General features: G+C 62.9%; 52 protein-coding genes, 1 other RNA gene and 2 riboswitches (2 of these 55 only partly in view). Of the genes, 30 read left to right on the forward strand and 23 right to left on the reverse strand.

Annotation, left to right across the window (positions count from 1 at the left end; all coding sequences use genetic code 11):
- The 3 genes in view from cybH to F1002_RS06700 are tightly spaced (at most 22 nt apart) and all read right to left on the reverse strand, a layout consistent with a single transcriptional unit that may run on beyond the window.
- On the reverse strand, positions 1-474 hold the 5' portion of the coding sequence (gene cybH, locus F1002_RS06690) for a Ni/Fe-hydrogenase, b-type cytochrome subunit (protein WP_150428241.1). The gene continues 231 nt to the left of window position 1, outside the view; the window shows 474 of its 705 coding nt (coding positions 1-474); the start codon lies at positions 472-474; its stop codon lies off the left edge, out of view.
- A 22-nt stretch (positions 475-496) separates the two neighbouring features.
- On the reverse strand, positions 497-2,293 hold the full coding sequence (locus F1002_RS06695) for a nickel-dependent hydrogenase large subunit (RefSeq protein WP_150428242.1): 1,797 nt from the start codon (positions 2,291-2,293) through the stop codon (positions 497-499).
- Between the two features lie 4 nt (positions 2,294-2,297).
- The gene (locus F1002_RS06700; RefSeq protein WP_150428243.1) at positions 2,298-3,398 is read right to left on the reverse strand and encodes a hydrogenase small subunit; all 1,101 of its coding nucleotides are present in this window, start codon (positions 3,396-3,398) and stop codon (positions 2,298-2,300) included.
- Positions 3,399-3,668: 270 nt separating this feature from the next.
- Between F1002_RS06700 and F1002_RS06705 the strand changes: the two genes are divergently transcribed.
- The gene (locus F1002_RS06705) at positions 3,669-8,678 is read left to right on the forward strand and encodes an EAL domain-containing protein (RefSeq protein ID WP_150428244.1); all 5,010 of its coding nucleotides are present in this window, start codon (positions 3,669-3,671) and stop codon (positions 8,676-8,678) included.
- On the opposite strand, the gene F1002_RS06710 is transcribed toward F1002_RS06705, so the two are convergent.
- Complete coding sequence (locus F1002_RS06710; RefSeq protein WP_150428245.1) at positions 8,660-9,565, reverse strand: hydrogen peroxide-inducible genes activator; 906 nt, start codon at positions 9,563-9,565, stop codon at positions 8,660-8,662. The genes F1002_RS06705 and F1002_RS06710 overlap by 19 nt on opposite strands.
- A gap of 167 nt (positions 9,566-9,732) precedes the next feature.
- On the opposite strand from F1002_RS06710, the gene F1002_RS06715 reads away from it, so the two are divergent.
- The 11 genes from F1002_RS06715 to napF all read left to right on the forward strand — a co-directional run bounded on the left by F1002_RS06715 (position 9,733) and on the right by napF (position 17,965).
- Positions 9,733-10,740 (forward strand): cytochrome-c peroxidase, encoded by a 1,008-nt coding sequence (locus F1002_RS06715; protein WP_150428246.1) that lies wholly within the window; start codon positions 9,733-9,735, stop codon positions 10,738-10,740.
- A gap of 130 nt (positions 10,741-10,870) precedes the next feature.
- Complete coding sequence (gene ccmA, locus F1002_RS06720) at positions 10,871-11,485, forward strand: cytochrome c biogenesis heme-transporting ATPase CcmA (RefSeq protein WP_150428247.1); 615 nt, start codon at positions 10,871-10,873, stop codon at positions 11,483-11,485.
- Between the two features lie 6 nt (positions 11,486-11,491).
- Positions 11,492-12,160 (forward strand): heme exporter protein CcmB, encoded by a 669-nt coding sequence (ccmB, locus tag F1002_RS06725; protein WP_150428248.1) that lies wholly within the window; start codon positions 11,492-11,494, stop codon positions 12,158-12,160.
- Entirely contained in the window at positions 12,157-12,903 is a 747-nt protein-coding gene (gene ccmC, locus F1002_RS06730; protein WP_150428249.1) for a heme ABC transporter permease CcmC, read from the forward strand. Before ccmB ends, ccmC begins: the two co-directional genes overlap by 4 nt.
- Complete coding sequence (gene ccmD / locus F1002_RS06735) at positions 12,900-13,085, forward strand: heme exporter protein CcmD (RefSeq protein ID WP_150428250.1); 186 nt, start codon at positions 12,900-12,902, stop codon at positions 13,083-13,085. Before ccmC ends, ccmD begins: the two co-directional genes overlap by 4 nt.
- On the forward strand, positions 13,082-13,561 hold the full coding sequence (ccmE, locus tag F1002_RS06740) for a cytochrome c maturation protein CcmE (protein ID WP_150428251.1): 480 nt from the start codon (positions 13,082-13,084) through the stop codon (positions 13,559-13,561). Before ccmD ends, ccmE begins: the two co-directional genes overlap by 4 nt.
- 2 nt (positions 13,562-13,563) lie before the next feature.
- Positions 13,564-15,552, forward strand: coding sequence for a heme lyase CcmF/NrfE family subunit (locus F1002_RS06745; RefSeq protein WP_150428252.1), 1,989 nt, complete (start codon positions 13,564-13,566; stop codon positions 15,550-15,552).
- Entirely contained in the window at positions 15,549-16,133 is a 585-nt protein-coding gene (locus F1002_RS06750) for a DsbE family thiol:disulfide interchange protein (RefSeq protein ID WP_150428253.1), read from the forward strand. The genes F1002_RS06745 and F1002_RS06750 overlap by 4 nt, the downstream gene beginning before the upstream one ends.
- Positions 16,130-16,624, forward strand: a complete 495-nt coding sequence (locus F1002_RS06755; RefSeq protein WP_150428254.1) for a cytochrome c-type biogenesis protein — start codon at positions 16,130-16,132, stop codon at positions 16,622-16,624. Before F1002_RS06750 ends, F1002_RS06755 begins: the two co-directional genes overlap by 4 nt.
- A complete protein-coding gene (gene ccmI, locus F1002_RS06760) occupies positions 16,621-17,460 on the forward strand; it encodes a c-type cytochrome biogenesis protein CcmI (protein WP_150428255.1) in 840 nt (279 codons plus the stop codon). Before F1002_RS06755 ends, ccmI begins: the two co-directional genes overlap by 4 nt.
- 70 nt (positions 17,461-17,530) lie before the next feature.
- On the forward strand, positions 17,531-17,965 hold the full coding sequence (napF, locus tag F1002_RS06765) for a ferredoxin-type protein NapF (RefSeq protein WP_150428646.1): 435 nt from the start codon (positions 17,531-17,533) through the stop codon (positions 17,963-17,965).
- On the opposite strand, the gene F1002_RS06770 is transcribed toward napF, so the two are convergent.
- The gene (locus F1002_RS06770; protein WP_150428256.1) at positions 17,943-18,218 is read right to left on the reverse strand and encodes a hypothetical protein; all 276 of its coding nucleotides are present in this window, start codon (positions 18,216-18,218) and stop codon (positions 17,943-17,945) included. The genes napF and F1002_RS06770 overlap by 23 nt on opposite strands.
- 25 nt (positions 18,219-18,243) lie before the next feature.
- Between F1002_RS06770 and F1002_RS06775 the strand changes: the two genes are divergently transcribed.
- On the forward strand, positions 18,244-19,788 hold the full coding sequence (locus F1002_RS06775; RefSeq protein WP_150428257.1) for a hypothetical protein: 1,545 nt from the start codon (positions 18,244-18,246) through the stop codon (positions 19,786-19,788).
- Between the two features lie 63 nt (positions 19,789-19,851).
- Here the strand turns inward: F1002_RS06775 and F1002_RS06780 are convergent, their stop codons facing one another.
- From F1002_RS06780 to scpA, 4 genes are read right to left on the reverse strand one after another with little or no spacing between them, the layout of a single operon-like run.
- The gene (locus F1002_RS06780; RefSeq protein ID WP_150428258.1) at positions 19,852-21,864 is read right to left on the reverse strand and encodes an acetyl/propionyl/methylcrotonyl-CoA carboxylase subunit alpha; all 2,013 of its coding nucleotides are present in this window, start codon (positions 21,862-21,864) and stop codon (positions 19,852-19,854) included.
- A 21-nt stretch (positions 21,865-21,885) separates the two neighbouring features.
- Positions 21,886-23,421, reverse strand: coding sequence for an acyl-CoA carboxylase subunit beta (locus F1002_RS06785; protein WP_150428259.1), 1,536 nt, complete (start codon positions 23,419-23,421; stop codon positions 21,886-21,888).
- A 27-nt stretch (positions 23,422-23,448) separates the two neighbouring features.
- Positions 23,449-24,459 (reverse strand): methylmalonyl Co-A mutase-associated GTPase MeaB, encoded by a 1,011-nt coding sequence (gene meaB / locus F1002_RS06790; protein WP_150428260.1) that lies wholly within the window; start codon positions 24,457-24,459, stop codon positions 23,449-23,451.
- Positions 24,460-24,465: 6 nt separating this feature from the next.
- A complete protein-coding gene (gene scpA, locus F1002_RS06795) occupies positions 24,466-26,616 on the reverse strand; it encodes a methylmalonyl-CoA mutase (protein WP_150428261.1) in 2,151 nt (716 codons plus the stop codon).
- A gap of 157 nt (positions 26,617-26,773) precedes the next feature.
- On the opposite strand from scpA, the gene F1002_RS06800 reads away from it, so the two are divergent.
- Entirely contained in the window at positions 26,774-27,445 is a 672-nt protein-coding gene (locus F1002_RS06800) for a GntR family transcriptional regulator (protein WP_150428262.1), read from the forward strand.
- Positions 27,446-27,459: 14 nt separating this feature from the next.
- On the opposite strand, the gene F1002_RS21440 is transcribed toward F1002_RS06800, so the two are convergent.
- From F1002_RS21440 to F1002_RS06820, 4 genes are all read right to left on the reverse strand, one after another.
- Entirely contained in the window at positions 27,460-28,746 is a 1,287-nt protein-coding gene (locus tag F1002_RS21440; protein WP_150428263.1) for a methyl-accepting chemotaxis protein, read from the reverse strand.
- A complete protein-coding gene (locus F1002_RS06810) occupies positions 28,721-29,239 on the reverse strand; it encodes a PAS domain-containing protein (protein WP_150428264.1) in 519 nt (172 codons plus the stop codon). The genes F1002_RS21440 and F1002_RS06810 overlap by 26 nt, the downstream gene beginning before the upstream one ends.
- Positions 29,240-29,360: 121 nt before the next feature.
- The gene (locus F1002_RS06815; RefSeq protein WP_150428265.1) at positions 29,361-31,025 is read right to left on the reverse strand and encodes a cation acetate symporter; all 1,665 of its coding nucleotides are present in this window, start codon (positions 31,023-31,025) and stop codon (positions 29,361-29,363) included.
- Positions 31,025-31,345, reverse strand: coding sequence for a DUF485 domain-containing protein (locus tag F1002_RS06820; RefSeq protein WP_191090327.1), 321 nt, complete (start codon positions 31,343-31,345; stop codon positions 31,025-31,027). The genes F1002_RS06815 and F1002_RS06820 overlap by 1 nt, the downstream gene beginning before the upstream one ends.
- A gap of 118 nt (positions 31,346-31,463) precedes the next feature.
- Here F1002_RS06820 and F1002_RS06825 point away from each other — a divergent pair, with 118 nt between their 5' ends.
- A complete protein-coding gene (locus F1002_RS06825) occupies positions 31,464-32,240 on the forward strand; it encodes an enoyl-CoA hydratase/isomerase family protein (RefSeq protein ID WP_150428266.1) in 777 nt (258 codons plus the stop codon).
- On the opposite strand, the gene F1002_RS06830 is transcribed toward F1002_RS06825, so the two are convergent.
- The 5 genes from F1002_RS06830 to F1002_RS06850 form a co-directional block, all read right to left on the reverse strand.
- Positions 32,227-33,033: a sulfite exporter TauE/SafE family protein gene (locus F1002_RS06830; RefSeq protein ID WP_150428267.1), complete on the reverse strand. Its 807-nt coding sequence runs from the start codon at positions 33,031-33,033 to the stop codon at positions 32,227-32,229. The two genes, F1002_RS06825 and F1002_RS06830, sit on opposite strands and share 14 nt — an antisense overlap.
- On the reverse strand, positions 33,033-33,491 hold the full coding sequence (locus tag F1002_RS06835) for an EVE domain-containing protein (protein WP_150428268.1): 459 nt from the start codon (positions 33,489-33,491) through the stop codon (positions 33,033-33,035). Before F1002_RS06835 ends, F1002_RS06830 begins: the two co-directional genes overlap by 1 nt.
- Positions 33,492-33,556: 65 nt before the next feature.
- Positions 33,557-33,737, reverse strand: a non-coding RNA gene (ssrS, locus tag F1002_RS06840) — 6S RNA.
- 28 nt (positions 33,738-33,765) lie between these two features.
- Positions 33,766-34,101, reverse strand: coding sequence for a cell division protein ZapA (locus F1002_RS06845; protein WP_150428269.1), 336 nt, complete (start codon positions 34,099-34,101; stop codon positions 33,766-33,768).
- 1 nt (position 34,102) lies between these two features.
- Entirely contained in the window at positions 34,103-34,300 is a 198-nt protein-coding gene (locus F1002_RS06850) for a hypothetical protein (RefSeq protein ID WP_150428270.1), read from the reverse strand.
- A gap of 115 nt (positions 34,301-34,415) precedes the next feature.
- Positions 34,416-34,623, forward strand: a riboswitch (cobalamin riboswitch).
- A gap of 103 nt (positions 34,624-34,726) precedes the next feature.
- Here F1002_RS06850 and F1002_RS06855 point away from each other — a divergent pair.
- From F1002_RS06855 to F1002_RS06900, 10 genes are all read left to right on the forward strand, one after another.
- Complete coding sequence (locus F1002_RS06855; protein ID WP_191090328.1) at positions 34,727-36,634, forward strand: TonB-dependent receptor domain-containing protein; 1,908 nt, start codon at positions 34,727-34,729, stop codon at positions 36,632-36,634.
- A 4-nt stretch (positions 36,635-36,638) separates the two neighbouring features.
- Complete coding sequence (locus F1002_RS06860) at positions 36,639-37,616, forward strand: iron ABC transporter permease (protein WP_150428272.1); 978 nt, start codon at positions 36,639-36,641, stop codon at positions 37,614-37,616.
- Complete coding sequence (locus F1002_RS06865) at positions 37,613-38,386, forward strand: ABC transporter ATP-binding protein (protein ID WP_150428273.1); 774 nt, start codon at positions 37,613-37,615, stop codon at positions 38,384-38,386. Before F1002_RS06860 ends, F1002_RS06865 begins: the two co-directional genes overlap by 4 nt.
- 4 nt (positions 38,387-38,390) lie before the next feature.
- The gene (gene cobO, locus F1002_RS06870; RefSeq protein ID WP_150428274.1) at positions 38,391-38,981 is read left to right on the forward strand and encodes a cob(I)yrinic acid a,c-diamide adenosyltransferase; all 591 of its coding nucleotides are present in this window, start codon (positions 38,391-38,393) and stop codon (positions 38,979-38,981) included.
- A 10-nt stretch (positions 38,982-38,991) separates the two neighbouring features.
- The gene (locus F1002_RS20945) at positions 38,992-40,611 is read left to right on the forward strand and encodes an adenosylcobinamide amidohydrolase (protein WP_191090329.1); all 1,620 of its coding nucleotides are present in this window, start codon (positions 38,992-38,994) and stop codon (positions 40,609-40,611) included.
- Positions 40,612-40,789: 178 nt separating this feature from the next.
- Positions 40,790-40,997: riboswitch (cobalamin riboswitch) on the forward strand.
- A 68-nt stretch (positions 40,998-41,065) separates the two neighbouring features.
- Positions 41,066-43,159: a TonB-dependent receptor gene (locus tag F1002_RS06880; protein ID WP_150428275.1), complete on the forward strand. Its 2,094-nt coding sequence runs from the start codon at positions 41,066-41,068 to the stop codon at positions 43,157-43,159.
- 68 nt (positions 43,160-43,227) lie between these two features.
- Positions 43,228-44,505 (forward strand): cobyrinate a,c-diamide synthase, encoded by a 1,278-nt coding sequence (locus F1002_RS06885; protein WP_150428276.1) that lies wholly within the window; start codon positions 43,228-43,230, stop codon positions 44,503-44,505.
- A gap of 102 nt (positions 44,506-44,607) precedes the next feature.
- Positions 44,608-45,486, forward strand: a complete 879-nt coding sequence (locus F1002_RS06890; protein WP_150428277.1) for a Tim44 domain-containing protein — start codon at positions 44,608-44,610, stop codon at positions 45,484-45,486.
- 130 nt (positions 45,487-45,616) lie between these two features.
- Positions 45,617-45,979, forward strand: coding sequence for a membrane protein insertion efficiency factor YidD (yidD, locus tag F1002_RS06895; RefSeq protein ID WP_150428278.1), 363 nt, complete (start codon positions 45,617-45,619; stop codon positions 45,977-45,979).
- Between the two features lie 59 nt (positions 45,980-46,038).
- Positions 46,039-46,257: a hypothetical protein gene (locus tag F1002_RS06900; protein ID WP_150428279.1), complete on the forward strand. Its 219-nt coding sequence runs from the start codon at positions 46,039-46,041 to the stop codon at positions 46,255-46,257.
- A 54-nt stretch (positions 46,258-46,311) separates the two neighbouring features.
- Here the strand turns inward: F1002_RS06900 and F1002_RS06905 are convergent, their stop codons facing one another.
- On the reverse strand, positions 46,312-47,412 hold the full coding sequence (locus tag F1002_RS06905; protein WP_150428280.1) for a YeeE/YedE family protein: 1,101 nt from the start codon (positions 47,410-47,412) through the stop codon (positions 46,312-46,314).
- A 2-nt stretch (positions 47,413-47,414) separates the two neighbouring features.
- The gene (queC, locus tag F1002_RS06910) at positions 47,415-48,092 is read right to left on the reverse strand and encodes a 7-cyano-7-deazaguanine synthase QueC (RefSeq protein WP_150428281.1); all 678 of its coding nucleotides are present in this window, start codon (positions 48,090-48,092) and stop codon (positions 47,415-47,417) included.
- Positions 48,093-48,191: 99 nt separating this feature from the next.
- Here queC and F1002_RS06915 point away from each other — a divergent pair, with 99 nt between their 5' ends.
- On the forward strand, positions 48,192-49,358 hold the full coding sequence (locus F1002_RS06915; protein WP_150428282.1) for an ABC transporter substrate-binding protein: 1,167 nt from the start codon (positions 48,192-48,194) through the stop codon (positions 49,356-49,358).
- A 40-nt stretch (positions 49,359-49,398) separates the two neighbouring features.
- On the opposite strand, the gene F1002_RS06920 is transcribed toward F1002_RS06915, so the two are convergent.
- Together F1002_RS06920 and F1002_RS06925 are read right to left on the reverse strand one after the other, a co-directional pair.
- Positions 49,399-49,926 carry a YfiR family protein gene (locus F1002_RS06920; protein ID WP_150428283.1) on the reverse strand — a complete coding sequence of 176 codons (528 nt, stop codon included), beginning with the start codon at positions 49,924-49,926 and terminating at the stop codon, positions 49,399-49,401.
- 10 nt (positions 49,927-49,936) lie between these two features.
- On the reverse strand, positions 49,937-51,928 hold the full coding sequence (locus tag F1002_RS06925) for a TonB-dependent siderophore receptor (protein WP_150428284.1): 1,992 nt from the start codon (positions 51,926-51,928) through the stop codon (positions 49,937-49,939).
- 205 nt (positions 51,929-52,133) lie between these two features.
- Between F1002_RS06925 and F1002_RS06930 the strand changes: the two genes are divergently transcribed.
- From F1002_RS06930 to F1002_RS06945, 4 genes are read left to right on the forward strand one after another with little or no spacing between them, the layout of a single operon-like run.
- Positions 52,134-53,048, forward strand: a complete 915-nt coding sequence (locus F1002_RS06930; RefSeq protein WP_150428285.1) for a branched-chain amino acid ABC transporter permease — start codon at positions 52,134-52,136, stop codon at positions 53,046-53,048.
- 52 nt (positions 53,049-53,100) lie between these two features.
- Positions 53,101-54,060, forward strand: coding sequence for a branched-chain amino acid ABC transporter permease (locus F1002_RS06935; protein WP_150428286.1), 960 nt, complete (start codon positions 53,101-53,103; stop codon positions 54,058-54,060).
- Positions 54,053-54,808 (forward strand): ABC transporter ATP-binding protein, encoded by a 756-nt coding sequence (locus F1002_RS06940; RefSeq protein WP_150428287.1) that lies wholly within the window; start codon positions 54,053-54,055, stop codon positions 54,806-54,808. Before F1002_RS06935 ends, F1002_RS06940 begins: the two co-directional genes overlap by 8 nt.
- A complete protein-coding gene (locus F1002_RS06945) occupies positions 54,805-55,515 on the forward strand; it encodes an ABC transporter ATP-binding protein (protein ID WP_150428288.1) in 711 nt (236 codons plus the stop codon). Before F1002_RS06940 ends, F1002_RS06945 begins: the two co-directional genes overlap by 4 nt.
- A gap of 35 nt (positions 55,516-55,550) precedes the next feature.
- On the opposite strand, the gene F1002_RS06950 is transcribed toward F1002_RS06945, so the two are convergent.
- Positions 55,551-56,754: the 3' portion of an EAL domain-containing protein gene (locus F1002_RS06950; protein ID WP_150428289.1), read on the reverse strand. Its footprint extends 1,010 nt past the window's final position; the window shows 1,204 of its 2,214 coding nt (coding positions 1,011-2,214); its start codon lies off the right edge, out of view; it ends in the stop codon at positions 55,551-55,553.

Here is a 56,754-nt window from a genome sequence, read left to right on the forward strand (position 1 = left end):
GAAACCGGTGAACACCATGCCGACCGCCAGTACGGTGAAGAAGAAGAACATCATCAGTTGGGCCATCGGGTTGTGACCGACGTATTTCTTGGGCGTCTTTTCGAGGAACATGTACCAGCGCAACTCGAAAAACACTTCGCTCCACCACTGCGGATTGGTGATCGGCAGCTTGAAAATCTGCTTGGCGTGGTGGTTGCCGACAATGGCCCAGTAAATGCGACCGAGCAGGCCAATGGCGAAGATGTAGGCCGCAGCGAAATGGGCAAAACGGATGTAGCCCATCAGGAAGTTCTCGGCCGCTTCACCGGGCACCGTCGGCAAGGGCTGGCCGATGAAGTAGCCGGTCACCGCGAGAACCACCATGCACAAGGCATTTATCCAGTGCCACAGGCGGACCGGTGCTTCATAGACGTAGATCGAACGGACTTGTTTACCGTGCCGTTCGGCCTCCAGCATGTCCTGTTGAGAGAGCATGATTGCCTCCTTTCCGGACCGCTCAGCGGACCTTGACCGACGTCATTTCCTGGCCGTCCGGGCTCATCACGTGCGTCGAGCAGGCCAGGCAGGGATCGAAGGAATGCAGCGTACGCAGGATTTCCAGCGGCTCGTCCGCCTTGGCGACCGGGGTATCCATCAGCGAGGCCTCGAAGGCGCCGATCTGGCCCTTGTGGTCGCGCGGACCGCCGTTCCAGGTGGTCGGCACGACGCACTGGTAATTGTCGATCTTGGTGTCCTTGATCTTGATCCAGTGGCCGAGTGCGCCGCGCGGGGCTTCGGTGAAGCCGGCCCCCATGGCTTCCTTCGGCCAGGTGCTCGGTTCCCATTTCTCGATGTTGGCGGTGTTCAGATCGCCAGCCTTCAGGTTGGCCATCAGCTTGTCGAATTGCTGGCTCTGCAGCTTGGCGCAGTACGCCGTTTCCAGACCGCGCGCCGCCGTGCGGCCGAGCGTCGAGAACAGCGCGGTGACCGGTACGTCGAGCTTCTTCAGGGCACCGTCGACCAGTGCGTGGATTTCCGGATACTGCTTCGGCTGCAGGTAGCCGAGCACCATGCGCGGCAGGCAGCCGACTTCCATGGCGTGACCGCGCCAGCGCGGCGCCTTGATCCACGAATACTTGCCGCCTTCGTCCAGTTCCTTGATGTTGGTCTTCGTGCCCTTGGTGTTCGGGCCGAGGACGAAGCTGGGTTCGGTCACGCCGTCGAAGGGGTGCAGGCCCTTGGTTTCGTCCGGGTACTTGTACCAGGAATGGGCGACGTATTCCTGGATCTGCTCCGGGTCCTTCAGATCGACCGGGTGGATTTCGTCGAGCTTGCCGTTGATGATCGCGCCGCGCGGCAGCAGGAGGTTGCCCGAGGTGTAGTCGTTGGCCTTCTGTGGAATATCGCCATAGGACAGCAAGTTCTTCGACGACAAACCGCCGCCGTACAGCCAGCCTTTGTAGAACGAACCGATGGCCAGCAAATCGGGAATGTAGACCTGCTCGACGAATTCGGTGGCGCGGTCGATGATGCTCTTGACCAGGTTCAGGCGCTCCATGTTCACCGCGCCGACGGCACCGACGCCTTCGAGGTTGATGGCGCAGGGTACGCCGCCGACCAACCAGTTCGGGTGCGGATTCTTGCCGCCGAAGATGGTATGGACCTTGACCAGGTCCTTCTGGAAGTCGAGCGCTTCGAGGTAGTGCGCCACGGCCATCAGGTTGGCTTCCGGCGGCAGCTTGTAGGCCGGGTTGCCCCAGTAGCCGTTCATGAAGGGACCGAGCTGGCCCGATTCGACGAATTTCTTCAGGCGGTTCTGTATATCGCGGAAGTAGCCCGGCGACGACAAGGGCCACGACGAAATGCTCTGGGCCAGCGTCGACGTCGCCTTCGGATCGGCCTTCAGCGCCGACACGACATCGACCCAGTCCAGCGCATGCAGATGATAGAAGTGCACCAGATGGTCGTGAATATAGAGATTCAACTGCATCAGGTTGCGGATGGTGTTGGCGTTTTCCGGAATCTTGATATTCAGCGCATCCTCGACCGAACGCACCGAGGTCAGCGCATGGGTGCCGGTACACACGCCGCAGATGCGTTCGGTGAAGGCCCAGGCGTCGCGCGGATCGCGGCCCTTGAGGATGACTTCCAGACCGCGCCACATGGTGCCGGTGGACACGGCGTTGCGGATGACGTTCTTGTCGTCGAGGTTCACTTCCACGCGCAGGTGGCCCTCGATACGGCAGACCGGGTCGACGACGACGCGCTTGCCGGAATTGTCGAGCTTGAAGCCCTGGGTTTCGTAGGCAGCCATCTAATTATTCCCCCTTCTGTTCTTCACTGGTGCTGGCAGATTCGCCGGCCTTCTGGCGGGCGCGAGCCAGTGCCGTCACGGCAGCATGGGCGGCAATGGCGGCGCCGACGGTGCCGGCGGCGGCCTTGCCGATGGAGTCGGCGTTCGCTTCGGCGCCGAACGGCGTGATCGAGGTCACGCGGTCGTAGAAGCTGCCCTTGTCCCAGAAGCCTTCTTCCGAGCAGCCGATACAGCCGTGGCCGGATTGCACCGGCCAGCTGACGCCGCCGTTCCAGCGCATCGACGAACAGGCGTTGTAGGTGGTTGGCCCCTTGCAACCCATCTTGTACAGGCAGTAACCCTTGCGTGCGCCCTCGTCGTCCCAGGCTTCGGCGAACTGGCCGGCATCGAAGTGGCCGCGGCGGTAGCACTTGTCATGGATGCGCTGGCCGTAGAACATCTTCGGCCGGCCCTGGCGATCCAGCTCGGGGATGCGGTCGAAGGTCAGCATGTAGGTCACGACACCGGTCATGACTTCGGCAATCGGCGGGCAACCCGGCACGTTGATGATCGGTTTGCCGGAAATCACCTTGTGCACCGGCGTGGCGCGGGTCGGATTCGGCTTGGCGGCCTGCACGCAGCCGTAGGAGGCGCAGGCCCCCCAGCTGATGATCGCCTTGGCGTCGGCACAGGTTTCCTTCAGGACTTCAACGAAGGGCCGGCCGCCGTGGATGCAGAACATGCCGTCTTCGTTGAGAGGCGGATTGCCTTCGACGGCCACGATGTAGTTGCCCTTGTACTTCTTCTTGACCTCCTCAATGATCGCCTCGGCCTGATGGCCGGCCGCCGCCATCAGCGTGTCGTCGTAGTCGAGGGAGAGCATGGAGAGCACGACATCCTTGGTCAGCGGGTGTGCCGAACGGATGAAGGACTCGGAACAGCAGGTGCACTCCAGACCGTGCAGCCAGATCACCGGCGTGCGGGCCTTGGTTTCCAGCGCATGCGCGATGCGCGGTGCAGCCGCGGAGCCCAGCCCGAGCGACGTTGCGGTCAGACTGCAGAATTTCAGGAAGCTGCGCCGGGTGATGCCCTGGCGGCGCAGCACTTCATAGAATGTTTCTGTCACTTGGCAATCCCCCGTTGGTTGTTTCGTGTGCTGGGCAACCAACGCAAGGCGTGTGCCACGCTCGAGCAAGGTAGATTTTATTGATGAAAATCAAAGCGCTTACCGACAAGCAAACAAACACCCGGTAGCTCTCGCCACCAGCTGACTGGAAAACAAACATCCAAAGTGGACGGATTTATTCCACGGGAAATATGAAGTTGCTCGCCACAATTGATCAGCATCACCACAACTCCGACGGAGTCGTTTTAAAATCCGCGCAAGGAGAAGCGAGTGCCCACAATCATCGAGCTGGTAAAAAATCGTAGCGATCGCATTTCGCCGGAAACCACCCTGCGCACGGTTGCAGCGCGCATGCTTGAGCATGGCATCTCATCCGTCATCGTCGTCGACGAGGGGGCGGCCATCGGCATCGTTACCGAAAGCGACCTGCTGCGCGTCATGCGTCGCGACGGGTCTCCGGAACAGCCAGCCCGGGAAATAATGAGCAGCCCGGTACACAGTGTTACGGCGGAAACTGACTTCCGGACGGCCTATCGGGAAGCGGCGAACCTCGGCATTCGTCGCATTGTCGTCACCGACCAGGCCGGATTGCCGCTCGGCACGGTTACCGAATCCGATTTCCGCAAGCACCTCGGACCGGACTTCTTCATGCATCTGAACAGCGTCGACACGTTGATGGAGACGAGCTTTCCGCGCCTGCCGCCGACTGCCGTGCTCGGCGATGCGCTGACCGCCATGGAAGCGGTCCGGTGCAGCTGTGCGGTCGTCGTCGACGGACGCAAACCCCTCGGTATCGTGACCGAACACGATGTGGTCCGCTTTTTCCTGCGTGGCGAATGCGGGCTGCCCTTGGGCAGTGTCATGACCAGCCCGACGATCAGCATCGACCGCGAGCGACCACTGGCCCAGGCGGCCCAACACATGCTCGATCATGGCATTCGCCACCTGACCGTCGTCGATCGCGCCGGCCATCTGGTTGGCCTGTTGTCTGAACACGCGCTGATGTCCCCGCTCAAGCACGAGCTGCTGGAGCATGCCCTTTGTGAGCGGCAGGCCATGGAGCAGGCCCGCGAGAAACTGATGGAAGACACCGCGCGCAAGGAACGCTACCAGCGCGCACTGCTCGACAACTTTCCCTTTCCGGTCTGGCTCAAGGATACCGAGTCGCGCTTCCTGACAGTCAATCGTGCCTTCAGCGAAGCCGTGGAATCTCAGCGGGCCGATGAACTGATCGGCAAGAATGACCTTGATATCTGGCCTTCGGCGCTGGCCGAGCACTACCTCGCCGACGACCGGGCGGTCATGGCGTCGCGACAAAAGCGAATTGTCGTCGAACCCATCATGCTCGGCCACAACGCCGTCTGGCACGAGACCTACAAGGCGCCCGTGGTCGACAACGACGGTGTGCTGCTGGGCACGGTCGGATTTGCCCAGGACATTTCAGAACGCAGGCGCGCCGACGCAGCGATGCACCTGCGCAATACGGCCTTGTCGGCACTCATCGGCGGCGACAGCCAGGAAAAGGTCCTCGAACTGATCGCACGGTCATTCGAGGCAGAAATTCCCGGGTGGCGCTGCTCGGTCATGCTGGCCGACCAGCAGGGCACATCGCTGCACATCGGTGCCGCCCCCAGCATGCCGCCAGCCTATCACCAGGCGGTCAAGGGGCTGGTCATTGCCCCCGACTCGGGCTCGTCCGGCGCTGCCGCGGCGCTTCGCCAGCGGGTCATCGTCGACAATGTATTCGAACACCCGAACTGGGCCCGGCACCGCGACCTTGCGAAGGCGGGCGATTTCTCGGCATGCTGGTCCGAACCGGTCATCGGCTCCTGCGGGCAGCTGCTGGGCACCTTCACGGCCTATTACCGCTCGCCGACGAAGCCAACGGAGGCCTATCTCGGCCTGATCGCCCAGGCGGCGCAAATGACCGCGCTGATCATCGAGCATGTGCGCAATGCCCAAGGACTGAGCAGCAGCCTGAATACCTTTCGCGGCATTTTCGACAGCATTGGCGAGGCTCTGTTCATCCAGGCCGACGACCGACGGTTTCTCGATGCCAACAGCAGCGCCGAGCAGCTTTTCGGTTTTCCGCGCAGCGAACTGCTCGGCCAGACGCATGAGTTTCTGGTCCTGCCCGGCCTGTGCGACCTGCCGGCCATCGACGTCCGGATCGACGCGGCCCTCTCCGGGGTGCCGCAGGTCTTCGAGACGTTGGCCCGCAACGCCCGGGATCAGGTTTTTCCGATCGAAGTGCGCCTCCGTACGGCAAGCTACTTTGGCCGCTCCGTCCTGATCGCTTCCGCCGTCGACATCGCGGAACGGAAAAACGCCGCCTTGCGACTGGAAATCGAGCATGATCTGGCGCAAAGCCTCGCCACCGAGCCGAGTCCCGACCTTGTCATGGCCTCCGTGCTCAAAGCCATGTTGCGCTTCCCCGAGTTCAGCGTCGGCAGCGCCTATCTTCCCCAACCGGACGGCAGCTACCAGCTGCTGGTTCACGAAGGCCTGTCCCTCGAATTCATCGGCAAGACACTCAGTTTCCCCGCCGCCAGCCCTTTTGCCCGCCAGGCCAGTCAGAGCAAGCCGGCCTGCATGCGGTACACCGGCACCGGCGAACGACCCGATACCTATCCGCTGGACCCGTCGATCCTGCACGCCGACGGATTACGCTGCCTGGTGCAACTACCCATTCTGATCGACGAACTCCCCATTGCCTGCCTGCTTCTGGGGGGGAAACTGACCTCGTGCGTTTCCGAGGCCACACTGCAGTCGCTGGAACTTCTCGGCCATTCCATCGGCCAGACCGTGCAGCGGCTGACCGCCCTTGATGAATCCCGGCGCCTGCAACAGAACCTGAGCGGCATCTTCGATGCGCTGAGCGATTTCATCTTCGTCCTTGATAGCGAGGGTGCCATCCTGCATTACAACCGGGCGGTGACCGAAACCCTCGGCTACGACCAGGACACGCTTAAAGGCAAACCCATTCTGAACGTCCATCCCGCCAACCTGCGGGAGCAGGCCGAAGAGCGGATGGCCGACATCGTTGCCGGCCACGCCGGCAGCTGCCCGCTGCCGATTCTGTGCGCCAACGGTAGCGAAATCCAGATCGAAACCCGGATAACGCGTGGCTACTGGGACGGGAAACCGGCGCTGATCTGCGTTTCCCAGGACATCAGCGAGCGTTTGCGCGCGGAGGACAGACAGCGTCTGGCTGCCAGCGTGTTCGACAATGCCCACGAAGGCATCATGATCACCGACCAGACCGGCAGAATCGTCGAGGTCAACAGTACCTTTACCGACCTGACCGGCTACAGCCGCGCCGAAGCCATCGGCCAGACCCCGGACCTGCTCAAGTCAGGGCACCACGATGCCGCCTTCTACGAACAAATGTGGCAGACGATCGAGCAGGACGACTACTGGCAGGGAGAAATCTGGAACCGGAAGAAATCCGGTGAAATATTCGTCGAACAGCTGACCATTTCAGCTGTGCATGACCGGAGCGGCGCGATCTCCCACTATGTCGCCATCTTCTCGGACATCACGGTCATCAAGCAGCACCAGCAACGCCTCGAGCACCTGGCCCACTTCGACGCCCTGACCCAGTTGCCCAACCGCATGCTGCTTGGCGATCGCATGCAACTGGCGATGGCGCAGACCGAACGCAGCAGCAAGATGCTGGCCGTCTGCTACCTCGACCTCGACAACTTCAAACCGATCAACGACGAGTTTGGCCACTCGGTCGGCGACTACCTGCTGATCGACGTGGCCCAGCGCCTGAAGACCTGCGTCCGGGCCGGAGATACCGTCGCCCGCCTGGGCGGCGACGAGTTCGTGCTGCTCATCACCAATCTCGAAGACCTGCACGAATGCGAGCTCGCCATGGGGCGCATCATCAACGCGCTGGCCCAGCCTTTCCGCGTCTCGCAGCGCCATGTTTCAGTCGCCGCGAGTATCGGCGTGACACTCTACCCGCATGACGGCGCCGACTCCGACACCCTGCTTCGCCATGCCGACCAGGCGATGTATGCGGCCAAGCAGGCAGGCCGCAACCGCTATCACCTGTTCGACCCGGAAAACGACCGCCGCGCCCGGATTCGCCGGGAGGAAATCGGCCGCATTCGCGAAGCCCTGGCCAAGAGCGAATTCCAGCTCTACTTCCAGCCCAAGGTGGACATGCGCAAGGGAACGGTGGTCGGGGCCGAAGCGTTGATTCGCTGGCAGCACCCCGAGCGCGGCGTTCTTCTGCCAGCCAGCTTCCTGCCCGTCGTCGAAGGAACCGAAACGGCCATCGAAATCGGCGACTGGGTGATCAACGAAAGCCTGAGACAGCTCGATGCCTGGCTAAGCGAATCGGGCATCCGGGTTTCGGTCAGCATCAACATCGCCGGCAACCACCTGCAGAACCCCGGGTTCTCACAGCGCCTGGGCGAATTGCTGAGCCGCTACCCCGCGGTGCTTCCCGAACAGATCGAACTTGAAATCCTCGAAACGGCGGCTCTCGCCGATGTCGGCACCACCGCCGCTCTGTTTGCGGAATGTCGCAACCTCGGCGTCAGCTTCGCGCTGGACGACTTCGGCACCGGCTATTCCTCGCTGACCTATTTCCGGCGACTCCCCGCCGACATCCTGAAAATCGACCAGTCCTTCGTTCGCGACATGCTCGACAATCCGGATGACCTGGCCATCGTCGAAGGGGTCATCGGCCTGACCCAGGCTTTCCGTCGCTCCGTCATCGCCGAAGGGGTCGAGACCGTCGAGCATGGCCTGGTACTCCTCCTGCTCGGTTGCGACATGGCTCAGGGTTTCGGCATCGCCCGCCCGATGCCCGCCGAAGAATTGCCGGCATGGATCGCCGGGTTCCAGCCGGATGAATTGTGGAATCTGGGCACCGCCTTCAACTGGTCGCGCGAAGACCTGCCCATGCTGATCGCCGAAGTGGACCACAAGCGCTGGACCCGTTCCCTCCACGCCTATCTGGACGACACAACGGGAGATACCCCTCCTCCAGCCGCCGAGCATACGACCTGCCGCTTTGCGCGCTGGTACAACAGCGCCGGAAGTCGGCGTTACGCAGCGATCGAGTCCTTCAAGGCGATCCCCGAAATCCACGCCCGCGCCCATGCCATCGGGACGCAACTGATCTGCCAAAAACAGGCCGGCGACACCCCTCTACCCGAAGCGCTACGCGAGGAATTCTCTGCCTGCACGGCAGAATTGAACCAGCGAATTCGGCAAACCCAGGCCGAGGTCCTGATTTCCGCTCAATCCAGAAGGCGATAGGCCGACGACTCGAGCTGGCGGACAGCCGCCAGCAAGGCATCAATCGCGCGCGGCCGGACAAACCCGGCCCGCCAGGCGAGCGCGACACGACGCGACGGTGCCGGCGGCGCAAACGGGATCACGCTGATCAAATCGTTGCTGTACGGGTATTGCAACGCGCTGTCGGGTAGCACGGAAACCCCCAGCCCCGAGGCCACCATGCAGCGGATGGTACCGATCGAATGCCCGAGACGAATGCCCGTTTCCGGACTGCTGACCTGCGGACAGGCCCCCAGCACCTGGTCGCGGAAGCAGTTGCCGGCCTTGAGCAACAGGACTTCGTCACCCGCGACTTCCTCCGGCAGGATGACTTGCTTCCGTTCCCAAGCGTGGCCGCGCGGAACGATGACCTTGAACGCTTCGTCGTACACCGCGCGGGTGACAACGCCAGGCATCTCGAACGGAAGCGCCAGGATGGCAACATCGATTTCGTTGTCGCGCAACATCTCGGCCAGGCTGGCGGTCATGTTCTCCTCGATGGCCAATGGCATCTCGGGGGCCAGGCGGCGTAACGACTGAATCAACAAGGGGAGCAGATAGGGGCCGATCGTATGAATGACTCCGAGGCGCAACGGCCCCTGCAACTGGTTGCGTCCCCACATCGCGATCTGGCGCACCTGCTCCGCCTCCTCGAGCGTCCGCTGCGCCTGCTCGACCACCCGGATACCCACCGCGCTCGGGCTGACGAAACCCTTGCCGCGTTCGAACAACTGCACGCCCAGTTCATCTTCGAGGCGCGCGATGGCGACGCTCAGGGTCGGTTGGCTGACGGAACAACGTTCTGCCGCCCGACTGAAATTTCCATCCTGGGCCAAGGCCACGATGTAGCGCAATTCGGTCAATGTCATGCGATTCTCCCAAAGAGCGGGCTCAGGTAAAGCCCACTTCAACTATAGGGCCTAACTATAGCCTCTATTATAAATACATATAAAAATCATTGACTTAGATCAATACCATCATAACTCACAAGGAGAAAATCCGGACATCAAGTTTTTCAAACGAGGGAGAAAAAACGATGAAACACCGCCTTAAGCTCAGCGCCCTGATCGTTCTTACCGGGATCGCCCTGCATGTTTCCGCCCAGGCTGCCAACCAGGAACCGATCCAGCCCATCCAGGCGGCCAAGGTCAGCAACCCGGCATTGGTCGAACTGGGCAAGAAGCTCTATTTCGATCCGCGCCTGTCCAAGTCCGGCTTCATTTCGTGCAACTCCTGCCACAACCTGTCGATGGGCGGCACCGACAACATCAAGACCTCGATCGGCCACAACTGGCAGGAAGGCCCGATCAACGCCCCGACCGTGCTGAACTCCAGCCTGAACCTCGCCCAATTCTGGGACGGCCGCGCCGCCGACCTCAAGGCCCAGGCCGGTGGCCCGATCGCCAACCCGGGCGAAATGGCCTTCACTCATACACTGGCCATCAACGTGCTGCAATCCATTCCCGGCTACGTTGCCGACTTCAAGAAGGCCTTCGGCAAGGAACAGATCGACATCGACATGGTCACCAAGGCCATCGCCGCCTTCGAGGAAACGCTGGTCACCCCGAACTCCCGTTTCGACAAATGGCTGAAAGGCGACAAGAAAGCCCTGACCAAGAACGAACTGGAAGGCTACAAGCTGTTCAAGGAAACCGGTTGCGTGGCCTGCCACAACGGCCCGGCGGTTGGCGGAAATTCCTTCCAGAAGATGGGCCAGGTCGAACCGTACAAGGCTTCCAGCCCGGCCGAAGGGCGCTCGGCAGTAACCGGCAAGGACGCCGACCGGTTCAACTTCAAGGTGCCGACCTTGCGCAACGTCGAAATGACCTATCCGTACTTCCATGACGGTGCTGCCAACACCCTGCCCGAAGCCGTCGATACCATGGCCCGCATTCAACTCGGCAAGAAGTTCACGGCCGAAGAAAACGCCAAGGTCGTTGCCTTCCTGAAAACGCTCACCGGCGACCAGCCGAACTTCAAGCTGCCCATTCTGCCGCCCTCTTCCGACCTCACGCCGCGTCCGACACCTTTCGAGAAAAAGTGATCCACTTCCCGGCCGAAAAACGGGGGCAGCGCCCCCGTTTTTTCTGCCCGTTTTTGTTTGATGATCATCAATCTGCCGCTACACTTCCGCGTTCATAATTTGCCCCTGATTTCTTTCGGTTTTCCCCCTGATGCTTGAAGCTGACAATCTGGAATGCGTGCGCGGCGAGCGCCGCCTGTTCGCAGGCCTCGGCTTCCAGCTGGAAGCCGGAGAACTGCTTTACCTGCAAGGCCGCAACGGCGCCGGCAAAACCAGCCTGCTGCGCATGATCATCGGCCTGTTGCCGCCCGAGGCCGGCGAGATTCGCTGGAAGGGAAAATCCATCCGCAGCAGCGGCGACGAATTCCGTGCCGACCTCTGCTATCTCGGTCACCTCAACGCCATCAAGGAAGAACTGACTCCGCTCGAGAACCTGCTGGCGTCGGCCCACCTGGCGGACGAGGCGCTTTCCGAGGACGATGCGCTCGACGCACTGGAACAGGTCGGCCTCGCCGGGCGCGAGGATCTCGCCTGCAAATACCTGTCGCAAGGCCAGAAACGCCGCGTCGCCCTAGCCCGCCTGGTCAAGGAACGTCGGCCGCTATGGGTACTCGACGAACCTTTCGTCGCCCTCGACGTCGCCGCAGTGAACTGGCTGGCCGGCATCATTTCCACCCACCTGCAACGTGGCGGGCTGACCGTGATGACCACGCACCAGCTGGTCGCCATCCCGGCCGGCACGGTGCGTGAACTCAAGCTGAGCTGAGGCGGCATGCTGAAAATCATCCTCGCCGTCGTCGCCCGCGACCTCAAGCTGGCCATGCGCCGCCAGGCCGATATCGTTTCCGCGCTGTTTTTCTTCGTCATCGTGGTCAGCCTATTTCCGCTCGGCATCGGTCCAGAACCCGATCTGCTGCGCAAGCTGGCGCCCGGCGTGCTGTGGGTCGCCGCCCTGCTCGCCACCATGCTGTCGCTACCCCGGATGTTTGCCGACGACCACCGCGACGGCACACTCGAACAACTGGCGCTGGCACCGCACCCGCTCGGTTTGGTCGTTACCGGGAAAGTGATCGCTCACTGGCTGGTTTCCGGCCTGCCGCTGGCGCTCATCGCCCCGGTGCTGGGCATCCAGTTCGACCTGTCGTCCGACGCCCTGGTCGTGCTCACCGGCGCCATCCTGCTCGGCACGCCGGCACTATCCGGCATCGGCGCCATCGGGGCGGCACTGACCCTCGGCCTGCGCGGCGGCGGTGTGCTGCTGTCGCTGCTGGTTCTGCCGCTCTACATCCCGGTGTTAATATTCGGCGCTGGCGCGGTTGACGCGACGGTGTCCGGACTCGGGGGAGAAGGACACCTCTCCTTGCTTGCCGCCATGACCTTTGCCTCACTCGGCTTCGCCCCCTGGGCCTCGGCCGCCGCCCTGAAGATCGCCCTCGAATGAAAGATCGCTTCAATCTCTACCGCTTCGCCTCCCCGGCCACGTTCTACCCGCTGGCCGGCAAGGCGATCCCGTGGTTCATCGCCGCTTCGGTGCTGTTCGGCCTGGCCGGGCTCTACCTCGGCATGCTTGTCGCCCCCACCGATTTCCAGCAGGGTGAGGGCTACCGCATCATCTTCATCCACGTCCCGGCCTCCTGGCTGAGCATGTTCATCTACCTGATCATGGCCTTCTGGGCCGCCATCGGCCTGGCCTTCAACACCCGCCTGTCGGGCATGATGGCCCAGGCACTCGCCCCCACCGGCGCCCTGATGGCCTTTCTCTCGCTATGGACCGGCGCCCTGTGGGGCAAGCCGATGTGGGGCACGTGGTGGGTCTGGGATGCCCGCCTGACCTCCGAACTCATTCTGCTCTTCCTCTACATCGGCTACATGGCGCTCACCGCCGCCATCGACGACCCGCGCCGGGCCGACAAGGCCGGCGGCCTGTTGTTGCTGGTCGGCGTGGTCAACGTGCCGATCATCTATTTCTCGGTCAAATGGTGGAACACCCTGCACCAGGGCTCCAGCGTCAACCTCACCAAGTCGTCGATGGCCACCACGATGCTCTACGGCATGCTGCTCATGGCCCTGTGCTTCTGGATGTACACCATTGCCGTCGCCCTGATGCGGGCGCGCACCATCATGCTCGAACGCGAGCGGCACACCGACTGGGTCAAGGCCGAACTGGAGGAGCCTGCCCGATGATCTACTGGAACAGCTTTTCCGATTTCCTCGCCATGGGAGGCTACGGCCTCTACGTCTGGGGCTCTTTCGGTGTCACCGCCTTGGTCATGGCGGTTGAACCGATCGTCGTCGCCCGTAATCAAAAGGCCACCAAGTCCCGTCTGAAGCGCCAGATCCGCGCAGAAAGCAGAAGCACAGAATGAAGACCCGTCACAAGAAACTCGCGCTGATCGGCGGCGCCTTGGCCATCCTCGGCATCATCGCCGCGCTGGTCCTCAACGCGCTGAACAGCAACATCGCCCTGTATATCTCGCCAACCGACGTGGCCGCGGGCAAGGCGCCCGTCGGCAAGCCATTCCGCATCGGCGGTCTGGTCAAGGAAGACAGCGTGGCGCGCGAAGCCGACGGCGTGACCATTCGCTTCGTCGTCACCGACACCGCCAAGGACATCACGGTCAATTACAAGGGCATCCTGCCGGACCTGTTCAAGGAAGGCAAAGGCGTCGTCGCCCAGGGCAAGATGACCGAGGCCGGCACCTTCAGCGCCAGCGAAGTGCTTGCCAAGCACGACGAGAACTACATGCCGCCGGAAGCCGCCAAGGCGGTCGACGATGCCCAGAAGGCAGCGAACAAGCATGTTTCGCCGTCTTCGCTCAGCCAGCCGAAAGCGAGCTACTGAGCATGATCCCCGAACTCGGCCATTTCGCCCTCATCCTTTCCGCGCTGGTCGCGCTGGTCCTCGGCACGCTGCCGCTGATCGGCGCCCACACCAACCGCCTGGCCTGGGTCGCCCTCGCCCGCCCGGCCGCCACGGCCATGGCGCTGCTGGTCACCTTTTCCTTCGCCTGCCTGACCCAGGCCTTCGTCGCCAACGATTTCTCGGTGGTCTACGTCGCCCAACACTCCAACTCGCTGCTTCCCATCCAGTACCGCGTCGCCGGCGTCTGGGGCGGCCACGAAGGCTCACTGCTGCTGTGGATCCTGATGCTCACCTGGTGGGCCTTCCTGGTCGCCATGCTGTCGCGCCAACTGCCGGAAGCCATGGTCGCCCGCGTCCTCGGCACGCTCGGCCTGGTCGGTTTCGGCTTCCTGCTCTTCATCCTGTTCACCTCCAACCCCTTCGAACGCCTGCTGCCGGCAGCCGCCGAAGGCCGCGACCTCAATCCGCTGCTGCAGGACCCCGGCCTGGTCATCCACCCGCCGCTGCTCTACATGGGCTACGTCGGCTTCTCGGTGGCCTTTGCCTTCGCCATTGCCGCCCTGCTCTCCGGCAAGCTCGACGCCGCATGGGCACGCTGGTCCCGTCCATGGACCATGGCTGCCTGGATCTTCCTGACCCTGGGTATCGCCATGGGTTCGTGGTGGGCCTATTACGAACTGGGCTGGGGCGGCTGGTGGTTCTGGGATCCGGTCGAGAACGCCTCGTTCATGCCCTGGCTGATCGGCACGGCGCTGATCCACTCGCTGGCCGTCACCGAAAAGCGCGGCAGCTTCAAGAACTGGACCGTGCTGCTCGCCATCGCCGCCTTCTCGCTGTCGCTGCTCGGCACCTTCCTGGTTCGCTCCGGCGTGCTCACCTCGGTGCACGCCTTTGCGACCGATCCGCGCCGCGGCATCTTCATCCTGATCTTCCTGGTCGCCGTGATCGGCTCGTCGCTCGCGCTATTTGCTGCCCGCGCACCAAAGGTCGGCCTCGGCGGACGTTTCGGGCTGGTGTCGCGGGAGTCGCTGCTGCTCACCAACAACGTGCTGCTCGTCGTCGCCTGCGCCACCGTGCTGCTCGGCACGCTCTACCCGCTGCTCATCGACGCGCTGGGCGTCGGCAAGATTTCGGTCGGCCCCCCGTACTTCAATGCGGTTTTCGTTCCGGTGATGACCCCGATCCTGTTCCTGATGGGCATCGGCCCCTTTGCGCGCTGGAAAGAGGCATCCATTCCCGAAATCGCCAAGGCCGTCAAATGGGCCCTGGTCGTCGGCATCCTCGTCGCCATCGCATTGCCGCTGCTCTACGGCCAGTGGTTTGCCATGACGGCACTCGGCCTCCTGCTGGCCGCCTGGATCGTCGCCACCGCCATCCTCAATTTCATCGAGCGCGTTCAGCACACCCGTGCCGGCCGCGGCTTCCTGGCCGCCGCCCTGAGCCAGCCGCGTACCTTTGTCGGCATGCATCTGGCCCACATCGGCATCGCCGTCTTCGTCGTCGGTGTCACCATGGTCGGCAGCTATCAGGACGAAAAGGACATCAAGCTGGCCCCCGGACAGTCGGTCGACGTCGCCGGCTACCACTTCACGTTCAATGGCGTGAAGGCCGTCGAGGGTCCGAATTATGTGGCCGCCCAAGGCGAGTTCGATCTGGCGGTGGACGGCAAGTTCGTCCGCAAGATGAATCCGGAAAAGCGCACCTATCACTCGTCGGCCATGCCCATGACCGAAGCCGCGATCGACGCCGGTTTCCTGCGTGACGTCTACGTTTCGCTCGGCGAACCGATCGACCGCGACAAACCGGAAGGCGAATGGGCCGTCCGCGTCTATTACAAACCCTTCGTCGACTGGATCTGGGGCGGCTGTATCCTGATGTCGCTCGGCGGCCTGATCGCCATGCTCGACCGTCGCTACCGCGTCAGGGCTCGCGCCGCAGCCCCCGTTTCTGCCGGAACCCAACAAGCATGAACCGTTACTACTGGATTCTCGGCGGCTTTGCCGCCCTCGTCGCCCTGCTCGCCGTCGGACTCAACCTGAACCCGCGCGACGTACCGTCGCCGCTGGTCGGCAAGCCTGCCCCCGCCTTCACGCTGTCCCAGCTGGCCGAGCCGGACAAGAGCCTCTCTCCGAAGGACATGCAGGGCAAGGTCTGGCTGTTCAATGTCTGGGCTTCGTGGTGCGTATCCTGCCGCCAGGAACATCCGATCCTCGTCGAGTTCTCGAAGAAGGTCGATGTGCCGCTGATCGGTCTGAATTACAAGGAAGTGCGCGGCGACGGCGGTTTCGACATGAGCAAGATGCCGGCCGACGAAGAGAAGAAACTCGCCTGGCAGCGCGCCAACCGCTGGCTGTCCGAACACGGCAACCCGTACAAGCTGACGGTGATGGATCTCGATGGCCGTGTCGGCATCGACTACGGTGTCTATGGCGTGCCGGAAACCTATGTCATCGACAAGAGCGGCGTCATCCGCATGAAGCATACCGGCCCGATCACGCCGGAAGTGCTGGCCAAACGGATCATGCCCCTGCTCGCGGAACTGAACAAATGAAGCACCTGTTCGCCAAGCTGGCCGCCATCCTGGCCGTCTGCATGCTGCTGAATGCCTCTCCTGCGCAGGCCTCCAGCGCCACGGAAGCCGCACTGGCCGCCGACCCCGTCGCCGAAAAACGGCTGACCAAGCTTTCCGAGGAACTGCGTTGCCTGGTCTGTCAGAACCAGAACATCGCCGACTCGAACGCGGAGCTCGCTCAGGATTTGCGTCGCGAGATTCGCGGCATGATCAAGGAAGGCAAGAGCGACAAGGAAATCATCGATTTCATGGTCGCCCGCTACGGCGATTTCGTTCTCTACCGTCCGCCGGTACAAGGCAACACCTTGCTCCTCTGGCTGGGTCCGATTGCCCTGCTCGTCTTCGGCCTCGCCACCCTCATCGCCTACCAGCGCCGCCGCGCCGAACGCGTCGCGGCCGAAGACAAGCCGCTCAGCGCCGACGAAGCGGGCCGTGCCGAAGCGCTGCTCAAGGAACTCGATAACAAATGACCCAGTTCGCCCTGTTTTCCACCCTGCTGATCGTGGTCGTTGCCGCCTTCATCCTGCCGCCGCTGTGGTTCGGCCTGCGTGCTCCCAAAGCCGTCGCCGATCGCAAGACAGCCAACCTCGCCATCTTCCGCGACCAGCTGGCCGAACTCGAACGCGAAAAGGCCGACGGCTCGCTGGCCGAAGGCGATTTCGAACAGGCCCGGCGTGAACTGCAGCGCCGCCTGCTCGACGAGATCGAGCCGGCAACCGAGGAAAGCGCCCCCGCCTCGTACGCACCCAGCCGCAAGACCGCGATTGCCCTTCTCCTTCTGCTACCCATTCTCGGCCTGACCGGCTATTCCGTTCTTGGCAATCCGAATGCCCTCGACCCCGAGCAGACCGTAGCCAAGCCGCAGATGACGCAGGAGCAGATCGAAGGCATGGTCGCCAAGCTCGCCGAGCGCATGAAGGCCAATCCGGACGATCCGAAGGGGTGGCTGATGCTGGCCCGCTCGTATAAATCCATGGGCCGCTATGCCGAAGCCGTCGAAGCTTTCGGCAAAGCCGAAACGGTGGTCAACGAGGAGCCCGACCTGCTCGCTGCCTATGCCGAAACTATCGCCATGGCCGAAGGCAAGGGACTCAAGGGCAAACCGACCCAGTTGGTCGAAAAGGCGCTCAAGATCGATGGCAAACATGCGCACAGCCTCTTCCTGGCAGGCGCCGCGGCCATGGAGCGAGGCGACAACAAGCAAGGCGTCGCCTACTGGGAAGCCCTGTTGCCGCAAGTCGAACCGGGCTCCGAGATCGAACAGATGCTGCGCAGCGGCATCGACAAGATGAAATCCGGCAAGTAAGGAGGTCACGGGCGTGGTCGATCTGTCCCGCCGGGCATTTTTCCGCGGCCGGCCCCGCCCCAGGACCGAGATGCGCCCCCCCTGGGCCTTGGCCGAGGGAGAATTCATCGACCGCTGCACGCGCTGCAACGACTGCATCAGCGCTTGCCCGACACACATCCTGCTGGCCGGCGACGGTGGTTACCCGACTATCGATTTCCGCGCAGGCGAATGCACCTTCTGCGGCGATTGCGTCACCGCCTGCCAGCCCAAGGCCTTGCTACGGATTGCAGACCAGCCTGCCTGGTCCTGCAAGGCCGTCATCGGCGAGGACTGCCTGCCTCGTCAGGGCGTCGAATGCCGTGTCTGCGGTGATTTCTGCGACGCCCGCGCCATCCGTTTCCCGCTCCGCCAGGGTGGCTGCGCGCTACCGGAAATCGACCATGAGGCGTGTACCGGTTGCGGTGCCTGCATCGCGCCCTGCCCGACGCTGGCCGTTACGATCAAACAGCCTTCCGGGGGCTGATCTCGATCGTTGACAGTAGCGGCGGGGAATCGAATCCCAGTTCGATCATTTCTGTTTCCAGCTTGATCCGCAGAATCAACAGGCCTTGCAAGCTTTCCCGGGCCTTGTCCGCAGCCCAGTCATCGTGACGCATCTTCAGACAAGCCTCGATCTCATGGCGTTTGCTCAAGTCGACATGGCATAGCGCGGCGTAGCGCCGAATCTCGTTGTCCAGATCGCGCAATTCACGATCATAATGTTCAAACCCGCTCATTTTTCCGCTTCCCGGAGAACACTTCATGTCATGGTTCAAGCTGCCCGAGCCCCGCGCCGACCTCACGCTGGCCTTTCATGACCTGCCTTCAGCCAAGGCTTGGCTGGCTGCGCAACCCCAAGCCCAGCCAATGCACATACTGAATGTCATCGGCGAACAGATCAATGCGCTCGAAGCATCGACCCTGGCGCCTGGTCTCGCGGTGGAGCTGCTCAACCTGCTCCGTTCGGCCGCCGTACCGGGACAGGATACCATCGAGGCGCGGTTTATCCGTAAAGCGCTGCCGATGGCTGTCGAAGACGAACGCGCATTCGAACTGGCCCAGAAATTATGGCTCAATCTCGGCATCGCCTACCTGCGCCTGGCACCGCACTTTCCTCCGGACCGTAAATGTCTCCCGCTGCACCGCGCCGCCTGTGCCTTCAGAATGGCGCAATACTGCTACTTTCAGGCGGCACGCCAGTGCCCGCCGTTGATCGGCCACCTGCTGTTCGCCGTGCTTGACCAGGCCGAAAGCAGCGGCGTTCTGCGTCAGGCGCTGCCTGATCCCGACTTTCGCCACCTGGGCGAATCGAATATCGGCGGCCACTTGGCCTGGGCCTTCATGCTTCACCTGATCGACCCTTACCGCCTGTCGGCAGCCCAACTCGCCGTTGCCAACCGCGCCATCAGCCGGTGGCGCGAACTGACGGTCTTTCAGATGACGCCGGATGATGATCCGAAGGCGCATTCAGTTGACCTAGCGCCGATATTCGGACCCTCTCTGCCGCCCGGGGTGCCGCGCTGGATGGAGGTACGCAAGGTCGAGCGCAAGATCGAACAACGGATTGTTGCGCTTCAGACCGGAGAGAGCCCCGAATCGCTGAAGCTGGGGCGCGAACTGTCGGGAAACGCCTGCATACGGCTGCTCCGCGACCTTGAATCCAGTCTCGAAAGCACCATCAGGACACCGTCAACGGAAATCGGCGAAATCGAACTCGCATTCGGGGCTGAACATGCCTTCTCCATCCTGACCGGGGAGTCCCTCAACCCCAGCGGTTCGCTGGAAGCCGATGGTGCAAGCCTGGCCCACCAGCGCGTGGCCCTGTTCGGTTTTGATCGCGCGTCGACGCTCCCCAGTACTGTCAAGAAACTGCATGTACCGAGCGAGAAATGGACGCTGGTCGACGGCAAGGCAATTCGTGCCCAGGATGCCGAAGGCGCGCGTCGCCTAGCGCCGTGCCTCGTTGCCGCGGTGCGTGCGGAAAGGCCCTGTCTGGGCGTCCTTTACTCGCTACAAAGCCTGGCCAGCGGAGCGCTGAGTGCCGAACTGAGCTGGTTCCCCGAACCGATCGAAGCCGGACGCCTCGTCCGGTCGAGTGCACAGGAGCGGACCCTGGCACTGACACCGGCCTTCCTGATGCACGACGGCGAGCGCTACTCCTTGCTCGTTCCTGCCAACGCAACCGTCCGTCTGAATATCGGACTCGGCTTTCAGAGTAGCGCCGGGACGCCGCCAAGCCATCTGCTCCCCACCGAAGTCCTGGAACGCGGCATCGACTTCGTTCGCTACGCGGTCAATTGGCAATAAAAAGCCCGCCGGGTGGCGGGCTTTTCCGGGCAAACGCTTGGCCACCGATAGCGGCCCGCGCGATCACTCGAACTCGATGATGATCTGGTCCACCGAGAGGCTCTCGCCAACGGCAGCCGACACCTTCTTGACTTTGCAATCCTGCTCGGCCTTGAGGATGTTTTCCATCTTCATGGCTTCGATGACAGCCAGCTTTTCGCCAGCCTTGACGTCCTGACCAACCTTGACCGCAATTTCGCGGAGCAGGCCCGGCATCGGGGAAAGCAGGAACTTGGAGAGGTCGGGAGCCGGTTTTTCCGGCATCAGTGCGAGCAGTTCGGCCGCACGGGCGCTCATGACCATGAAGTCGGCACGATTGCCCCAGTGGAACAGGCTGTACTTGGTCTTGTGCCGCTCGACCTGCAAGGTGAACGGAACCCCGTTGCAGGTGCCGTTGAACAGCGACTCGCCCAGTTTCCAGCCGGACAGCAGTTCGTAGGACTTGCCGTCGTACTCGACGTGGTATCCGCCCGGAACCGGCCGTGCCGTCACCGGATGGTTCTCCTTCTTGTCGCCATTGAGACGAACCACCATCCATTGGTCACCGACGATGCGCTCATGACCTTGCAGCTGGCCGGTAATCGAGGCGGAACGGTCGGTGAAGGCGCGATAGACGTAGGCGGCGACGGAAACCAGCAGGGCCGGATCATCGTGCGGCACCATCGAGGCGTCGAAGCCGGTCGGGTAGTGCTTGGGAATGAAACCGGTATCGAAGATGCCGGAATGGAAGACCGGGTGCTGCATCAGCGCGGCCTGGAACGGGATGTTCGAGGAAATGCCACGGATGACGAAGGCGTTCAGGGCGTCGCGCATGCGGTTGATGGCAGTAGCGCGATCCTTGCCGTGCACGATCAGCTTGGCGATCATCGAGTCGTAGAACATCGAGATCTCGCCACCGTCGTAGACGCCGGTATCAACACGGGTGGTGCCGTTGGCATCGGTGCTCTCGACCGGTGGCAGGAACTTGACCAGGCGGCCGGTGGAGGGCAGGAAGCCGCGGAAGGGGTCTTCGGCGTTGATCCGGCATTCCATGGCCCAGCCGTCGATCTTCACGTCGGCCTGGGTGATCGGCAGCTTCTCGCCGTAGGCAACGCGGATCATCTGCTCGACCAGGTCGAGGCCAGTGATCAGTTCGGTAACCGGGTGTTCCACCTGCAGGCGAGTGTTCATTTCCAGGAAGTAGAATTCCTTGGTCGCACCAGAGACCACGAACTCGACCGTACCGGCCGATTCGTAGTTCACCGCACGGGCCAGGGCCACGGCCTGTTCGCCCATCGCCTTGCGCATCTCGGCATCGACGAAGGGGCTCGGCGCCTCTTCAATGACCTTCTGGTGGCGACGCTGGATCGAGCAATCGCGCTCGTTCAGGTACACGTAGTTGCCGTGCGAGTCGCCGAGCAACTGGATTTCGATGTGGCGCGGCTCAAGAACGTATTTTTCGATGAAGACGCGATCATCGCCGAAGGAATTACGGGCTTCGTTGACACAGGACGAGAAGCCTTCGTGCGCTTCGGCATCGTTGTAGGCCACACGCAGACCCTTGCCGCCGCCGCCGGCGGAGGCCTTGATCATGACCGGGTAGCCGATCTTCTTGGCGATCTCGACAGCTTCGTCCGGACCGGCGATGGCGTCGTTGTAGCCCGGAATGGTATTGACCTTGGCTTCGATGGCCAGCTTCTTGGACTCGATCTTGTCGCCCATCTTGGCGATGGAGTAGTGCTTCGGACCGATGAACTTGATGCCTTCTTCTTCCAGACGACGCGAGAACTCGGCGTTTTCCGACAGAAAGCCGTAACCCGGGTGGACGGCCTGAGCACCGGTCTGCTTGCAGGCAGCGATGATCTTGTCGGCGACCAGATAGGATTCCTTCGAGGCGGCCGGTCCGATGCAGACGGCTTCATCAGCCATGTCGACAAACAGGGCATCCTTGTCGGCCTCGGAGTAGACGGCAACCGTCTTGATGCCCATCTTGCGGGCGGTCTTGATGACGCGGCAGGCGATTTCGCCGCGGTTTGCGATCAGAATCTTGGTGAACATATTCCTTTTTCTCCCTGACGCTTACAGAGGAATGTTGCCGTGCTTGCGCCACGGATTGTCGAGTTTCTTGTCGCGCAGCATGGCCAGCGAGCGGGCGATCCGCTTGCGGGTAGCGTGCGGCATGATGACGTCGTCGATAAATCCACGGGCACCGGCCACGAACGGGTTGGCGAACTTTTCCTTGTACTCGGCTTCGCGCTGGGCCAGCTTTTCCGGATCGTTCTTTTCCTCGCGGAAGATGATCTCGACCGCGCCCTTCGGACCCATGACGGCAATTTCCGCGGACGGCCAAGCCAGGTTCACGTCGCCGCGCAGGTGCTTGGACGACATCACGTCGTAGGCGCCGCCGTAGGCCTTGCGGGTGATCACGGTAACCTTCGGCACGGTGCATTCGGCGTAGGCGTAGAGCAGCTTGGCGCCGTGCTTGATGATGCCGCCGTATTCCTGCGTGGTGCCCGGCATGAAGCCCGGCACGTCGACGAAGGTGACGACCGGAATGTTGAACGCGTCGCAGAAGCGGACGAAGCGGGCGGCCTTGATCGAGGACTTGATATCCAGGCAGCCGGCAAGCACCAGCGGCTGGTTGGCGACGATGCCGACCGGATGGCCGTCGATACGGCCGAAACCGATGATGATGTTCTTGGCGTAGTCGGGCTGCAGTTCGAAGAAATCGCTGTCGTCGACGACCTTGATCAGCAGTTCCTTCATGTCGTACGGCTTGTTGGCGTTATCCGGGACCAGGGTGTCCAGCGAATGATCCATGCGGTCGGCCGGATCGTTGGTCGGCGTGACCGGCGGCTTCTCGCGGTTGTTGGCCGGGACGAAGTTCATGAAGCGGCGCAGCATGGACAGCGCTTCGACATCGTTCTCGAAAGCCAAGTCGGCCACACCGGACTTGCTGGTGTGGGTGACGGCACCGCCCAGTTCTTCGGCGGTCACGTCTTCGTGGGTCACGGTCTTCACGACTTCCGGACCGGTCACGAACATGTAGGACGAATCCTTGACCATGAAGATGAAGTCGGTCATCGACGGGCTATACACGGCGCCGCCGGCACAGGGGCCCATGATCATCGAGATCTGCGGCACGACGCCGGAGGCCATCACGTTGCGCTGGAACACGTCGGCGTAGCCGCCCAGGGAAGCAACGCCTTCCTGGATACGCGCACCGCCCGAGTCGTTCAGGCCGATCACCGGGGCGCCGACCTTCATCGCCTGGTCCATGACCTTGCAGATTTTCTCGGCGTGTGTTTCCGACAGCGAGCCGCCGAACACAGTGAAATCCTGCGAGAAGACGAATACCAGACGGCCGTTGATGGTGCCGTAGCCGACCACAACGCCGTCGCCCGGAGTCTTTTCGGCTTGATCCATGCCGAAGTCGACGCAACGATGCTCCTTGAACATATCCCATTCTTCGAAGGAACCCGGATCGAGCAGCAGCTCGATGCGTTCGCGGGCCGTCAGCTTGCCCTTCTTGTGCTGGCTGTCGATACGCTTCTGGCCACCGCCGAGGCGGGCCAGTTCACGCTTTTTTTCCAGCTGGCGGATGATGTCGTGCATAAAAAACTCCCTCTGAGTTACGACTAATTAGTGTTTCAGGTAGTCGAGCAGCGCATACGCGGCAGCAGCCGGGGTCGTATGGCCCTCCTCGACGGATCGGGTAAAAGCGGGCAGGTTTTCCTGCACGCGCGGGTGATGGCGGAAGTGCTGGCGCAGGCCTGAGTCGATCAATTGCCACATCCAGGACAGCGACTGATGCTGGCGTTTGGCGGCAAATTCGCCGGTCGGCTTGAGGGCCGACTGGTATTTCTCGACCTGTTCCCAGAAATCGACGATGCCTTCCTTGTGCAGGGCGGACAGGGCAATCACCGGCGGGGCCCAGTTGGGCGAGGCCGGACGCAGCATGTGCAGCGCATTGCGCCACTGGGCACGAACCACGGCGGTCGCCTGCTTGTCGATGTCGGCCTTGTTGATGACCACCAGATCGGCGATCTCGACGATGCCTTTCTTGATGGCCTGCAGGTCGTCGCCGGCATTCGGCAATTGCAGCAGGCAGAACATGTCGACCATGCCGGCGACCGTCGTTTCCGACTGACCAACGCCGACTGTCTCGATGATGATCACGTCGTAGCCGGCCGCTTCACAGAGCAGCATGGCTTCGCGCGTCTTTTCGGCAACGCCGCCGAGTGAACCAGCCGACGGGCTGGGACGGATGAAGGCTTCCTCACGCTGGCTCAACAATTCCATGCGCGTCTTGTCACCGAGGATGGAACCGCCGGTGACCGACGACGAAGGGTCGATAGCCAGCACGGCGAGTTTCTTGCCCTGCTCGATCAGCCAGACTCCGAGCGCCTCGATGAAGGTGGACTTGCCCGCCCCCGGCACGCCGGAGATGCCGATGCGGATCGCGTTGCCGGTCTTCGGCAACAGCGCGGTCAATACCTGCTGCGCCCGCTGCTGGTGATCGGCACGGGTCGATTCGATCAGCGTGATGGCCTTGGCCAGCGAGCGACGCTGACCCGCCAGCACGCCGTCGACCAGCGACTGGTCGGCGGTAGACAGGAGATTGGCACGCACCGGCGCTTCGTCCAGTTTCATCCGGGCTTAGGCGCGGGCCTTGCGGATTTCTTCCAGCACGCGCTTGGCCGAATCCTCGATGCGGGTACCCGGGCCGAAGATGGCCTTGGCACCGGCGGCATAGAGTGCATCGTAGTCCTGTGCGGGAATGACACCGCCGGCAAAGACGATGATGTCGTCGGCGCCCTGCGCCTTCAGCGACTGGATGATCTGCGGCACCAGGGTCTTGTGGCCGGCGGCCAGCGAGGAGCAACCGATGGCATGCACGTCGTTTTCGATGGCCTGGCGGGCGGCTTCTTCCGGGGTTTGGAAGAGCGGGCCCATGTCGATGTCGAAGCCGAGGTCGGCGTAGGCGGTAGCCACCACCTTGGCGCCACGGTCATGGCCGTCCTGGCCGAGCTTGGCGATCATGATGCGCGGGCGACGGCCTTCTTCTTCGGCGAACTTGGCGACATCGGCCTTGATCTGCTCCCAGCTTTCCTGACCTTCCACAACGCCTCCGTACACACCCGAAATGGTCTGGTTGTTGGCGCGGAAACGACCGAAAATCTTTTCCAGCGCATCGGATACTTCACCGACCGTGGCACGCAGACGGATCGCCTTGACGGTCAGGTCGAGCAGGTTGCCTTCGCCGCTCTCGGCGGCCTTGGTCAGCGCCTCCAGCGCGGCATTGACGGCGGCACTGTCGCGGGTGGCACGAATTTGCTTGAGGCGGGCGACCTGGGCGTCACGCACGGCGTGGTTGTCGATATCGAGGATGTCGAGCGCGTCTTCCTTGGCCAGCTTGTATTTGTTGACCCCGACGATGACGTCCTTGCCCGAGTCAATGCGCGCCTGCTTGTCGGCAGCACAGGTTTCGACCTGCATCTTGGCCCAGCCGGATTCGACGGCCTTGGTCATGCCGCCCATGGCTTCGATTTCCTGGATGATGCCCCAAGCCTTGTCGGCCATGTCCTGGGTCAGCTTTTCCATCATGTAGGAACCGGCCCATGGATCGATCACGTTGGTGATGTGGGTCTCTTCCTGGATGATCAGCTGGGTGTTGCGGGCGATACGGGCCGAGAACTCGGTGGGCAGTGCGATAGCTTCGTCGAGCGCGTTGGTGTGCAGTGACTGTGTACCGCCGAAGACGGCCGCCATCGCTTCGATGGTGGTGCGGACGACGTTGTTGTACGGGTCCTGCTCGGTCAGCGACCAGCCGGAAGTCTGGCTGTGCGTGCGCAGCATCATCGACTTCGGGCTCTTGGCGTTGAAGCCGGACATGATGCGGTGCCAGAGCAGGCGCGCAGCGCGCATCTTGGCGATTTCGAGGTAGAAATTCATGCCCACCGCCCAGAAGAAGGACAGGCGGCCGGCGAAGGTATCGACATCCATGCCGGAAGCGACACCGGTGCGCACATATTCCATGCCGTCGGCCAGCGTGAAGGCCAGCTCGATGGCCTGGTTGGCACCGGCTTCCTGGATGTGATAACCCGAAATCGAGATCGAGTTGAACTTCGGCATGTTCTGCGCCGTGTAGCTGAAGATGTCGGCAATGATCTTCATCGACGGCTTGGGCGGATAGATATAGGTGTTCCGCACCATGAATTCCTTGAGGATGTCGTTCTGGATCGTTCCAGACAACAGCTCCTGCTTCACGCCCTGCTCTTCGGCGGCGACGATGTAGCCGGCCAGGATCGGCAGCACGGCGCCGTTCATGGTCATCGACACGGAAATCTTGTTGAGCGGGATGCCGTCGAACAGGATCTTCATGTCTTCCACGGAGTCGATCGCCACGCCGGCCTTGCCGACATCGCCGGTGACCCGGGCGTTGTCCGAGTCGTAACCGCGGTGCGTGGCCAAGTCGAAGGCGACGGAAACGCCCTGACCGCCGGCAGCCAGCGCCTTGCGGTAGAAGGCGTTGGAGGCCTCGGCGGTGGAGAAGCCGGCATATTGGCGAATGGTCCACGGCTTGACCGCGTACATGGTCGGCTGCGGGCCACGCAGGTAGGGGGCAACACCCGGCAGGGTGTCGGCGAACTCGAGGTTCTCGGTGTCCTTCTTCGTATACAGCGCCTTGACGGCCAGGCCTTCCGGCGTATTCCAAACCAGATTGTTAACGTCACCGCCGGGCGACTGCTTTGCTGCAGCCTTTTCCCAAGCATCCAGGTTATTGGAATCAAAGAACTTTTCGGACATGAAACACCCCTCGTCGAGTCGATTTTTTTCGGCCGATCATGCAGAATTCAAAATTCTACGCTTTTGGGCCAAGCTTGACATACCAAGCCCCACATAATACTGTATCCATAATTACGGAATCAAGTCGGCAAAGTACCGAATTGTCCACCGAGACCACATCACAATGACCCGCATCGCACCCACCGCACTGTACCAGGAAGTCGCTGAACGTCTCCGCCAGCGGATTTTCGCCCACGAACTGACGCCGGGCACCTGGATCGACGAGCAAAAACTGGCCGAACAGTACGGCATTTCGCGTACCCCGCTACGCGAAGCACTGAAGGTGCTTGCCTCTGAGGGACTGGTCGAACTCCGTCCGCGTCGGGGCTGCTACGTCACCGAAATCTCGCGCCAGGACCTCGACGACATCTTCCCGCTCATGGCAATGCTCGAAGGACGTTGTGCCGCCGAAGCGGTCCGCAATGCCAAATCGGGCGACATCGCGGCCTTGCAGGATATCCATGGCCACCTCGAAAGCGCAGCCCGCGACGGCCGTATCGATGCTTTTTTCGAGGCCAATCAGGAATTCCACAAGCGCATCCAGGAATTGTCCGGAAATCGCTGGCTGCTGTCGGTCATCCAGGACCTGCGCAAGGTATTGAAGCTATCCCGCCTCCATTCGCTGTCGCTTGAGGGGCGCCTGCAACAGTCGCTCGACGAACACCGCCTGATCATGGCCGCCCTGGCGGCCAGCGACGCCCCCAAGGCGGAGAGGCTGATGCACGATCACCTGCTGTCCGGTCGCGAAGCGCTGGCAAAGATGGACGCAAAGACGCCGAAAGCTGCCTGACAGCGGCTTGCGGATCAATGCATCCGGCTTTCGATTCCGGCAAACAACCGGTCGTAGATTGCCACCAGCGCCTCACGATCGTGACTGCCCTTGACCCAGCGACGTGAGCGGGCAATCTTGACGGCCTCCTGCTCCATCGCCGACAACGAGGTGATGTTTACCTCCTGACCGTGCAGGATCGACGCGGCATCCGCCCTGGCTCGCTGGGCCGTCGCAACCAGCCCCATGGAAGATTCCATGGCACTGGCGCCCGCCTCGATCGTCGTCACCAAGTCGCAAACTTGGTTGGCCGACGACGCCGAGCCGGCCAGTTCGCTGCTGAATTCGAACGCGGTCTGCCGCGCTTCGGACACCGAATCCGTTAGCGCACCGATTTGCGCCGTGGCCGATTGCATCGAAAGCATGATTGCCGCGATGGCTGCCGAAATCTCCTCTGCGGAATGCTGGGCCTGATCCGCCAGCTTGCGCACCTCGTCGGCAACCACCGCAAAGCCCCTTCCAGCCTCACCGGCCCGCGCCGCTTCGATGGCCGCATTCAAGGCCAGCAGATTGGTCTGCTTGGCAACGCCGTCGATCCGAGTAGTCAGCAACTGGATATCGGCTGTTTTTGCATTCAGGTCATCGAGCGCTCCCACCCCTCTTTTCGCTGCCTGTTGCGCCTCACCCAGAGCCTCCGACATGCGCTGGGCCGCCGTCGACATGCCGCTGGCCGACTCCCCGAAACTCGCAACCAGAGAACGCGAGGTACGCGAGTTTCCGCCTACCTCGCGCAGAGACTGTTCCACGTGCTCGATCGCCAGTGACAAGCCGCGCTCCGAGCGCAGAAAAATTCGCGACAGCAGGGCTTCGCGGGCAATCGACTCCTGCGCCGCCTCGAGATGGTCAAGCAGGCTCTGCATCTGCTCGAGGACACTGCGAAACGTGCCGTGCAAGCCGGGCAGCTGCAGCCGGCGGGTCGTATTTCCGCTCGACGATGCCTGCATTGCGCCCAGAATTTCGCGAAACGCCGTCTCGGTTTGATCGAGCACGGAGTTCAGGTTGACCCGGATCGCCTCCAGCACTGGGTCATCCAGGGTATGCGGCAAGCGCGCAACCAGTTGCCCGCTACCAACCTTGCGCAACAAGTCGTCGACCTTGGCGAGGTCCGCCCGCGACTCCGCTGCGGGTAGCAACAAGACCAACAATGCGGCGACAGCCACCCCGATTACCGCCCATGCCGACACAAAGGCCACGCCCCCGGCCAATACTAGGAGAAAGACCAGTAACGCCTTGCGTTTAGAGGGAGAAAACCAGTTCTTCATAACTCATTCCGGTCTGTTTCATGATGTCTACCAGGACTGCGGTACCGGCCTCGATGGCCGAGCGCGATCCAGCCGCCTTTTCCGCGGCCAGCATGCTCCGATAGACCGGCTCGATCTTGGCGACGGCGTCGGCTGAGGGGCAACGGCGCACCGAGGTATAACCCACGACCTTGCCGTTGCCGTCGAAATCCGGCGTGATGTGGGTGAACACCCAGTAAAAGCCGCCATCCTTGGACATGTTCTTGACGTAGGCGAAGAACTCCTTGCCGGACTGTATGGTGTCCCAGGCCAGTTTGAAGGCCGCACGGGGCATATCGGGATGACGGATGATGTTGTGCTGGGAACCGAGCAACTCTTCTTCGGAATACCCTGAAAACTCGATGAATATCGGGTTTCCATAGGTAATGATGCCCTTCGAGTTGGTTTTGGAAACGATGAAATCGTCTTCCCGCATCTTGCGTTCGATGTTACTGGGTTGAATGGCTCTCTTCATGTCGCCCTCCGGTTCTCATGAATTTACTATAGATCGTAAATTTTACATATATCAACGAGGGCCGGACGAAAAAAAACCCCGGCAGCCTGCGCTGCCGGGGTTTTGACAAAGCCTGAACTATTTAGTGGTTACTGGCGGAGGCCGCACCGAAACCAGTCTGGGCACGGACGTACTGATCTTCGAAGGCGTCGATTTCCTGTCGGGCACGCACACTGGAATCGCTCTTCGAGAAGACATAGGCGAGCAGGAAGGCAATCGGCATCGCAAACAATGCGGGCTGGGTGTAGGGGAAGAGCGCCGCCTTGTTGCCCAGCACGTCAACCCACACCGACTTCGAGAAGAGCACGAACAGCACGGCCGAAATCAGGCCACCGTAGCCGCCGAACAGCGCACCGCGCGTCGTCAGGCCCTTCCAGTACATCGACAGGATCAGCACCGGGAAATTGGCGGCAGCCGCCACGCCGAAGGCCAGACCGACCATGAAGGCGATGTTCTGCTTCTCGAAGAGGATGCCGAGCACGATGGCGACGGCGCCGAGGCAGATGGTGGCAATCTTGGAAACGCGGATTTCCGTGGCTTCGGAAGCTTGCCCCTTCATGATCACGCGAGCGTAGATGTCATGCGAGATCGCCGAAGCGCCTGCCAGCGCCAAGCCGGAAACCACGGCCAGGATGGTGGCGAAAGCCACGGCAGCCAGGAAGCCGAGCAGCATGTTGCCGCCGACGGCCTTGGCCAGGTGCATGGCGACCATGTTGCCGCCACCGACCAGCTTGCCGCCGACCGTGCCGCCTTCGAAGAACTCGGGGTTCTGGCCGACGATCAGGATGCCGGCGAGGCCCATCAGGAAGATGACGTTGAAGAAGTAGGCAACGAAACCGGAGGCATAGAGTACCGACTTGCGCGCTTCCTTGGCATCGGTCACGGTGAAGAAGCGCATCAGGATGTGCGGCAGGCCGGCCGTACCGAACATCAGGCCGAGACCCAGCGAAATGGCGGTGACCGGGTCCTTGAGCAGGGCGCCGGGATACATCAGCTTGTCGCCCAGCTTGTGGACTGCCGTAGCTTTCTCCAGCAGGTTGGTGAAGGAGAAACCGAACTCGCTCATCGCCAGGAACATGACCAGCGTGCCGCCCGAGAGCAACATGCAGGCCTTGATGATCTGCACCCAGGTCGTGGCAACCATGCCGCCGAAGGTGACATAGACCATCATCAGGATGCCGACGGCGAAGATCGCGGTGTTGTACTCCAGGCCGAAGAGCAGCTTGATCAGCTGGCCGGCACCGACCATCTGGGCAATCAGGTAGAAGCAGACGACAGTCAGCGACGAAATCGCGGCCATCGTGCGCACCTTGCCCTGGTCGAGGCGATAGGCGGTGATGTCGGAGAAGGTGAACTTGCCCAGGTTGCGCAGGCGTTCGGCCATCAGGAACAGGATGATCGGCCAGCCGGCAAAGAAGCAGAGCATGTAGATGTAACCGTCATAGCCCTGGGTATAGACCATGGCGGTCAGCCCGAGCAGGGTGGCAGCCGACATATAGTCGCCGGCAATGGCCAGGCCATTCTGAAAACCGGTGATGCCGCCGCCGGCGGTGTAGAAATCGGACGTCGACTTGGTGCGCGAGGCAGCCCAGTAGGTAATGCCCATCGTCATCGCGACGAAGATGCAGAACATGATGATGGCGTGCCAGTTGGTCGCCTGCTTTTCGGTCTGGGCAACGGCATCGGCAGCCAGCGTCAGGGTGCTCAGGCCGAGCAGGCCGAGCGCGGTAATGATTTGGCGCAGCATTATTTGTTCTCCTTCCAGGCTTCCTTGACGATCTCCTGAGTCAAGGCGTCGAATTCGCCATTGGCGCGCTTGACGTACACTGCGGTCAGCGCCCAGAAGAAAATGAACATGAAGAGTTCGACGGCAACCCCCACCGTCACCTTGGACCCTTCGGCAATCGGCTGCCCCAGGGACAACGGATTGAAGGCAACAACCATCACGAAACCATAGAACATGGCCAGGACAATGAAAGCCAGGGTCCACGCAAACCGTCCCCGACGGGCAACCAGTTCCGTGAACTTCGGATTGGCTCGCATCCGCTCATACATCGCGCTGCTCATCGTTATCTCCCTTATTAATAATTAGATCAAACTGCATTCATAATTATATCTTATAGAAGACACAAGAGACCAGAATTTCGCTCTCCATAATTCGAATTAATCACAAGGAAACATGCACATGAGCAACATCGACCTCGACGTTCAGGGCGAAATCGCCACCCTGACCTTGAACAATCCCGACAAGCTGAACGCCATCAATCGGGCCATGTGGCAGCAGCTTTCCGCGCTAGTCGGACGCCTCAGCGGCGACGCCGGAGTCCGCTGCATCATTTTGCGCGGCGCTGGCGACCAGGCCTTTGCAGCCGGCGGCGACCTCGAGGAATTTGTGACCGGCCGCGCCACCCTGGAGCAGGCCCTCGACTATCACAACGAAGTTGCCAAGGCACTCAACGCCATTGCGGACTGCCCGCACCCGACGGTGGCGCTGATCAGCGGTGCCTGCATTGGTGGCGGGCTGGAAATCGCCGGCGTTTGCGACTTCCGGATCGCCGGCGAAAGCGCCCGCTTCGGAGCGCCGATCAACCGTCTGGGTTTTTCGATGTATCCGGGCGAAATGGAAGGCCTACTCCGTCTGCTCGGGCCAAGCGTCGTCAAGGAAATCCTCCTCGAAGGGCGCATCATGCAGGCCCCGGAAGCCTATGAAAAAGGCCTGCTGACGCGGGTTGTCGCCGACAGCGACGTGATCGAAGAAGCCTACGCCACCGCTCGCCGCATCTGCGCAGGGGCGCCACTGGTCGCCGGCTGGCACAAACAGTGGATACGCCGCCTGCTCGACGGCAGACCGTTGACCGACACCGAAAAGGCCGAGTCTTTCGCCTTCCTGCAAACCGAGGACTACCAGGAAGGCCTTGCCGCCTTCCTGGAAAAGCGAAAACCGGTTTTCAAGGCGCGCTGAACAAGCCCCACATCATCTTGCCGGCAAGGGCCAGCAGAATGCCCGCAAATACCCGCTTCAGCGTTTTCACCGGCAACTGGTGGGTCAGGCGCGCACCGATCGGCGCGGTCAGCACACTGACCGCCGCCACGCCAACCATGGCCGGAAGATAGACGAATCCCATGCTGCCGGACGGCAAACCGCTGACCGACCAGCCGTTCCAGATATACCCCAACGCACCGCCCAGCGCGATCGGAAAACCGATCGCCGCCGACGTGCCGATGGCGTTCTGCATCTTGACGTTGCACCAGGTCATGAACGGCACCGAGAGCACACCGCCTCCAATCGCCACCAGACAGGAAATGAAACCGATCCCGGCACCAACCGCTCCCGTCGCAAGGGCACCCGGCAACTCGCGATGCGGCTGGGGCTTCAGGTTGATGATCATTTGCACCGAGACGTAGCAGATGAACAGGGTGAAGATCAGGGCCAGCGCCTTGGTCGGCACGAGACTGGCCACATGCGTGCCGATCAGCGTACCGGCGATGATGCCCGGCGTAATACGCAGGACGATAGGCCACAGCACGGCGCCATGGGCGTGGTGCGCACGGACGCTGGAAATCGAAGTAAAGAAAATGGTCGCCATCGACGTGCCGAGCGCCAGATGCATGACCTCACCCACCGGAAACGCCTGAGCGGTGAACAGCATGACGAGAACCGGCACCATCAACGAGCCGCCGCCAATACCGAGCAAGCCGGCAAAAAAACCGGCAAATGCACCCAGGGCAATGTAAGCCAGCCACCAGATCGTCATCACAACCCCATCAATTGTTTGGTAATGAACGCCCACTCTTCCTCGTTGACCGGCATGATCGACAGCCGGTTGCCGCGGGCAAGGAGGCGCATGTTAGCAAGTTCCGCATGCGCACGCAGTTCGGTCAGCGTCTGATAGGGCGTCCGGCGCACGAAACGGACATCCCGGAGCAACCAGCGCGGCTTGTCCGGAGGCGATTTTGGATCGTGATAGGGGCTGGCGGGATCGAATTGTGTGGCATCCGGATAGGGCTCCGACGACACTTCGCAAATTCCGGCAATACCGGGCTCGGCGCAACCTGAATGATAGAAGAAGGCCAGATCACCGACGTTCATCGCATCGCGCAGGAAATTGCGCGCCTGATAGTTGCGCACACCGAACCAGGGAACCGAGCCAAGACGTTCCAGGTCGCCGATCGACACCTCGTCGGGCTCCGACTTCATCAGCCAGTACTGCATTGCACGAACTCCGAAATGGAAACGGGTGGCAGACGAATCTGCCACCCGTTGCTTTACTGCAAATACAGGCCCCCGCGAGTGCCGTCAGGCCGGCATCCTGAACCTGGGTTCAGAGTGGCTGCTTTCCTCCCGCATCAGGCACGCTCGTCAAAGAGCGCGCACAACAGCGGTTTCAACGGTCCGCAACCGATGCCAATCAGCATTGGTTCAAGGAATGTATGGCCTTAACAAACACCGCAGGGAACACTCGGCGGGTGACGCCAACAACGACCGATCAGATGTCCAGCCGTTGCTGGGGCGCCAGCACAGCATCCAGCCGCGCTCCCATGTCACCGATTCTACGCTTCGTTTCGGAAGTATCAACCGCTTCCACGAACTCTTTTTGCTCACCCGTACCGGCACCCGAAAGATGCTCGTGAGCGATGTTGAGCGCAGCCATGACGGCAACGCGTTCGGCGATGGTGTTCTTGGTGCGCTGGGCAATCTCGCGCATCTTGCCGTCGACCAGATCGACCGCAGCCAGCAAGGCATCGCGCTCTTCCGGACCGCAGGCGACACGGTATTCGCGCCCCATGATCTTCACGTCGAGGAAATTCGGCTCCAGACTCATCTCAGGCATCCTCGGGGATCTTGTCCATCAGGCCTTCGAGACGCTCGCGCGCGGCAGTCATGGTCTGACGCAAATGCAGCCGCTCAGCCTCGGCGGCGACCATCTGGTTTCTCAAAACCTCATTCTCGGCACGCAACTGGTGAACCAGAGCGACAACCTGCTCGATTTTGGCTTCAAGAGTATCTAGTTCGACGTTCATGGCGCGAACTATAGAGTCAAAAATGCCGCATGGTCAAGGACTAAGCCTTTATTCTCAAAGTGGTTTATAGAAGTTTGCCGCGAAACGGCTAATGCATCGAAATGGAGATGAATGTAGAATGCGCGCCGTGTCAGGTGCTGCGCGCGGAATCTCCAAGCGCGGTTAAACGGGAAAGCGGTGCGTCTCCACACAGACCATTCCGCTGCTGCCCCCGCAACGGTAAGCGAGTGCGGGCGTATCACGAGGCCACTGGGTAAAAACCCGGGAAGGCGATACGTCAAGACTTGCAAGCCCGGATACCGGCCTGAAACAAAAATATCGAAGTGCCACGGGGTGGTGGCGCCAGTTTGACCGGCCCGTTCCCCGGCATTTCCTTTTCAACACACTTCCGGCATGCGGGGACGCCCGCCGGGAAAAGGAATGACCATGAGTCCACGTTTGAAGCCGCTGGCAGCCCTCCTGCCGCTCGCCTTTATTGCCCCGGTACAGGCTGAATTGCTCGCCACGCTCGACCCGGTTGTCGTCACCGCCACGCGCCAGTCGCAACGCGCCAATGAGGCCATTGCCGAAGTCACCATCATCGAACGCCAGGACATCGAACAGGTCGGTCCGGCTGCCACGCTGGGCGAATTGCTCGGCCGCACAGCCGGAGTCGAATTCGGACGTTCCGGCGGTCGCGGCGCCGACGAAAGTGTCTTTATCCGCGGCACCAACAGCGGCCATGCGCTGATCCTGCTCGACGGCATGCGGGTGAGCTCTGCCACGACCGGCGCCACCGCCCTGCAGATGATCCCTTTAGCGCAGATAGAGCGAATCGAGGTGTTGCGCGGCCCGGCCTCCGCGCTCTATGGATCGGACGCCATCGGCGGCGTCATCCAGATTTTCACCAAGGCTCCCGGCGACGCCCCACGGCTCTCCGCCCAGGTCGGCGCCGGCAGCGCCTCGACCTACGAAACCAGCCTCGCCCATGCCAACCGGATCGGTAATCTGAGCTACAGCATCAAGGGCGGTATCAGCGGCACCCAAGGCATCAATGCCATCGAATCGCCCAAGTACCCTGGCTACAACCCGGATCGCGACGGTTACCGCAACAGCAACCTGAACCTGAACGCCAGCTACAACTTCAGCAAGGATGCCGAGGTTGGCGCCGGCGTCTTCAACTCGGTATCGACCAACCGCTACGACGCATACAAATGGGACCCGAACGCTTTTGTAAATGTTGACGCCAGGCTCGATTACCAGATGAAGCACCGCGTATCGGGCGCCTTCGCCTACGCCAGCCTCGCCCCGACCTCCTTCTGGAAATCGACGCTGAAGCTCGCCCAGGGCGAGGACCGCACGGAAAGCCCGGAGTCGGTCATCGGCGATCCTGTCAGCTTCTTCAAGACCACCCAGAAACAATACACTTGGCAAAACGACCTCAAGCTACCGCTGGGCAGCGCGCTGGTCGCCCTGGAGCGACTGGAGCAGGAAGTTGACTCGACCAAGAACTACTCGCGGAAAGCACGTACCATCGATTCGGCCCTGCTCGGCTGGAATGCTGTACTCGGCTCGCACGCCTTCCAGGCCAATCTGCGCAGCGACGACAACTCGCAGTTCGGCCAGCGCGAAACCTGGCTCCTCGGCTACGGCTATCAGCTGGCCCCATCGTGGCGATTGGCCGGCAGCTATGGTACGGCCTTCAAGGCGCCGACCATGAACGATCTCTACTTTCCGTTCACCGCCGGTGTCGGCAGCGGCAACGCCAATCTGAAGCCGGAGGAGTCGCGCAATGCGGAAGCCTCGTTGCGCTTCCAGCAAGGCGCGACACAGGCCCGGATCACCTACTTCCGCAACAAGATCAATAACCTGATTGAGTGGACTACCGATCCCAACACTTTCTTCTCGACACCCGCCAACGTCGGACAGGCGATCATCGACGGGGTCGAGATCAGCGCCGGAACGACACTCGGCAGCTGGCTGCTCAACGCCAACGCCACCTTCCAGGACCCGCGCGATCAGGATCATCACCAGCAACTGCGGCGCCGGGCAAAGGCCTTCGGCCTGGTCAGCGCCACCTATGTCGCCGGTGCCTTCCGGGGCGGCATCGAGTTCAAGGCGGTGGGTGGACGCTACGACGATCCGCATTGGCAAACCGGCCTGAACCAGGTGCACATGGGCGGCTATGCGCTGACCAACCTGTTCGCCAACTATGCCTTCAACAAGGAATGGCAGGCCTTTGCCCGCGTGGACAACCTGTTCGACCGCAACTACGACATCGCCCGTTCGACCAGTGTCATTTATGGCACGCCGGGCCTGTCGGCTTTTGCAGGCATCCGCTACAGTTTCCAGTAAACCGATGCCCACCCGCCAACGTGCTTTCCTAATCCTCGCCAGCCTCGTTCTGCTGGCCGCGTTGAGTTTCGGTTTCGCGTTGACGGTGGGCAGTTTCAAGGTTTCCTATAGCGAGGTGTTCGCCTCCCTTCTCGGCCGCGAAGGCGCTGGTGGCGATGTCGTACTGCAGTTGCGCCTGCCACGGGCTATCGCCGGCTTCGCCTGCGGCGGCCTGTTGGCGCTGGCCGGGGCACTGATGCAGGTGCTGCTGCGCAATCCGCTGGCCGATCCTTACGTACTGGGCATTTCCGGTGGCGCCGGGGTGGGCGCCACGTTCGCCATCCTGATCGGCCTGCCGGTTCTCGGTATCGACGGTCTGGCCTTCGCCGGGGCGCTTGGTGCCATGTTCATTGTCTTCGGGCTGGCCCACGGTGACGGCAGCTGGACGCAAACCCGCCTGCTGCTCACCGGCGTGATTGTCGCCGCCGGCTGCGGCGCACTGGTGGCCTTGATGCTGGCCATTGCCGAGGAGCACAAGCTGCGCGGCATGCTGTTCTGGCTGATGGGCGATCTGGGTCAGAGCGCACAATGGTGGCCGGCCGTGCTCGCACTCGCTGTGGCGCTGACCTTGTCCATTCCCTTCGCCCGCGAACTGAACCTGCTGTCGCGCGGCATGATGCAGGCCCAGGCGCTGGGCGTGGCGGTGGATCGGCTTCGTTACGCGATCTACCTGCTCGCCTCGCTGGCCACGGCGGCATCGGTAACCACGGCTGGCTCAATCGGTTTCGTTGGTCTGGTCGTGCCGCATCTGGTCCGTCTGGCCACCGGCAACGACCAGCGCCTGCTGCTCCCGGCCTCGGTGCTGGCCGGCGGCTCGCTGCTGGTGCTGGCCGACACGCTGGCGCGGACCATCATCGCGCCGCAGCAACTGCCGGTCGGCGTGCTGACGGCGCTGATCGGGGTGCCGGTTTTCCTGTTCCTGTTGTCGAGGCAGCCGAAATGAGCCGGCCCCTGCTCGAAACCCGGCAACTGTGCGTAACAGTTGGCAACAAGGTCATTATCGACCGCCTCGACCTCAATCTGGCGGCCGGCGAACGGCTGGCCATCCTCGGCCGCAACGGCGCCGGCAAGTCGACCTTGCTGTCCACGCTGGCCGGCCTGCGCAAACCGGCCGCCGGTACGGTACTGTTCGCCGGCGACGATGCAGCTGGCCTGCATCCGCGCCAGTCTGCGCTGCGCCGCGCCTGGCTCGGCCAGTTCCAGAACGACCCGTTCGGCTCGACCGTGCTGGAAACGACCCTGACCGGCCGCCACCCGCATCTCGGCCGCTGGGACTGGGAAACCTCCCGGGACGCCGCTCTCGCCCGCGATGCCCTGAGCGCGGTCGGCCTGCGCGGCATGGAGGATCGCCAGATCCATACCCTGTCCGGTGGCGAACGCCAGCGACTGGCCATCGCCACGCTGCTAACCCAGGAAGCGCCGCTCTACCTGCTCGACGAGCCGCTGTCCCACCTCGATCTCAACCACCAGATGGCCGTCCTCGAACTGTTTGCCGGCACGGCACGCAACGAAGGTGCCGGTGTTGTCATGGTCCTCCACGACCCGGCGCTGGCCCATCGCTTCAGCGACCGCGCCCTGCTCGTCCACGGTGACGGGCAAACCGAAATAGGACCGGTCGACGACATCCTGACGGCTGCGACGCTGTCCGAACTCTACGGCTACGGCCTGCGACAGATCGAAGATCGAGGCCATCGCTGTTTCATCCCGGAATAGAAAAATGACCGTTACCCACGAACAACGCATGCAGAAGAAGAAAACCGTCGTCGATGGCAAGATCGCCGCCGCCCAGGAAGAACGCGGCGTGCTGGTGATCAACACCGGCAACGGCAAAGGCAAGTCGAGCGCCGCTTTCGGCGTCGTCGCCCGTGCCCTCGGCCACGGCCTGAAGGTCGGCGTCGTCCAGTTCGTCAAGGGCCGCTCGGATACCGGCGAGGAAGCCTTCTTCCGCCGCCAGCCGGACGTCGCCTGGCACGTCGGCGGCGAAGGCTTCACCTGGGAAACCCAGGACAAGGAGCGCGACGCCCAGGCGGCGCAGGCGGCCTGGGAAGTCGCCTGCGGCCATCTGAGCAATCCGGACATCGGCCTCGTCGTACTCGACGAAATGACCTATGCCTTCAAGTACGGCTGGCTCGACCTCGATGTGGTGATCGCCAACCTGCTCTCCCGACCACCCATGCAGCACGTCATCGTCACCGGCCGCGCCGCGCCGCAGGCCCTGCGTGATGCCGCCGACACGGTGAGCGATATCGGCATGGAGAAGCACGCCTTCCAGGCCGGCATCAAAGCCATGCCCGGCCTCGAATTCTGAGATCCGAACAGTGAACGCCCTCCGCCACCTGGCCCTGTGCGGCCTGCTCCTGCTGTCGGCCATCGCCCGCGCCGGCGAAATCGACCTGCCGGCCGACGTCCGGGCCGACGCCCGGATCCTGCGCGGCGAACGCGACGGCTATTGGGAAAAGCGGCTGGTCGTCCGCTTCCCCGAGGCGCGGCGCACGCTGTCGACCTCCGACGGCCTGCTCGACGCCCATGCCGCGCTGAACCACGCCGGCCACCCGCTGCTCTGGCATAAGTTGGGCATCGAGTTCATGGGCCTGGACGGCCGCGGCGGCAAGGCCTACGGCGAATATATCCATGCCGGGACCGCCCGCGACCTGCAACTCGCCAAGTCGGCGGTCGCCCACATGGCCACCGCCGCCGACATGGACAACCTGGCAGTCGTCACCAAGCGCCACGGCCCGCTGACAGTCACCGTGCTGGCCACCGCCGGCGCCAAATCCAATGCCATCCGCACCGGCGTCGATGCCGGCACTTACATCGAAGGCAACGAGCCGGCCGGCACCATCAACATTCTGGTCCTGACCAATATCCGGCTCACCGATGCCGCGCTGGCCCGCAGCCTGATCACCGTCACCGAGGGCAAGACCGCCGCGCTGCAGGACCTCCAGGTGGCGAGCACCTACACGCCGACGGTACAGGCGACGGGTACCGGTACCGACAGCATCATCGTCGTTTCCGGTACCGAAGGGCCGCAGGCCAGCTACACCGGCGGCCACAGCCGGATCGGCGAACTGATCGGCAAGGCCAGTCATGAGGCAGTGATCGCCGCGCTCGGCAAGCAGAACGGCCTTTTCCTGCCCGGCAGCCAGCGCTTCACGGCAACCACCGAAGCCCCCCCCAAGGCTCCGGAATCCCTGCGCCTCGCTCTTCTGCATCTTGATGCCGTACCCGGCGACATCGCCGGCAATCGCGCGCGTATCGAGGCCGGCATCGGCGAGGCGATCGCTCGGGGCGCTGACTGGATCGTCACGCCGGAACTGGCCGAAACCGGCTACAACTTCGCCAAGCGCATCGGTACCGACTGGATCGCTCCCTATCCCGACGCCTGGATGAGCAAGCTGGCTGCCATCGCCCGCGACAACCGTGTGGCGCTCTTCATCGGCTTTGCCGAGCGCGATGCCAAAAGCGGCAAACTGCACAACAGCGTCGCCGTCATTGACCGCGACGGCGCGCTGCGAGGCACCTACCGCAAGCAGCGCCCGATCGGCAGCGTCGAAAGCTGGTCCACGGCAGGCAGCGGTGGCGCCCCCTTCGTCATCGACGGCATCCCGGTTGGCGTGCTGATCTGCGCCGATACCTACCGGCCGGAACCGGCCGCCCGCCTGCGCGCACAGGGCGCCGCCATCCTGCTGGCCCCGTCCGCCTGGCCGCCGGTGGACGGCATGGGACCGGGCGACGCCTGGGAACGGCGCAGCGCCGAAACCGGCCTACCGCTGGTCGTCAACAACCGCACCGGCCGCGAGCCGGAACTCGATTTCTCGACCGGCGAAAGTGTCGTCGCCAGCGGCGGTGAGCGGCGCTTCGCCTTCACCGCCGAGCAGACGCGCCTGTTCTACGTCGACTGGGATCGCCGGCAGGGTTTCAGACAAGTCACACCATGAACGGCTTGCTCCTCAAGATCGCCCGCCCGCCATGTTCGGCAAGCGGACAGCGGCTACGACCAAGGCGGCGAAGTATTTCGTGACCCACTGACCAGCAAGCTGGCGTTGATCGAGCCAGCCAAACCGTAAGGAATGCACGACCCGATCTTGTCCTTCCGGCGGCAAGAATCTGATGTATCAGCCGGAAACCGCAACAGGTGCCCGCCGCCGCAAGGCGTCGGGTGAAACGGGAACGGGGTGCGCGATCCACGCGATCGCAATGCCCCGGCTGCCCCCGCAACGGTAAGCAAGTGCGGATACGCCATGACGCCACTGAGTGACAACTTGGGAAGGCGGCGCATCAAGACTTGCCAGCCCGGAGACCGGCCTGTTGCTTCGTGCTGCCGCCGCCTGCGGCAGCGATGGCAACTGACCGGCTGCGGGAATGCGGACGGTCGTTCACAGGAGTCGCACCATGCAACACCGTCTGTTCTTGCTGGCCGCCATGGCCGGCATCGGCAACCTCCACGCCGCCGGCCTACCCACCCTGCAGGAAGTGACCGTCAGCAGCGGCCAGCGCGACCTGACCGGTGTCGCCGACTCGGCCACCGAGGGCACGGTCACCGCCAGGCAACTGGCCAACCGCCCGCTGCTGCGTCCGGCCGAAGCGCTGGAAACCGTGCCCGGCATGATCGTCACCCAGCACTCCGGCGACGGCAAAGCCAACCAGTATTTCCTGCGCGGTTTCAATCTCGACCACGGCAGCGACTTCGCCACCCACGTCCTGGGCATGCCGGTCAACATGGCCAGCCACGCCCACGGCCAGGGCTACATGGATCTCAATTTCCTGATCCCCGAACTGATCGGCGGCATCCGCTACCGCAAGGGCGTCTATGCGGCCGAGGACGGCGATTTCGCCACGACCGGCTCGGCACGCATCGACTACCTGCGCAAACTCGACCGGAGCTTCGTCGAACTCGGCGCCGGCCAGCACAATTTCCGGCGCCTGCTCGCCGCCGGCGGACACAGCCTGGGCGATATCAATCTGATGGGCGCCATCGATGTCGGCGGCTATGACGGCCCCTGGGATCAGCCGCAGAAGCTCAACAAAACCAACGGCGTGCTGCGTCTGACCTCGGGCAACGCCGCCAACGGCTTTTCGCTGGCCGGCATGGCCTACAAGGCCGACTGGACAGCCACCGAGCATGTGCCCGAACGCGCCATCGCCAATGGCGAGATCGGCCGTTTCGGCGCCCAGTCGCCCAATGACGGCGGCAAGACGCACCGCACCAGCCTGTCCGGCGACTGGGCGCGTACCAACGAGTCCGGGGCCAGCAAGCTCAACCTCTACGTCGTCGATTACGGCCTGAACTACTTCGCCAACCCGTCCGGCTACATCAACGGCGTGCAGGGCGATCAGCACGAACAGGCCGACGAGCGCCTGCTGTGGGGCGGACAGGTCCGGCACAGCTGGTTCCTCGGGCCGCAATGGAAGGACACCGAACTGAGCGCCGGCCTCCAGTTGCGTCAGGACCGGATTTCGCTCGTCGGGCTGTACGCCACCGAGAACCGGCAGCGCACGCGGACCATCCGCGAAGACCGCATCCGCGAGACAGCGCTCGCCTTCCTGCTCGAAGCCCGCACCCAATGGACCGGCTGGCTGCGCAGCACGCTCGGCCTGCGGCGCGACCAGATCGACGCCCGCGTCACCCCGCTGGCCGGACAGTTCAACATGGGCAACGGCGGCGAGGCCTCGGCCGGCCAGACCAGCCCGAAACTCGGCCTCGTCTTCGGCCCCTTCGATTTGCTCGGGCCGACCGAGTTCTACGCCAACTGGGGCCACGGCTTCCACAGCAACGATGCGCGCGGCACCACGGCACGCACCAATCCGCAGGACGGCAGCGCCGTCGACGCCGTGCCGCTGATCGTCAAGGCCAAGGGCAGCGAACTCGGCCTGCGCGCCACGCCGCTCAAGGGATGGCACACCAACCTGTCGGTCTGGCAGATGGCGCTGGCCTCCGAACTGGTCTTCGTCGGCGACGAAGGCATCACCGAACCCAAAGGGGCCTCGCGCCGGCACGGTGTCGAATGGTCCAACTACATCACGCCGGTTGACGGCTGGATCGTCGACGCCGACATCGCCTGGTCGCAGGCCCGCTTCCGCGAAGCCAACGTCGACAACGGCGGCCGCCGCGTACCCAACGCCATTCCGCTGACCGCCTCGCTCGGCCTCACCGCCGACCACGGCGGCCCGTGGTTCGGCGGCCTGCGCCTGCGCTACCTCGGCGCCTACGCGCTGGAGGAAACCGGCGAACACAAGTCGTCGGCATTCTGGATGGCCAACCTGAAAGCCGGCTACCGCATCACCCCCCAGTTGCAACTCACCCTCGACATCCTCAACCTGTTCGACAAGCGGGCCAACGACATCGAGTACTGGGGCGGCGCTTGCTCGCGCAACGAAGCGCTGGCCGGCACCGGCGGCTGCGGCTCTGGCACCGCCATCGACGGCCGACTGGTACATCCGCTTGAACCGCGTACCTTCCGCCTCAGCCTGCGCGCCAGCTTCTGATCCTTCACTCGCGACCCTCCCCGCCGGGAGGGTCTATCATCCCCTCTCACATCCCGCCTCCCGCCACCATGCCCGCCTGTCCCGCCCTCCTCATCGCCGCCCCGGCCTCCGGCCAGGGCAAGACCACCGTCACCGCCGCCCTGGCCCGCCTGCATGCCCGGCAAGGCCGGCACGTCACCGTATTCAAGTGCGGCCCCGACTTTCTCGACCCGCAGATCCATGCCTTCGCCAGCGGCCGCCCCTGCCAGAACCTCGATCTTGGCATGTGCGGCGAAGCCGATGCCCGCTGGCGCCTGGCCCAGGCGGCTGCCGACTCCGACCTGATCCTGATCGAAGGCGTCATGGGCCTGTTCGACGGCCAGCCCTCGGCCGCCGATATCGCCGAACGCTTCGCCATCCCGGTCATGGCCCTGATCGATGCCGGCAAGATGGCCCAGACCTTCGGCGCCGTAGCCCACGGTCTGGCCAGCTACCGTCCCGGCCTGCCTTTCGCCGGCGTGCTCGCCAACCGCGTCGGCAGCCCTCGCCATGCCGACATGCTGAAGGAAAGCCTGCCCCCCGGCATGGGCTGGTTCGGTGCCCTGCCGAAAAGTGACGACAGCCTGCCCGAGCGCCATCTCGGCCTGCTCCAGGCCGCCGAGATCGACAACCTCGGGCAGCGCCTCGACAAGCTGGCCGATGCACTCGCCACCAGCGCCACCGTCGACCTGCCCGCCCTGGTCGATTTCGCCATGGCCGCGCCACCCGACACGGCGCCGCTGCTCGCCGGCAAGACCGTCGCCATCGCCCACGATGCGGCTTACGGATTCATCTACCCGGCCAACCTGCAGACCCTGCGGCAACTGGGCGCCGACCTGCGTTTCTTCTCGCCGGTCGCCGGCGAAAGCTTGCCCTCCTGTGACGCCGTCTGGCTGCCGGGCGGCTACCCTGAGCTGCACGCCCCGGCCATCGGCAGCAATACTGTGCTGTGGCAGCAGTTGCACGACCACGTTGCGGCCGGCAAGCCGCTGCTCGCCGAGTGCGGCGGCATGATGAGCCTGTTCGGGAAAGTCGTGGACAAAGCCGGCACCACCCATCGCTTCGGCGGCCTGTTGCCCGGCCGCTCGGTCATGCAGAAACGGCTGGCCGCTCTCGGTACGCAATTCGTCGATCTGCCCGAAGGCTCGCTGTCCGGGCACACCTTCCATTACTCGAAAAGCGAGTCGCCGCTGGCCCCACTGACCCGGGCGCGCACCGCCGACGGGCGTGAAGGCGAGGCCGTCTACCGCCTGAATCGACTGACCGCGTCGTATGTCCATCTCTACTTCCCGTCCAATCCGGAAGCGGTCGCCGCTTTGCTCGGCTGACACTTCGAAAATACCGAATAGTCACACCTAAATACACTGCTAAATCCCACTTAACTGACGGGTTACACTACGCCAGTCGTTTTCCACAAACAGGAGACAAGGATGAAAAACTTCGTAATGATGGCCGCAGCGCTGGTGCTCGGCTTCAGCTTGCAGATCAACGATGCCGAAGCGGCGAAACGCCTCGGCGGCGGCAGTTCGTCCGGCATGCAGCGCCAGTCGGTCGCCCCGAACAACACGCATCAGGCCGCGCCCGCCCAGGCCCCGCGTCAGGCGGCTGCCCCGGCGCCCGCAGCACAACCGAAACGCTCGTGGATGGGCCCGCTCGCCGGCCTCGCCGCCGGTCTCGGCCTCGCCGCGCTGGCTTCGCATTTCGGTTTCGGCGAAGAACTGGCCAACTTCATGATGATCGCCCTGCTGGCGATGATCGTGATTGGCGCAATCGGCTTCTTCATGCGCAAGAAGGCCGCTGCCCAGGGCCATCAAGGCATGCAGTACGCCGGTGCCGGCGCCCCCTACGGTGGCAAGGCGGCCCAGCCTGACTTCGCGCCGGCTGGCGGTTCTGTCGCTGCTCCGGCCGCAGTGACCGCTGCGGGCGTTGCCAGCATCCCGGCCGATTTCGATGTCGAGGGCTTCGTACGCAATGCCAAGGTGAACTTCATTCGCCTGCAGGCCGCCAACGATGCCGGCAACCTCGACGATATCCGCGAATTCACCGCACCGGAAATGTTCGCCGAGATCAAGCTGGCCATCGACGAGCGCAAGGGCGCCAAGCAGACGACCGATGTCGTCCAGCTCAACGCCGACGTGATCGACGTTGCCGAAGAAGCCAATCGCTACGTCGTGACCGTGCATTTCTCCGGCCTGATCCGCGAAGACGATCACGCACCGGCCGAGGCCTTTGCCGAAATGTGGCACATGACCAAGCCGCGCGACGGCTCCCGCGGCTGGGTTCTGTCCGGCATCCAGCAGGTCCAGTAAGCGCTCTGGCGCTTTCCCGACAAAACCGGCGGCCCTTTCCCGCCGGTTTTTTTTGCCCGCTTTCCGCGTAGCGCGACACAAATACCCGACGCGCGGGCAGTCTTCGCCGACCTCGGCACAGGAGAACCGCATGCTCCGACGCCTCGCGCTCGCTGCCATTCGCGCCTATCAACACCACCTCTCCCCGCGCAAGGGCTTTTGCTGCGCCTACCGCTACTACACGGGCAAGGCCAGCTGTTCGGCGCTGGGCTACCGGGTCATCCGGCGCCATGGCACGCTGCGCGGGCTGTTGCTGCTGCGTCGGCGGCTCGGTCGCTGCGGCGAGGAATTCCGGCGTCACCGCTCACCGCTCATGCGCAGTGCGCAGGCCGGTTTCTGCGATTGTTCGTGCGATATCGATCCCGGCCAGGCCTGCGACATCGCCAGCAGCCTGCCGGGCGACTGCAACTGGAACAGCCGTCGCAAGGACGGCGGACAAGGTACGGCTACCTGACCGCAAGACCAGCCGGGGCAGAGGTCGCCGCCGGGTGGCAAGCCGTGTAGACTGTCACCATGCGCCGCTACCCCCTGTCCTTCCTCATCCTCACCGCGCTTGGCGCGCTCTGCGCCATTCCGGGGCTGCTCAGCCTCGCCGGCTTCGGTAGCGCCATCCATCCCGTGCTCGACGATCCGATGGCCGGACTGGCCTTCGTCGTTTCCGCCGTGGCCTTGATCGGCTCCGGCGCTTTTCCGCTGGTCATCGAAAAGCTCAAGGAAAACGAAAACGCCTGAGCGGCTTGCCCAGGCGTTCGTCGATTCCGGCCGTCTTCCGACTGACAGGCCGGATCAGGCTTCGCGCATCAAACGCCAGTACTGGAATTTGAGCGTTGCCGCCGCCGCCACGACGATGGCGCCGAAGGTGACGATGGAGCCGAGCGCCAGCGTCGAGAAGCCGGTGATGCCCTGTCCCACGGTGCATCCCATGGCGACGACACCGCCGAAACCCATCAGGGCGGCGCCGATCAGGTGGTTGGCCGTGTCTTCGAGACTGACAAAGCCTTCCCAACGGAAACTGCGGGTCAGCACGCTCCACACGAAGGAGCCGGCCATCACGCCGAGCGCCGTGGCGATGGCGAAGGTCACCGTACGGCTGGTATCGGACCACAGCATCAGCAACTCCAGCGTATAGGCCTGCGGCGCGACGAAAGATAGCGATTCCATGCGCCCGCTGTTGGTGGCGATGAAAGCCTCCTCCAGCGTTTCCGGATGTTCGGCGAGGTAGCCAATGTGACCGCTGACATACCATGCGGCAACGACCGTCAAGCCGACACCCAGGCCGCCGAGCAGATTGTCGAGGGTCCAGAAATCGCGTTTGAACAGGCAGAAGGCAGTCAGGCCGCCACCGACGCCCAGCACGGCCAGCCAGAAGGCCGTTTTCGCGTCGACACCGGCAGCCGTCAAGAGAGCAGGAATATCCTGCCCGCCCGGAAAGGTGATCGCCGCCTTTTCCAGGACGTTGACGCGAAAGACGCCGAAGACGCCGCGCAGGGTCATGTAGGCCACGAGCCCCAGCACGACGAAAACGACCAGCGATTTCAGATTGCCGCCGCCGATGCGGATCAGCGTCTTGCCGCCGCAGCCGGAGGCCAGCACCATGCCGATGCCGAAGCAGGTGCCGCCGACGAGATAGGACAGCCAGGCGAAGGTCGGTGTCCGGTAGATGGTCTTGCCGAGGTCGATCTGGCCACCCGCATGCAGGAAGCCGGCACCGAGGATGGCGACGCCGATGGCCAGCAGCCACATGCGCATGCGGCTCCAGTCGCCCATGTTCACGATATCGGAGACCGCTCCCATGGTGCAGAAATGGGTTTTCTGGCCGATGGCGCCGAAAACGAAGGCGACGGCGAAAGCCAGCCAGAGGACGGTGCCGGGGGTAACGGTTTCCATGATCAGGCGCGATATGGGGTGGGATCGGGCACGCCGGCGGCAGCGAAGCCTTCGGCACGCAGGCGGCAGGAATCGCAGGCGCCGCAGGCGCGGCCCTCCTGGTCGGCCTGGTAGCACGACACGGTAAGGCCATAATCGACGCCCAGGGCGGAACCCAAGCGGATGATCTCGGCCTTCGACAAATCGATCAGCGGCGCATGAATGGCGAGCTTATGGCCCTCGACCCCCGATTTGGTTGCCAGGTTGGCCATCTTTTCGAAGGCGGCGATGTATTCCGGCCGGCAGTCGGGGTAGCCCGAGTAATCGACCGCATTGACGCCGACGAAGATGTCGTCGCTGCCGAGCACTTCGGCCCAGGCGAGCGCCAGCGACAACATGATGGTGTTGCGGGCCGGCACGTAGGTGACCGGAATGCCCGGCTGCACGCCTCCGGTCGGCACGGCGATCGAGGTATCGGTCAGCGCCGAGCCCCCGAACTGGGCAATGCCGAAATTGACGACACGGTGCTCCCGGGCGCCCAGCGCCTGGACGACGCGTTCGGCCGCCTTCAGTTCGGCGTTGTGGCGCTGGCCATAATCGAAGGACAGGCAATAACAATCAAAGCCCTGCGAGCGGGCGATGGCGAGACAGGTGGCGGAATCGAGACCACCGGAAAGGAGTACGACAGCAGGCTTCATCATGGGGCGCGAATATACCCGAAAATGACTATGGACCGCGATGGTATCTGCTTGTTCCTGCGCTACAATTTCCCGCTTTGGCCCACCATACCGGAGATTCAGATGATGCCTCGCCTGACCGCCCTTGCCGCCGCCATGCTGCTGGCCGGTTCCGTCCACGCCGCCGACCGGATCAAGGTCGGCCTCGTCTCGACCCTCTCCGGCCCCGGTGCCGGCCTCGGCGTCGACATCCGCGACGGTTTCCAGCTCGGCATCAAGCACCTGAACGGCAAGCTGGGCAGCCTGCCGGCCGAGGTGCTGGTCGCCGACGACCAGCAAAGCCCGGATATCGCCAAGCAGGTCGCCGACAAGTTCCTGAAAAAGGACAAGGTCGATTTCATGACCGGCATCGTCTTCTCCAACATCATGCTGGCCGTCGGCCCGGCCGTGTTCCAGAACCAAACCTTCTACATCTCGGCCAACGCCGGCCCGTCGCAATACGCCGGCGAGCAGTGCAACCCCTTCTTCTTCAACGTCGCCTGGCAGAACGACAACCTGCACGAAGCCGTCGGCAAGGTCGTTCAGGACAAGGGCTACAAGAATGTCGTGATCGTCACCCCGAACTACCCGGGCGGCAAGGATGCCGTCTCCGGCTTCCGCCGCTACTACAAGGGCCAGGTCTCGGAAGAGATCTACACCAAGCTCGGCCAACTCGACTACGCCGCCGAACTGGCCCAGATCCGCAGCCTCAAGCCGGATGCGCTGTTCTTCTTCTTGCCGGGCGGCATGGGCATCAACTTCGTCAAGCAGTTCGTCTCGGCCGGCCTGTCGCGCGACACGCAGCTATTCGCCCCCGGCTTCTCGGCCGACGAGGATGTGATCAAGGCCGTCGGCGGCTCGATGCTCGGCATGTTCAACTCGTCGCACTGGGCACACGACATGGACAATCCGGAGAACAAGCGCTTCGTCGCCGATTTCCAGAAGGAATACGGCCGTCTGCCTTCGCTGTACGCCTCGCAGGGCTATGACGCGGCACTGATGATGGATGCCGCCGTACGCGACGTGAAGGGCAATGTCGAGGACAAGAAGGCGTTGCAGAAGGCACTCGAAGCCAAGCGCTTCAAGTCCGTGCGCGGCGACTTCAAGTTCAACACCAACCACTATCCGGTGCAGAACTATGTCCTGCGCGCCATCGGCAAGGATGCCGGCGGCCGCATCACCAACAGGACCATGGGCATCATCTTCGCCAACCACGCCGACGCCTATGCCGGCCAGTGCAAGATGAAGTAAGCCCTGGCGACCGGCTGCTCCGGACAAAGCCCCGGGGTAGCTAGTCGCTCTTGCGGATGCTCTTTGCCAGGCGCAGCAGGTTTGATTGCGGCTTCAGATTGGCACGCTTGCAGTAATCCAGATTGACCTCGAAGGCGAGACGCTGCCCCTCCGGCATGATGACCGCACCCACCTGCGACAGGACCGGCGCATCGGTCACGGTCAACACCGCTTGCTGTCCCAGTTCATGGGTAATGCGCCCGAGATTGGGCAACTCGGAATCGCCGATGAAAAGGATCTGGCAATCGGAAATGGCCGCCAGCGATGACAGGCGCGCCACCACCACCCGCCGGTGGCTGATCAGCTTGCCCTCGTAACGCCTTAGCGAGCGACCAACCTTGTCATCGCCCAAGGTGCAGATATTGAAGCTGATCCGGTTCGACTCCGGCCATTCCGTGAACGCGCCAAAGTTGTAAATGTAGGCCGCCTTCATGTCGGCCTCGGCGATGGCGGCCGGCCGTTCCCCGCCGGAATCGGCCAATACGATCCCGGCCAGCCAGATCGAGACGAGGAGGAATAGTGTCCGCATGCCCGTCGCCTCAGAAATCGCAACGCAGCTGGAACCAGTAGCTCCGGCCGTCCATGCGCAGGGTTTCCTGCGGAATGTCGCTGGCGGGGCGCCAGGTGAAAGGTGAAACCACCTCGTAGTGCCGGTCGAACAGGTTACGGATGCTGAAGGATGCCGAGAAGCCGTACCACTTGCGTTCGCTGGACAGGGTCAGATTGGCCAGGGCCATCGCTCCCAGCCGCTTCTGGTCGGGAATGCTGCCGCCCGTCTCCTCCTGGACCAGGGCCAACCGCGATCCCAGATACTGCCCCTCGAAGCCGACCCGCCATTGATCGGCCAGGACCGGAAAAGTCAGATTGAACTTGCCCAGCACATGCGGTGCGTTGGCGAGTTGCGCCCCCTGCACATTGCTCGCATCCTGCCAGGCCATGCTGCCGCGTATCCGAACGCCGCTTTCCCACGAACGCTCCAGCTCGACCTCAAGTCCCCGGCTGGTACTGGACCCTTCCGGCAGATAATCGTCGGCCACGGCGTTGTACACCAGTTGCCGGCTCCGCTTGTAGCGGTACAACGAGCCGGTGAAGCGCAGGCGCGGCGTGAATTCGTGCTGCAAGACCAGCTCGCTGGCCGCCACGTATTCCGGCGCCGCCATTGCCCCGTAGGTCGAGCGATCGTTGGCATTCGGCATGCGGAAGGCTTCACTGTAGGAAGCCTTCCACGTCGTCTCCGCAGCGGGACGGTAGATGGCCGCCAGACGCGGGCTCCAGTTGGGCGCCAGATCGCTGGCATCGTCGTAGCGAGCGCCGATGTTGAGCGACCACTGATCGTTGAGGCGTATCTCGTCCGTCAGATAAAGGCTGATCGTGCGTCTTGCGTAGTCTTCCTGCACCGTGCGCACCGTCTCGTGCGCCGCCGAAAGATAGCGCCAGCGAAAATTCTGGCGAAAATCGTTGCGATACTCGACGCCAAAGACGAGGGAATGATCCTTGAACCAGTTACCGACGAATTTCTGATCCAGCCCCCACCATTTCCCTTCGAAACGGCGCTGGCCGTATTTTTCACCATCGCTGTCGTCGGCAAACTCCCTGAAAGCGTCGTAAACGTATTGGCCGTAGTAAAAACGCGTCGAGGAATGGAGACTCAGACCCAGGTCGCTTTCGTAGCGGGCATTCAGGAAGGCGTTTTCGTCGCGGATGGCAAACAGCGAATTGAACGCCGTGGCGTAGGCGGGGTTGGTCGGCACCGCCTTGTTGCGGTCGACATAAGCCCCTTCGAGCGTCAGGCCTTCATATGAGAACTTGCCGAACAGGCGCTTGTTGCGCTCCCAGTCCCGGCCCTCGGCGATGCCGTTGTTGGTCGCCGGCGTGTCGTAAGCAGGGAAATAGCGATTCCCGCCGTTGACGTCGAGGGCCGATACCGAGAACAGCACATCGGCACCGTTTTCGAAGCGCTTGCCATAGGTCAGCCGCTCCTTCCTGCCACCATGACTGAACACATCGCCCGCCACCTGCGTGCCATTGAATGAGCGCCCCTGGCGCGTGACGATATTGATGATGCCCAGCATCGCATTGCTGCCGTAGGTCACGGAGCCGGTGCCCGGGACATATTCGACCCGCTCGACCAGATCGAGGTCGATCAGGCCGGAGTTGTCGATGTAGGCCTGATTGAAAAGACTATCCTGCGTCGCGTAGCCATCGATCATCAGCATGATCCGGCCGGCGTAGTCACCCGGCACGCCGAAGCTGCGCCCGCCCATGTACTGATAGCGATAGTCATAGGTCGTGTACAGGCCGCGCATACCGTTGATGACGTCGGCTATCGTGCGGTAGCCGTAGGCCCGGATGTCATCGGCGGTGACGATGGCAACGGCCGATGGCGAATCGCTGATTTGCTGGGCGAGCCGCGAGGCGGGAACAATCTCCTGCTGTACCAGTTGCTCGAACGGCGTATCCGACAGGTCGCGGGCGGTTCCGGCACATGCCAAGCCCCCGGCCAACTGCAGGCCGATCAAGACAAATACCATTTTCAGGGTACCGAACCTCATCACTCAAACACACAACAACAATACCAATTTTGACATTTTATAGATTTATGTCAAAACAATCCATGCCATACCCTGATTCTCCCGAATCACAAAGCTTGTTCAGTCGACCGGTTTTTACCGGATAATCTCGCCCCATCCGGGCCCGAAGCCCGCGCCGCTCACGACTGCCCCCGCCCCGCCACGCATGCTCCAGCTCATCCTCGAACAGACTCTCAACGGCCTCCAGTTCGGCCTCATGCTGTTCCTGCTCGCCGCCGGATTAACGCTGGTCTTCGGCATCATGGATTGCATCAACCTGGCACACGGTTCGCTGTACATGGTGGGCGCCTACTTTGTCGCCGCGGCCACCCAGGCCGCCGATTCGTTCTGGATCGGACTGGGCGTCGGGGTAGCCGGCGCGGCCGTACTGGGTCTGGTGCTCGAACTGACGCTGTTCCGCCGCCTCTACCAGCGCGACCACCTGTCGCAAGTGCTCGCCACGTTCGCCCTGATCCTGATCGCCAACGAAGCCGTCCGCGCCATCTGGGGACCGGCCGCCCTGCTGCTGAATCCGCCCGAGGCGCTGGCCGGACCGGTCGAGATCGGCGGTTTCTTCTACCCGGCCTATCGCCTGCTCATCATCGCCGTCGGCATGGCAGTCGCCCTCCTGCTCTATCTGCTGGTCGCCCGGAGCCGGGTCGGCATGTGGGTGCGTGCCGGCGCCGCCAATCGCGAGATCACCGAGTCGCTGGGGATCAATGTGCGGGCGCTGTTCACCGCCGTCTTCGTGTTTGGCGCGGCCTTGTGCGCCCTGGCCGGCGGCCTGCTCGGCCCTCTGCTCGCCGTACAGGTCGGCATGGGCGAAAGCGTGCTGATTCTCGCCTTCGTGGTGATCATCATCGGCGGCATCGGATCGATCCGCGGCGCGCTGGTCGGCAGCCTCATCGTCGGCACCGTCGACACCCTCGGCCGCGCGCTGCTGCCCACCCTGCTGCGCGCCCTGCTGCCGGCGGATGCGGCGTCGACGCTCGGTCCCGCGCTGGCTTCCATCCTCATTTACCTGTTGATGGCCGCCATCCTCTTCTTCAAGCCGCAAGGCCTCTTCCCGGCACGTGCCTGAGATGATGCTTTCCACCCCGCTCCCGGCGGCATTCGCGCCAAGGATCGCCTGAATGGCCCTCTACCGCGCCGCCCCCTGGCAGAAACCGCTGTCACTGGCCTTGCTGCTCGCGGCACTCGCCGTGCCGACCGTGCTCACCGCACTCGACCAGGCGTTCTATATCGGCTTCGCCACCCGCGTGCTGATCTTCGCACTGGCTGCCTCCAGTCTCAACCTCGTACTCGGCTTCGGCGGCATGGTGTCCCTCGGGCATGCCGCCTTTCTGGGCGCCGGCGCCTATGTCGCCGCCATCTGCCAGCAGGCCGGCATCAACGAAGCCCTGATCGCCTTCCCGCTGGCCATGGGTGTTGCCGGATTATTCGCCCTGGTCGTCGGGGCCGTCAGCCTGCGAACCCGGGGCGTCTACTTCATCATGATCACGCTGGCTTTCGCCCAGATGGCGTATTACCTGTTTGTCTCCGCACGCAGCTGGGGCGGCGACGACGGGCTGCCGCTCAACGGACGGATGACCCTGGGCGGCCTTCCCCTGGCTTCCGACGACGCCCTGTTCTACGCAGCCCTCCTTGCGCTGGTCGCTGCCATGGCCCTTTTCGGCCGGCTCGTCGATGCCCGCTTCGGCCGGGTACTGCAAGCCATCCGTGAAAACGAGACACGCATGGAAGCGCTCGGCTACCTCGTATTCCGCTTTCGTCTCGTTGCTTTCGTCCTGAGCGGCATGGGCGCAGGGCTCGCCGGCGCGCTGCTCGCCAACCTGACCGGACTGGCCAGCCCCAACCTGCTGCAATGGACACAATCCGGCACGCTGCTGGTCATGGTCATCATCGGCGGCGTCGGCTACCTGTACGGCGGCGTGGTCGGCGCGGTCGTCCTGCTGATGCTGGAAGAAATGCTGGTCGGTTTCACGGCGCACTGGCACATCGTGCTCGGCCTGTTGCTGCTCGCGGTCGTTCTCTTCGCCCCCCGGGGTGTCGCCGCGCTGTTCGGACCCACCCGGGGTAACGACCATGGCTGAAGCATTGCTCGAGGTTAGCCGGCTCTCGCGCCGCTTTGGTGCGGTCGATGCGTTGAAGGAAGTCGATTTCAACGTCACCGCCGGCGAAGTCCATGCCCTGATCGGACCGAACGGCGCGGGCAAGACGACCTTCATCCACCATGTTTCCGGCGCCTTGCAACCGGACAGCGGCCGCATCCGCTTCGCCGGCCACGACGTGACCACCTTGTCCATGCACCGGCGGGTCAGCGCCGGCATGGCGCGCTCCTATCAGATCACCAACATCTTTCCCGGCCTCTCCGCGCTCGACAACGTGGCGCTGGCCGTCCAGGGGCGCAACGATGCCGGCAGCAGCTTCCGCTTCTGGCGGCCGGTCGGCCGGGAAGCCGCCCTCTTCGAGGAAGCAAAGGGCTATCTCGAACAGGTTGGGCTGCAGGGCAAGGACGGGGCCGCCGCCGGCATGCTGTCGCACGGCGAGCAGCGCGCACTCGAGCTGGCCATGGTGCTGGCCACCCGCCCCAAACTCCTGCTCCTCGACGAGCCGATGGCCGGCACCGGCCCCGAGGAGTCGGCCCGCATGGTCGAGTTGATCGAGCAGTTGGCCCGCCGCGTCACCATCCTCCTCGTCGAGCACGACATGGCCGCCGTTTTCCGGCTGGCCGACCGCATCTCGGTGCTGGTCAACGGTCAATTGATCTGCACCGGTACGCCCGAAGAGGTCCGCAACGATGCCGCCGTACGCCGCGCCTATCTGGGAGATCATTTGTGAACGCCCTTCTGGAGGTTTCCGGGCTGGAAGTTGCCTACGGGCCGAGCCAGGTGTTGTTCGGACTCAACCTGGGCATGGCCGAGGGCGAGGCAAGCACGCTGCTCGGCCGCAACGGCATGGGCAAGACGACGACCTTGCGCGCCATCTGCGGGCTGGAACCGGTCAAGGCCGGGAGCATCCGCTTTGCCGGCGAGGAAATTACCGACTGGCGACCCGACCGCATCGGCCGCGCCGGTATCGCCCTGGTGCCGGAAGGCCGCCAGTGCTTCCCCAACCTGACGGTCGACGAACATCTGGTGGCCTTCTCCGCCAATCGTCGCGGCAACCCTGAGCCGTGGACGCTGGCCCGCGTCTACGCTCTGTTTCCGCGCCTGCAGGAGCGCAGAAAAAACCTTGGCAACCAGCTCTCCGGCGGCGAGCAGCAGATGCTGGCCATCGGCCGCGCCCTGGTCACCAATCCGCGGCTGCTGATTCTGGACGAAGCCACGGAAGGCCTCGCTCCGCTGATCCGCGATGAAATCTGGGCTTGCCTTGCCCGCCTGCGCAGCGAGGGGCAAAGTGTCCTGGTGGTCGACAAGTATGTCGAAAAACTCATCGAGCTGGCCGACCACCACACCATTGTCGAGCGTGGACAAGTCGTCTGGCAGGGCAGTTCGACCGACCTCGATGCCGACCACGGCATCTGGCACCGCTACCTGGGCATCTGAGGTCCGGTCGTCTGCTGCACCGACGACGCAACGCGCTAAATCATCCAGTCGTCGAACGATGCGTTCGACACCGTTCGCCGGTAGCCACCCAAGTCCCTGCGAAATTCGGCAAATGACATTGGCTTGCCGAACAGGTATCCCTGGAAAAAGGCACAGCCGTGCCTCACCAGGTAGGTATGCTGATCGCTGTCCTCGACCCCCTCGGCCACCACGTTGAGGCGCAGCGTATTGCCCATCGCCAGGATGGCCCGCACGATGCCTGCGTCGTCGCTATTGCGCATGATGTCGCTGATGAACGAACGGTCCACCTTGAGTTGCTCGAACGGAAAGCGTTTCAGGTAAGACAGGGAGGCATAGCCTGTTCCGAAATCATCAAGCGAAAAGCGAACCCCCATGCGGCGCAGCGCCTGCATCTTGGCGACAACATCCTCGACCTTGTCGAGCAGCAGGCTCTCGGTCAGTTCCAGCTTGATCAACCCGGGGTTCACTCCGTGTCGCGCCAGGGCGTCGCCGACCTGGCTAACGAAGTCGCCCTGACGGAACTGGCGGGCGCTGACGTTGACCGCCATGGTCAGGTCCGCCGTCTCCGGATCGTCGGCCCAGCGACTCAATTCCGCGCAGGCCTGATCGAGCACCCACAGGCCGATCGGAACGATCAACCCGGTATCTTCGGCCAGCGGGATAAAATCGGCAGGCGAAATCATGGCCTTTCCGGGAGGACGCCAGCGTAGCAGTACTTCGACACCGACCAGGCGGCTTTCCGCATTGACCTGTGGTTGCAGGTAAAGCACGAATTCGTTTCGCGACAAGGCGCGACGCAGGCCCGACTCGAGGGCTGCGCGCTCGTCCAGCGCAATCTGCATGGCATTGTCAAAGAAGCGGATCGCGTTGCGCCCGGCATCCTTGGATTTGTACAAAGCAATATCGGCCTGCTTGAGCAGCACATCGACGGTCTTTTCACAGCCCAGATAAAGACTAATCCCGATACTCGCCGAACGAAAGTACTCGGTATCGCCGATCAGCAGATAGGGGCGGGCCAACTCGAAACGAACCTTCTCGGCGACCGCTTCCGCCTGGAGAGCGGCGCCCGCGGCATCACCCCCCAGGTTTTCGAGCATCACCACGAACTCGTCGCCCCCCAGGCGGGCCGCCGTATCGCATTCGCGTATGCATGCCGCCAGCCGATTGGCGACCTCGGTCAGCAAGCGGTCGCCGACATCGTGGCCCAGGGTATCGTTC

The organism is Dechloromonas sp. CZR5 (assembly GCF_008711155.1).
Taxonomy (GTDB): domain Bacteria; phylum Pseudomonadota; class Gammaproteobacteria; order Burkholderiales; family Rhodocyclaceae; genus Azonexus.

Coding starts and splice junctions, on each gene's coding strand:
- F1002_RS06755 (WP_150428254.1), top strand. CDS start 16,130: ATGAAGCACCTGTTCGCCAAGCTGGCCGCCATCCTGGCCGTCTGCATG.
- F1002_RS06850 (WP_150428270.1), bottom strand. CDS start 34,300: ATGAACGTCGAACTAGATACTCTTGAAGCCAAAATCGAGCAGGTTGTC.
- F1002_RS21440 (WP_150428263.1), bottom strand. CDS start 28,746: ATGAAGAACTGGTTTTCTCCCTCTAAACGCAAGGCGTTACTGGTCTTT.
- ccmA (WP_150428247.1), top strand. CDS start 10,871: ATGCTTGAAGCTGACAATCTGGAATGCGTGCGCGGCGAGCGCCGCCTG.
- F1002_RS06920 (WP_150428283.1), bottom strand. CDS start 49,926: ATGCGGACACTATTCCTCCTCGTCTCGATCTGGCTGGCCGGGATCGTA.
- F1002_RS06710 (WP_150428245.1), bottom strand. CDS start 9,565: ATGACATTGACCGAATTGCGCTACATCGTGGCCTTGGCCCAGGATGGA.
- F1002_RS06745 (WP_150428252.1), top strand. CDS start 13,564: ATGATCCCCGAACTCGGCCATTTCGCCCTCATCCTTTCCGCGCTGGTC.
- yidD (WP_150428278.1), top strand. CDS start 45,617: ATGCTCCGACGCCTCGCGCTCGCTGCCATTCGCGCCTATCAACACCAC.
- F1002_RS06935 (WP_150428286.1), top strand. CDS start 53,101: ATGGCCCTCTACCGCGCCGCCCCCTGGCAGAAACCGCTGTCACTGGCC.
- F1002_RS06825 (WP_150428266.1), top strand. CDS start 31,464: ATGAGCAACATCGACCTCGACGTTCAGGGCGAAATCGCCACCCTGACC.
- meaB (WP_150428260.1), bottom strand. CDS start 24,459: ATGAAACTGGACGAAGCGCCGGTGCGTGCCAATCTCCTGTCTACCGCC.
- F1002_RS06810 (WP_150428264.1), bottom strand. CDS start 29,239: ATGAAGAGAGCCATTCAACCCAGTAACATCGAACGCAAGATGCGGGAA.
- F1002_RS06940 (WP_150428287.1), top strand. CDS start 54,053: ATGGCTGAAGCATTGCTCGAGGTTAGCCGGCTCTCGCGCCGCTTTGGT.
- F1002_RS06785 (WP_150428259.1), bottom strand. CDS start 23,421: ATGCACGACATCATCCGCCAGCTGGAAAAAAAGCGTGAACTGGCCCGC.
- F1002_RS06915 (WP_150428282.1), top strand. CDS start 48,192: ATGATGCCTCGCCTGACCGCCCTTGCCGCCGCCATGCTGCTGGCCGGT.
- F1002_RS06860 (WP_150428272.1), top strand. CDS start 36,639: ATGCCCACCCGCCAACGTGCTTTCCTAATCCTCGCCAGCCTCGTTCTG.
- scpA (WP_150428261.1), bottom strand. CDS start 26,616: ATGTCCGAAAAGTTCTTTGATTCCAATAACCTGGATGCTTGGGAAAAG.
- F1002_RS06780 (WP_150428258.1), bottom strand. CDS start 21,864: ATGTTCACCAAGATTCTGATCGCAAACCGCGGCGAAATCGCCTGCCGC.
- ccmC (WP_150428249.1), top strand. CDS start 12,157: ATGAAAGATCGCTTCAATCTCTACCGCTTCGCCTCCCCGGCCACGTTC.
- F1002_RS06815 (WP_150428265.1), bottom strand. CDS start 31,025: ATGCTGCGCCAAATCATTACCGCGCTCGGCCTGCTCGGCCTGAGCACC.
- cobO (WP_150428274.1), top strand. CDS start 38,391: ATGACCGTTACCCACGAACAACGCATGCAGAAGAAGAAAACCGTCGTC.
- F1002_RS06905 (WP_150428280.1), bottom strand. CDS start 47,412: ATGGAAACCGTTACCCCCGGCACCGTCCTCTGGCTGGCTTTCGCCGTC.
- ccmD (WP_150428250.1), top strand. CDS start 12,900: ATGATCTACTGGAACAGCTTTTCCGATTTCCTCGCCATGGGAGGCTAC.
- napF (WP_150428646.1), top strand. CDS start 17,531: ATGCGCCCCCCCTGGGCCTTGGCCGAGGGAGAATTCATCGACCGCTGC.
- F1002_RS06885 (WP_150428276.1), top strand. CDS start 43,228: ATGCCCGCCTGTCCCGCCCTCCTCATCGCCGCCCCGGCCTCCGGCCAG.
- ccmB (WP_150428248.1), top strand. CDS start 11,492: ATGCTGAAAATCATCCTCGCCGTCGTCGCCCGCGACCTCAAGCTGGCC.
- F1002_RS06775 (WP_150428257.1), top strand. CDS start 18,244: ATGTCATGGTTCAAGCTGCCCGAGCCCCGCGCCGACCTCACGCTGGCC.
- F1002_RS06890 (WP_150428277.1), top strand. CDS start 44,608: ATGAAAAACTTCGTAATGATGGCCGCAGCGCTGGTGCTCGGCTTCAGC.
- F1002_RS06930 (WP_150428285.1), top strand. CDS start 52,134: ATGCTCCAGCTCATCCTCGAACAGACTCTCAACGGCCTCCAGTTCGGC.
- F1002_RS06845 (WP_150428269.1), bottom strand. CDS start 34,101: ATGAGTCTGGAGCCGAATTTCCTCGACGTGAAGATCATGGGGCGCGAA.
- F1002_RS06835 (WP_150428268.1), bottom strand. CDS start 33,491: ATGCAGTACTGGCTGATGAAGTCGGAGCCCGACGAGGTGTCGATCGGC.
- F1002_RS06880 (WP_150428275.1), top strand. CDS start 41,066: ATGCAACACCGTCTGTTCTTGCTGGCCGCCATGGCCGGCATCGGCAAC.
- F1002_RS06695 (WP_150428242.1), bottom strand. CDS start 2,293: ATGGCTGCCTACGAAACCCAGGGCTTCAAGCTCGACAATTCCGGCAAG.
- queC (WP_150428281.1), bottom strand. CDS start 48,092: ATGATGAAGCCTGCTGTCGTACTCCTTTCCGGTGGTCTCGATTCCGCC.
- F1002_RS06770 (WP_150428256.1), bottom strand. CDS start 18,218: ATGAGCGGGTTTGAACATTATGATCGTGAATTGCGCGATCTGGACAAC.
- F1002_RS06715 (WP_150428246.1), top strand. CDS start 9,733: ATGAAACACCGCCTTAAGCTCAGCGCCCTGATCGTTCTTACCGGGATC.
- F1002_RS06820 (WP_191090327.1), bottom strand. CDS start 31,345: ATGAGCAGCGCGATGTATGAGCGGATGCGAGCCAATCCGAAGTTCACG.
- F1002_RS06900 (WP_150428279.1), top strand. CDS start 46,039: ATGCGCCGCTACCCCCTGTCCTTCCTCATCCTCACCGCGCTTGGCGCG.
- F1002_RS06855 (WP_191090328.1), top strand. CDS start 34,727: ATGAGTCCACGTTTGAAGCCGCTGGCAGCCCTCCTGCCGCTCGCCTTT.
- F1002_RS06750 (WP_150428253.1), top strand. CDS start 15,549: ATGAACCGTTACTACTGGATTCTCGGCGGCTTTGCCGCCCTCGTCGCC.
- ccmE (WP_150428251.1), top strand. CDS start 13,082: ATGAAGACCCGTCACAAGAAACTCGCGCTGATCGGCGGCGCCTTGGCC.
- F1002_RS06830 (WP_150428267.1), bottom strand. CDS start 33,033: ATGACGATCTGGTGGCTGGCTTACATTGCCCTGGGTGCATTTGCCGGT.
- F1002_RS06865 (WP_150428273.1), top strand. CDS start 37,613: ATGAGCCGGCCCCTGCTCGAAACCCGGCAACTGTGCGTAACAGTTGGC.
- F1002_RS06925 (WP_150428284.1), bottom strand. CDS start 51,928: ATGGTATTTGTCTTGATCGGCCTGCAGTTGGCCGGGGGCTTGGCATGT.
- ccmI (WP_150428255.1), top strand. CDS start 16,621: ATGACCCAGTTCGCCCTGTTTTCCACCCTGCTGATCGTGGTCGTTGCC.